45 protein-coding genes and 1 tRNA gene (1 of these 46 cut by a window edge) are annotated in these 46,047 nt (G+C 39.4%); 34 read left to right on the top strand and 12 right to left on the bottom strand.

Annotation, left to right across the window (positions count from 1 at the left end; translation table 11 throughout):
- Positions 1-190: the 5' portion of a peroxiredoxin gene (locus AC07WY_RS19570; protein ID WP_096735106.1), read on the bottom strand. It extends 383 nt beyond the left edge of the window; only the first 190 of its 573 coding nucleotides appear in the window; it begins with the start codon at positions 188-190; its stop codon lies off the left edge, out of view.
- A 134-nt stretch (positions 191-324) separates the two neighbouring features.
- Here AC07WY_RS19570 and AC07WY_RS19575 point away from each other — a divergent pair, with 134 nt between their 5' ends.
- From AC07WY_RS19575 to AC07WY_RS19625, 11 genes are all read left to right on the top strand, one after another.
- The gene (locus AC07WY_RS19575; protein WP_494736965.1) at positions 325-648 is read left to right on the top strand and encodes a DUF6176 family protein; all 324 of its coding nucleotides are present in this window, start codon (positions 325-327) and stop codon (positions 646-648) included.
- Between the two features lie 73 nt (positions 649-721).
- Complete coding sequence (locus AC07WY_RS19580; protein ID WP_262086928.1) at positions 722-1,441, top strand: YqiA/YcfP family alpha/beta fold hydrolase; 720 nt, start codon at positions 722-724, stop codon at positions 1,439-1,441.
- A gap of 104 nt (positions 1,442-1,545) precedes the next feature.
- Positions 1,546-2,880 carry an adenosylmethionine--8-amino-7-oxononanoate transaminase gene (gene bioA / locus AC07WY_RS19585; RefSeq protein WP_494736966.1) on the top strand — a complete coding sequence of 445 codons (1,335 nt, stop codon included), beginning with the start codon at positions 1,546-1,548 and terminating at the stop codon, positions 2,878-2,880.
- The gene (locus tag AC07WY_RS19590) at positions 2,877-4,046 is read left to right on the top strand and encodes an 8-amino-7-oxononanoate synthase (protein WP_494736967.1); all 1,170 of its coding nucleotides are present in this window, start codon (positions 2,877-2,879) and stop codon (positions 4,044-4,046) included. The genes bioA and AC07WY_RS19590 overlap by 4 nt, the downstream gene beginning before the upstream one ends.
- A 7-nt stretch (positions 4,047-4,053) precedes the next feature.
- Positions 4,054-4,830 carry a malonyl-ACP O-methyltransferase BioC gene (gene bioC, locus AC07WY_RS19595; RefSeq protein WP_262086924.1) on the top strand — a complete coding sequence of 259 codons (777 nt, stop codon included), beginning with the start codon at positions 4,054-4,056 and terminating at the stop codon, positions 4,828-4,830.
- Positions 4,827-5,471 (top strand): dethiobiotin synthase, encoded by a 645-nt coding sequence (gene bioD / locus AC07WY_RS19600; protein ID WP_262086923.1) that lies wholly within the window; start codon positions 4,827-4,829, stop codon positions 5,469-5,471. Before bioC ends, bioD begins: the two co-directional genes overlap by 4 nt.
- 121 nt (positions 5,472-5,592) lie before the next feature.
- The gene (locus AC07WY_RS19605; RefSeq protein WP_262086921.1) at positions 5,593-6,051 is read left to right on the top strand and encodes a hypothetical protein; all 459 of its coding nucleotides are present in this window, start codon (positions 5,593-5,595) and stop codon (positions 6,049-6,051) included.
- A 242-nt stretch (positions 6,052-6,293) separates the two neighbouring features.
- On the top strand, positions 6,294-6,635 hold the full coding sequence (locus AC07WY_RS19610; RefSeq protein ID WP_262086919.1) for a YegP family protein: 342 nt from the start codon (positions 6,294-6,296) through the stop codon (positions 6,633-6,635).
- 806 nt (positions 6,636-7,441) lie between these two features.
- Entirely contained in the window at positions 7,442-7,906 is a 465-nt protein-coding gene (locus tag AC07WY_RS19615; protein WP_315972860.1) for a YybH family protein, read from the top strand.
- Positions 7,907-8,083: 177 nt separating this feature from the next.
- Positions 8,084-9,253: a low temperature requirement protein A gene (locus AC07WY_RS19620; protein ID WP_262086915.1), complete on the top strand. Its 1,170-nt coding sequence runs from the start codon at positions 8,084-8,086 to the stop codon at positions 9,251-9,253.
- Positions 9,254-9,275: 22 nt separating this feature from the next.
- Positions 9,276-9,680 (top strand): NUDIX hydrolase, encoded by a 405-nt coding sequence (locus AC07WY_RS19625; RefSeq protein WP_494736968.1) that lies wholly within the window; start codon positions 9,276-9,278, stop codon positions 9,678-9,680.
- Positions 9,681-9,841: 161 nt separating this feature from the next.
- Here AC07WY_RS19625 and AC07WY_RS19630 read toward each other — a convergent pair whose 3' ends face one another.
- From AC07WY_RS19630 to AC07WY_RS19640, 3 genes are all read right to left on the bottom strand, one after another.
- Positions 9,842-12,229 carry a glucose/quinate/shikimate family membrane-bound PQQ-dependent dehydrogenase gene (locus AC07WY_RS19630; RefSeq protein ID WP_004724013.1) on the bottom strand — a complete coding sequence of 796 codons (2,388 nt, stop codon included), beginning with the start codon at positions 12,227-12,229 and terminating at the stop codon, positions 9,842-9,844.
- 153 nt (positions 12,230-12,382) lie between these two features.
- Positions 12,383-13,636 (bottom strand): carbohydrate porin, encoded by a 1,254-nt coding sequence (locus AC07WY_RS19635; protein WP_494736969.1) that lies wholly within the window; start codon positions 13,634-13,636, stop codon positions 12,383-12,385.
- Positions 13,637-14,014: 378 nt separating this feature from the next.
- Positions 14,015-15,133, bottom strand: a complete 1,119-nt coding sequence (locus tag AC07WY_RS19640; RefSeq protein ID WP_419336912.1) for a CaiB/BaiF CoA transferase family protein — start codon at positions 15,131-15,133, stop codon at positions 14,015-14,017.
- Positions 15,134-15,344: 211 nt separating this feature from the next.
- On the opposite strand from AC07WY_RS19640, the gene AC07WY_RS19645 reads away from it, so the two are divergent.
- The 7 genes from AC07WY_RS19645 (at position 15,345) to AC07WY_RS19675 (ending at position 22,916) form a co-directional block, all read left to right on the top strand.
- Positions 15,345-16,355 carry an AraC family transcriptional regulator gene (locus AC07WY_RS19645; RefSeq protein ID WP_004724010.1) on the top strand — a complete coding sequence of 337 codons (1,011 nt, stop codon included), beginning with the start codon at positions 15,345-15,347 and terminating at the stop codon, positions 16,353-16,355.
- A 147-nt stretch (positions 16,356-16,502) separates the two neighbouring features.
- A complete protein-coding gene (locus tag AC07WY_RS19650) occupies positions 16,503-16,964 on the top strand; it encodes a GNAT family N-acetyltransferase (RefSeq protein WP_004817773.1) in 462 nt (153 codons plus the stop codon).
- A gap of 124 nt (positions 16,965-17,088) precedes the next feature.
- Positions 17,089-17,607, top strand: a complete 519-nt coding sequence (locus AC07WY_RS19655; protein ID WP_419336910.1) for a GNAT family N-acetyltransferase — start codon at positions 17,089-17,091, stop codon at positions 17,605-17,607.
- A 153-nt stretch (positions 17,608-17,760) separates the two neighbouring features.
- On the top strand, positions 17,761-18,966 hold the full coding sequence (locus tag AC07WY_RS19660; RefSeq protein WP_494736970.1) for an acetyl-CoA C-acetyltransferase: 1,206 nt from the start codon (positions 17,761-17,763) through the stop codon (positions 18,964-18,966).
- 11 nt (positions 18,967-18,977) lie between these two features.
- A complete protein-coding gene (locus AC07WY_RS19665; protein WP_419336907.1) occupies positions 18,978-21,110 on the top strand; it encodes a 3-hydroxyacyl-CoA dehydrogenase NAD-binding domain-containing protein in 2,133 nt (710 codons plus the stop codon).
- 219 nt (positions 21,111-21,329) lie between these two features.
- Complete coding sequence (locus tag AC07WY_RS19670) at positions 21,330-21,707, top strand: DUF805 domain-containing protein (RefSeq protein WP_004817765.1); 378 nt, start codon at positions 21,330-21,332, stop codon at positions 21,705-21,707.
- Positions 21,708-21,920: 213 nt separating this feature from the next.
- Positions 21,921-22,916, top strand: coding sequence for a DUF2804 domain-containing protein (locus AC07WY_RS19675; protein ID WP_262086904.1), 996 nt, complete (start codon positions 21,921-21,923; stop codon positions 22,914-22,916).
- A 29-nt stretch (positions 22,917-22,945) separates the two neighbouring features.
- On the opposite strand, the gene AC07WY_RS19680 is transcribed toward AC07WY_RS19675, so the two are convergent.
- Positions 22,946-23,821 (bottom strand): metal-dependent hydrolase, encoded by an 876-nt coding sequence (locus AC07WY_RS19680; protein WP_419336905.1) that lies wholly within the window; start codon positions 23,819-23,821, stop codon positions 22,946-22,948.
- 71 nt (positions 23,822-23,892) lie between these two features.
- Complete coding sequence (locus AC07WY_RS19685; protein WP_419336904.1) at positions 23,893-24,768, bottom strand: metal-dependent hydrolase; 876 nt, start codon at positions 24,766-24,768, stop codon at positions 23,893-23,895.
- A gap of 154 nt (positions 24,769-24,922) precedes the next feature.
- Here AC07WY_RS19685 and AC07WY_RS19690 point away from each other — a divergent pair, with 154 nt between their 5' ends.
- Entirely contained in the window at positions 24,923-25,957 is a 1,035-nt protein-coding gene (locus AC07WY_RS19690; protein ID WP_262086898.1) for an AraC family transcriptional regulator, read from the top strand.
- A 159-nt stretch (positions 25,958-26,116) separates the two neighbouring features.
- On the opposite strand, the gene AC07WY_RS19695 is transcribed toward AC07WY_RS19690, so the two are convergent.
- On the bottom strand, positions 26,117-27,448 hold the full coding sequence (locus tag AC07WY_RS19695) for a Na+/H+ antiporter NhaC family protein (RefSeq protein WP_262086895.1): 1,332 nt from the start codon (positions 27,446-27,448) through the stop codon (positions 26,117-26,119).
- 421 nt (positions 27,449-27,869) lie between these two features.
- On the opposite strand from AC07WY_RS19695, the gene trpA reads away from it, so the two are divergent.
- From trpA to AC07WY_RS19715, 4 genes are read left to right on the top strand one after another with little or no spacing between them, the layout of a single operon-like run.
- A complete protein-coding gene (trpA, locus tag AC07WY_RS19700; protein WP_262086894.1) occupies positions 27,870-28,673 on the top strand; it encodes a tryptophan synthase subunit alpha in 804 nt (267 codons plus the stop codon).
- Positions 28,670-29,566 (top strand): acetyl-CoA carboxylase, carboxyltransferase subunit beta, encoded by an 897-nt coding sequence (accD, locus tag AC07WY_RS19705; RefSeq protein WP_004723984.1) that lies wholly within the window; start codon positions 28,670-28,672, stop codon positions 29,564-29,566. The genes trpA and accD overlap by 4 nt, the downstream gene beginning before the upstream one ends.
- Positions 29,563-30,852: a bifunctional tetrahydrofolate synthase/dihydrofolate synthase gene (gene folC / locus AC07WY_RS19710; protein ID WP_262086893.1), complete on the top strand. Its 1,290-nt coding sequence runs from the start codon at positions 29,563-29,565 to the stop codon at positions 30,850-30,852. The genes accD and folC overlap by 4 nt, the downstream gene beginning before the upstream one ends.
- A complete protein-coding gene (locus AC07WY_RS19715) occupies positions 30,843-31,853 on the top strand; it encodes an SPOR domain-containing protein (protein ID WP_096735086.1) in 1,011 nt (336 codons plus the stop codon). Before folC ends, AC07WY_RS19715 begins: the two co-directional genes overlap by 10 nt.
- A 10-nt stretch (positions 31,854-31,863) precedes the next feature.
- Here the strand turns inward: AC07WY_RS19715 and AC07WY_RS19720 are convergent, their stop codons facing one another.
- From AC07WY_RS19720 to AC07WY_RS19735, 4 genes are all read right to left on the bottom strand, one after another.
- Positions 31,864-32,469, bottom strand: coding sequence for a dual specificity protein phosphatase family protein (locus AC07WY_RS19720; RefSeq protein ID WP_494736971.1), 606 nt, complete (start codon positions 32,467-32,469; stop codon positions 31,864-31,866).
- Positions 32,462-33,280 (bottom strand): MBL fold metallo-hydrolase, encoded by an 819-nt coding sequence (locus AC07WY_RS19725; RefSeq protein ID WP_494736972.1) that lies wholly within the window; start codon positions 33,278-33,280, stop codon positions 32,462-32,464. Before AC07WY_RS19725 ends, AC07WY_RS19720 begins: the two co-directional genes overlap by 8 nt.
- Before the next feature lie 243 nt (positions 33,281-33,523).
- Complete coding sequence (locus tag AC07WY_RS19730; protein WP_004817743.1) at positions 33,524-34,141, bottom strand: L-threonylcarbamoyladenylate synthase; 618 nt, start codon at positions 34,139-34,141, stop codon at positions 33,524-33,526.
- Positions 34,142-34,225: 84 nt separating this feature from the next.
- Positions 34,226-34,888 (bottom strand): elongation factor P hydroxylase, encoded by a 663-nt coding sequence (locus AC07WY_RS19735; RefSeq protein ID WP_262086887.1) that lies wholly within the window; start codon positions 34,886-34,888, stop codon positions 34,226-34,228.
- Positions 34,889-34,985: 97 nt separating this feature from the next.
- On the opposite strand from AC07WY_RS19735, the gene AC07WY_RS19740 reads away from it, so the two are divergent.
- The 6 genes from AC07WY_RS19740 (at position 34,986) to lysM (ending at position 38,790) form a co-directional block, all read left to right on the top strand.
- Complete coding sequence (locus AC07WY_RS19740) at positions 34,986-35,549, top strand: YceD family protein (RefSeq protein WP_004723966.1); 564 nt, start codon at positions 34,986-34,988, stop codon at positions 35,547-35,549.
- 74 nt (positions 35,550-35,623) lie between these two features.
- Positions 35,624-35,809, top strand: coding sequence for a 50S ribosomal protein L32 (rpmF, locus tag AC07WY_RS19745; RefSeq protein ID WP_004723964.1), 186 nt, complete (start codon positions 35,624-35,626; stop codon positions 35,807-35,809).
- A gap of 166 nt (positions 35,810-35,975) precedes the next feature.
- A complete protein-coding gene (gene fabD, locus AC07WY_RS19750; RefSeq protein ID WP_004723962.1) occupies positions 35,976-36,962 on the top strand; it encodes an ACP S-malonyltransferase in 987 nt (328 codons plus the stop codon).
- Entirely contained in the window at positions 36,959-37,693 is a 735-nt protein-coding gene (gene fabG, locus AC07WY_RS19755) for a 3-oxoacyl-ACP reductase FabG (protein ID WP_004723960.1), read from the top strand. The genes fabD and fabG overlap by 4 nt, the downstream gene beginning before the upstream one ends.
- 86 nt (positions 37,694-37,779) lie before the next feature.
- Positions 37,780-38,016: an acyl carrier protein gene (gene acpP, locus AC07WY_RS19760; protein WP_004723957.1), complete on the top strand. Its 237-nt coding sequence runs from the start codon at positions 37,780-37,782 to the stop codon at positions 38,014-38,016.
- A 300-nt stretch (positions 38,017-38,316) separates the two neighbouring features.
- Positions 38,317-38,790, top strand: coding sequence for a peptidoglycan-binding protein LysM (gene lysM, locus AC07WY_RS19765; protein ID WP_262086878.1), 474 nt, complete (start codon positions 38,317-38,319; stop codon positions 38,788-38,790).
- 215 nt (positions 38,791-39,005) lie between these two features.
- On the opposite strand, the gene AC07WY_RS19770 is transcribed toward lysM, so the two are convergent.
- On the bottom strand, positions 39,006-39,644 hold the full coding sequence (locus tag AC07WY_RS19770) for a peroxiredoxin (RefSeq protein ID WP_096735080.1): 639 nt from the start codon (positions 39,642-39,644) through the stop codon (positions 39,006-39,008).
- A 336-nt stretch (positions 39,645-39,980) separates the two neighbouring features.
- On the opposite strand from AC07WY_RS19770, the gene secA reads away from it, so the two are divergent.
- From secA to AC07WY_RS19795, 5 genes are all read left to right on the top strand, one after another.
- Positions 39,981-42,698, top strand: coding sequence for a preprotein translocase subunit SecA (secA, locus tag AC07WY_RS19775; protein WP_004817738.1), 2,718 nt, complete (start codon positions 39,981-39,983; stop codon positions 42,696-42,698).
- 149 nt (positions 42,699-42,847) lie between these two features.
- On the top strand, positions 42,848-43,210 hold the full coding sequence (locus tag AC07WY_RS19780; protein ID WP_494736973.1) for a hypothetical protein: 363 nt from the start codon (positions 42,848-42,850) through the stop codon (positions 43,208-43,210).
- A gap of 169 nt (positions 43,211-43,379) precedes the next feature.
- Positions 43,380-44,600, top strand: coding sequence for a bifunctional glutamate N-acetyltransferase/amino-acid acetyltransferase ArgJ (gene argJ / locus AC07WY_RS19785; protein ID WP_494736974.1), 1,221 nt, complete (start codon positions 43,380-43,382; stop codon positions 44,598-44,600).
- Positions 44,601-44,749: 149 nt separating this feature from the next.
- Positions 44,750-45,817 carry a quinolinate synthase NadA gene (gene nadA / locus AC07WY_RS19790; RefSeq protein WP_105714422.1) on the top strand — a complete coding sequence of 356 codons (1,068 nt, stop codon included), beginning with the start codon at positions 44,750-44,752 and terminating at the stop codon, positions 45,815-45,817.
- Between the two features lie 152 nt (positions 45,818-45,969).
- Positions 45,970-46,046: transfer RNA gene (locus AC07WY_RS19795), tRNA-Pro, on the top strand.
- Position 46,047: the final 1 nt, after the last annotated feature.

The raw sequence follows: 46,047 nt of genomic DNA on the forward strand, positions 1-46,047 counted from the left end.
ATTGACTCAGTTCGTGCCATTTTGAGTTTTGATCTTGTAGTTTAAAACTTGGTGCAGGCTTACCTACCCATTGCTTTTGGTTGGAATCCAGTTTGGAAAGAATAGAGCTTTCCGCATGGCTGGCCGTGTTCAATATGCATAAAGCTGAAACGGAAAGTAAGCTAATACTGAACAGTCGTGATAGTTTCATGACAAACACTTTCCTAAATTGATCCTGATTTGATCTTAGCAAATTTTAAGGTTTTGGCGGTATGTAAAATGTTTGCAATTGTTCACATGCCATTTATGATGAAAGACCGTTTAAAATAAATAGAACGTAAAATTATGGACGTTGGTGCAGTATTGATTCAACTAAAAGTAGCCATGATGGACGATGTTGTCGCATGGCAAAATCAATTGAATAGGCGTAAGCATGAGGCAATTGAAACACTTCAGGCTGAAGGTGTGCATGTTGAATCATGGTTCCATGTGGAACTGGATGGACTAGATTATTTGATTGCTTATACACGGGCAGATGATATTGCAAAAGCACATGAAATTTCGAGAAAAAGTCAGTTTGCAATTGATCAATTACATCAGCAATTTAAAAGCACTTGGCAAAAAGTGATTCCAGCCAGCTTATTGGTCGATTTACACCATCAGAAATAGTTAGAAGTCCGATTGTCGTTCAATTTTAAGCATGATCTAATAAAACATCGTTATTGTTTTATAGTGGCTTAAATTGAATCGACGTATTTTGCTGATCACAGGTTGGGGCGGTGGAACCAAACTACTCAAGGATTTACAACAGGCTTTACAACAACAAGGCCATGAAGTTGTATTGATCAATATCTTTAATGCGCTGGACGAAAGTGTTTTACAACATCAGGTGGAGCAAGCCAAAGATTTTGATGTGATTTGTGGTTGGTCTTTAGGGGGGCAATTGGCAAGCTTGCTGGTCGAGCAAATTAAACAGCAATACCAACAACAAAAAGTCTTGATTACACTGGCTTCAAATCCTTGTTTTGTGGCAAATGCTGAGTGGCAAACGGCAATGAGCCAAACAACCTTTCACAACTTTAAACAGTCCTTTGAACATGATGCGATTGCGACATTAAAGAAATTTGGTTTTATGGTTTGTCAGGGCACCGCAACCACGCGAGAAGATTTTGTACATTTGCAAAGTTTGATTCAGCCGCAAAATTTAGAATTATTAAAACAAGGGTTAGCGTGTCTTGAGCAATTAAATAATGTCGCGATCTTAAATAACTATGCCGGCAAACAGTATCATATATTTGCTCAACAGGATTTCTTAGTTAGTCACAAAGTCTATGAGAAATTTAAAAATTTCACTGCAAAGTTTTTAGATGTCGAGCTGGTAAATGGTTCACATGGCGTTCCAGTTTTTGATTTTTTAAGTCTAAGTGACAAAATCTGCCAATATTTACAAAAAATAGAATAAATCTATGGATCAGTGGTGAATCTCGCAATTTATTTTTATTGCGTGCAGGTTTAACATCGCTAAACTGTTTTTTGCTGTAATTGTAATGCACATGGAGTGAACGGATGACCGATTTAAACAATGGGTTTGATGATGTTGATCTTGAACAATCAGAGTTAGATGATCTGGACTTTGATCGGCAACATATTTGGCATCCATATACCTCTATGACCAATCCCTTACCGACTTTTAAGGTTAAAAAAGCCTATGCTGCGACCATCGAACTTGAAGATGGTCGTCAATTGATAGATGGGATGTCTTCGTGGTGGTGTGCCATTCACGGTTATAATCATCCTGAGTTGAATCAGGCGGTGACAGATCAGCTACAGAAGATGTCGCATATCATGTTTGGTGGATTTACCCATGATCCTGCGATCCAGCTTGGAAAATTACTGGTTCAACTGACCCCGCCTAATTTAGATAAAGTGTTCTTTGCCGATTCTGGTTCCGTCGCTGTAGAAGTGGCATTGAAGATGGCAGTACAGTTTTGGTCTTCACAGGGCTATACAGAGAAAACTAATTTTGTTACCCCACGATCTGGCTATCATGGCGATACTTGGAATGCGATGTCTGTTTGTGACCCTGTAACAGGTATGCATCAAATTTTTGGTTCAAGTTTGCCCAATCGCTTATTTGTTCCAGCACCTCAAGTCGGATTTTATGAGCAATGGGATCAAAGTGACATTGCTGAACTTGAGAAAAGCTTGGCTGAACAGCATGCAACGATTGCAGGTTTAATTCTTGAGCCGATTGTACAAGGTGCGGGAGGGATGCGTTTTTACCATTCTGAATATTTGCGTCAAGCCAAACGACTTTGCGAAAAATACAATGTTTTGCTGATTTTTGACGAAATCGCTACGGGTTTTGGGCGTACAGGGAAACTATTTGCATGGGAGCATGCACAAGTTGAACCTGACATTATGTGTATTGGTAAAGGTTTAACGGGTGGCTATATGACGCTTTCTGCGACATTAACCACCAAACATATTGCTGAAACGATAAGTCAGGGTGAAGCGGGTGTGTTTATGCATGGCCCAACCTTTATGGCAAATCCCTTGGCATGCGCCGTTGCTGTCAAAAGTACACAATTATTAATTTCTCAAGATTGGCAGAGCAATATTCAACGAATTGAAGCTCAGCTTAGACATGCTTTACAGCCCTTACAGTCTCTTAATCATGTTCATGATGTGCGAGTTCTTGGTGCGATAGGGGTGGTTGAATTGACTGTGAATGTCGATATGAAAACTTTACAGCAGGAGTTTGTACGTCGTGGTATCTGGATACGACCATTTGGCAAATTGGTCTATGTGATGCCTCCATATATCATCACAGCACAAGAATTAAAAACCTTACTGGAGCAATTGGTTGAGGTGGTCAAGGCTATGGAGCAAAGCACATGAGCTTGATCAATACCCACCTTGAACATTTTTCACGGCAGCTTGATGTGCTTAAACAGCAAGGCAATTTACGCCAATTTCGTTCGAATGTTCAGCAAGGTCGTTATATCTGCCTTGATCAGCATCAAATGCTCAATTTGGCTTCAAATGATTATCTAGGATTGGCATCTGATCTCACATTACGTGAACAGTTTTTTGATGAAACACCCAATGATCAACGACGGATGAGTTCTTCTTCGTCACGTTTGTTGACTGGACATTTTCCAGAATATGAACTGCTTGAAAATAGTTTAACTCAGGCTTTTCATGGTCGGGCGGCATTGTTATTTAACAGCGGCTATCATATGAATATTGGTATTTTACCTGCACTTGCAGACAGTAAAACGCTGATTTTGGCAGATAAATTGATTCATGCCAGTATGATTGATGGGATCCGTTTATCCTCAGCCAAATATGTACGTTATCGTCACAATGATTTAAATCATTTGACTCAGCTTTTACAAAAATATCATGCAGATGAGGCTTTCGAGCGCATTATTGTCGTGACTGAATCGATTTTTAGTATGGATGGTGATGAAACGGACTTGGCTGCATTGGTGAGTATTAAGCAACAGTTTTGTAAAGTCATGCTCTATGTAGATGAAGCACATGCAATTGGAGTACGTGGTCAGCAGGGCTTAGGTTGTGCTGAACAATATGCGGTGATTGATGATATTGATCTACTTGTGGGAACTTTTGGTAAGGCAATCGCTTCAGTTGGTGGTTATTTAATTTGTCATGCGGTGATTCGCGATTATTTGATTAATGCGATGCGCCCTTTGATTTTCAGTACTGCACAACCGCCAATATGTATGGCATGGACAAACTTTATTTTTCAGAAAGTTTTAGGCTTAGATCAGCGCCGCCAATATTTGCAATCTACAAGTCAGTATCTACAACAGGCTGTTCAAAGCAAAGGTTTTGAGTGCCCATCAACATCACATATTGTTCCAGTCATTGTAGGTGACTCGATTAAAACGGTTGAAAAGGCCAAAGCATTACAAGATGCGGGTTTTTATATTATGCCTGTACGTCCCCCGACTGTGCCGCAACACAGCTCACGGTTACGTATCTGTTTAACTGCTCAAATCACCCAAGCTGATCTAGATCAGCTAATTCCGTTGTTGTGAGTTGAATGTGAAACATCCAGAAATTGATAAATCACAGGTTGCCTTGCGTTTTGCTCAGGCAGGGCAGAGTTATACTGAACATGCGGTCGTACAAAAAAATATTGCACAACAACTGTTTAATTTAATAAGCGAATATTGCCCAGCACACTATGAAAATGTGTTTGAAATCGGTTGTGGTTCAGGAAACTTAACTGAGCTTTTACTGCAAAATTTGCAGATTAAACATTTGATTTTAAATGATCTATACCCCGAAGTTCAGCAGCATTTCCCTTCGGATAAACCAATTGAATATCGGATTGGTGATATAGAACAGCTTGAATTTCCAAAACATTTAGACTTAATTAGCTCAAGTTCCGTTTTACAATGGATGAGTGATTTAAATGGTATTTTTCAACAAGCTTTTCATCATTTAAATCCTAAGGCGTATTTTTGTTTTTCAACTTTTGGACAGCATAATTTACAGGAAATTAAAAGCTTAACAGGGCAAGGTCTGAATTACCTATCCCTTGACGATCTGCAACAACAATTAAAGCGAAATGGTTTTGAAATTCTACATATTTCGGAGCAAATTGAGCATCTCAATTTTCCACATCCCAAATATATTTTGCAGCATTTAAAAGCCACAGGAGTGACTGCGACAGCATCTGGCTTTAGATGGACCAAGCAGAGTCTCGCCGATTTTTATCATCACTATCAACAGTTTTCACAGGCTGATCAGTCAGGAAATATACGCTACTCACTGACTTATCATCCTATTTATTGTATTTTGCGGAGAATGTCATGACTGGATCAGTTTACTTTATCAGTGGAATAGATACTGGAATTGGCAAAACCTATACCACTGGGTATTTAGCCAAATTATGGAATGAGCAAGGTCAGAAAACCATTACGCAGAAATTAATCCAAACGGGTAATACCGATATTTCAGAAGATATCGAACAACATCGTGAAATTATGGGAATGGGCTGGTTTCCAGAGGATGAAACCAAGCTCACCATGCCTGAAATCTTTAGCTATCCTGCATCGCCTCATTTAGCCAGCAAAATTGATGGGCGTGAGATTGATTTTGAAAAAATTGCAGATGCCACTCGGCAACTGGCCGAAACGTATGATGTTGTTTTGTTAGAGGGTGCAGGTGGATTGATGGTACCCCTAACCACAAGTTTACTTTCAATTGATTATGTGGCTCAGAAAAAGCTTCCTGTGATTTTAGTCAGCTCAGGGCGTTTGGGCAGTATTAATCATACGATTTTAAGTTTAGAGGCTTTAAAAAGTCGTGGGCTTGAGCTTTATGCACTTGCTTATAATTTAAATGATGAATCTCAGGATGAACTGATTTCAAAAGATACCGCAGAATTTTTAAAGCATTATTTGGTGAAACATTTTCCGAACAGTGCATGGATTGATATTCCAGTAATCTGTTAGTTTGTTCATCGAATTGAGTGCTGAAACAGCAGATTCATAGTGTTCTGAGCCTGCTGTTTTCTTGTCGCTTTTAATAAATCTGAATGCTTTAAATAAGCGACATGTATAAAAGGTAATCCTGATGAGTTTTAAAATTCGAATTGAGTTATTTAAAGAGCTTGAAATAACTTCTCTTGATTTTGAAAGTAATGCAGCAACGCAAATTTTAAGTCGTTTTGATCAGATTGATTGGATGCAACAAGTCGTCTGGGGATACATGGAAGAGCACCATGGTGATTTTCCATTTTTTCAAATTGAGCATATTCAGACTGGACGTAAGTTCGGTGGACTCTTTGTGGTTTATAGCCGTAATGAATATAACTTTAATGCACATGCTGAGCTCTATCAAAAACAACAAAAATCGCATTTTTTTGGTTTGTTTAAATCTGAAGCGATGCCAAGTTTTGATAACGAGGACCTTCCTTTTGCGGTATTTCGAGATTGCTTGGAAAATTTTTTACGTGGCAACGACTCTGAAATAGAGCGTTTAATGAAAACAGTCTATCCTGGGTATACCAGTACTGGTTATTTTGATCGTTAATTGCACAACCCAAATTTAAAGTCATTTTTTAGATGGCTTTAAACTTTTCTTGAGACTTAATCATAAAAAGAAATTTCCTAATTTTAGTTTCGCAACTACGTGGCGTTACATAAACAATAAAGTTATAACAAATTAGTCTTTTTTAAACATGAAAAGTCATTTATATTTCATATCAGTAGCGTAATTTATGTCCAATAAGCGCTGTGAAATAAAATAAACCGAAAATAATGAAGAGGTGAACCATGTCAGGATGGTATGAAATTAGTCAAGCTAAAGATGGTCAATATCGTTTTGTATTAAAAGCAGGAAATGGGGAAATTATTCTCACCAGTGAACTCTATAAAGCAAAAGCTTCTGCCCAAAACGGTATTGCATCTGTACAAAAAAATAGCCCAGATGATGCACGTTATGATCGTTTAGAAGCGAAAAATGGTAAACCTTATTTCAACTTAAAAGCAGCAAATCATCAAATTATCGGAACAAGTCAATTCTATTCGGGTGATGCTGCTCGAGATAATGGGATTGAATCTGTGAAGAAAAATGGCCCTTCAGAGAAAATAAAAGATTTAACAGAACACAGCTAAATCTGGTATAAATCAACTATATATGTTGGAAAAGCATGTCATTACGATGACATGTTTTTTTTGAATCTAAAAAATAATGATAAAAATAAGTGTTTATTTATGAGATTGAATTTTTAGTATTTTCTTACTATGGTCGAAAATTTTGCTAACAACAAGCCAAGACTAAAGCGATCCAAAAGCGTAAGTAAGCATGAATTTTAATACTTAAATAAGGTCTACTTATTTAAAAACATAAGCCTTAAAACATACCAATATATATATTATTAAGTTGTATAGAATAATCATAGAAACCCTAATATATAAACTAAAGTTGCAGGATGGTTAAGTGGGCTTATTTATATGTTTTCCTCTGGGGTTATCGTTATATTCGCTGGTTAGTATGATTTTTTTTCATAATCATTTATGACTTTTTTAAAGATTTTTTAAAGTTTAAATATGTTAGGCTAACTTCAATATTAAATAAAAGGAGAATGATTATTTAATTACAGCTTCAGCATTAATTAAAATATTGTTAAATTTAATTAATAAATTATTTAAGAATTGTTAATTAAATTGAAATATAGACTGTTTCTGTTGAAGTGCAAATTTTTTATATCTATTTGTATTATTGAGTGATTTATTTTTGTGAAAGGTTTTGGTTAATATCTAAACATAATAGTTTTGGTTGTATAAACTGATTCAATCAGATTAATTAACAGTGATTTATTTGATTTAAATTGATTAGATATGAAAAAACAAACAAAACACTTCACATAATACTTATTAAGTGTTAAATTCATCACAAATAAGAATAATGAGGTTTTATGATGAAAATAGCAATCGATGGTAATGTGAAAGTTGCCGACGAGATAATATCTCAAATTGAATTATGGGATGCTGCTGTTCTTGGTAATAAAATTGATCATCTATTAGATCAATGTGCGGATGACGTCAGTATGTTTGATGTGAGTATACAATTAGACGGTATTGATGCGTACAAAAAAGAATGGGAGAAGTTCAGTCCATATTTTAGTGAAAATGTGCAAATTGTACGTCGTAATATGAAAATCTATGCGTCGAATGATTTAGCTGTATTGCATTGCCATTCAAAAGTGGAAAATTCTGTGCTTAAAGAAAAGTTGCAGATGCCATGGTGTCGAACAACATTGTGCCTGAAAAAGAAGGGTGGTCAATGGTTGGTTGTTCATCAGCATATTTCGATGCCGATTGATATGAGCACTGGTAAAGCGATCGTAATCAAGGACATTGCTAAATTGAAATTAGTGGTTTAGTGAGCTAGATTTGTTTGTTATTAAGCCCTTTGATTGGGCTTTTTATTTATGAATTTTTAAATTTTCCAGATAGATGCTAGATCATTAACAAAATTGTCAAAATAACTCAGTTTTTTACTTGAATGAAAGATAGAGTTTTGAAAAAATTATGATAATAATCTCAATAATGTGAAAATAATGCCAAATTCATTATTTGTAAAATATGGGTGGTTAAAGCCACTTGCGCCAAGAAATCCACACGAACCACATCGCGCCGCAACCTCATTAGAATTGTTATTTGATTTAATTTTTGTGGTCGCCATTGCGACTGCAGGACAACAATTACACCATAGTATTATCGAAAATCATTTATCACATGGCTTAACACTTTATTTTATGGTGTTCTTTGCATTGTGGTGGGCATGGATGAACTTTAGCTGGTTTGCATCTGCCTATGACAATGATGATGTATTTTATCGAATCATGACCTTTGTACAAATTATTGGTTCACTTGTGATTGCGGCAGGGATCCCGATAGCGTTTCAACAACAAGATTTTGACGTGATCATTATTGGTTATGTCATCATGCGTTTGGGACTCGTTACACAATGGTTCCGTGTTGCCAAAAATGATCCTGAACGTAAACAAACAGCGTTGAGATATGCGGCTGGTATTATCATCGTACAGATTGGCTGGTTACTTTTTCACTTTACCCCGATAAACTTCACCATTTATTTGTTCCTGCTCTTGGTTATCGCTGAATTGAGTGTGCCCATCTTTGCGGAAGCACATAATATGACGCCATGGCATCCACATCATATCTCTGAGCGTTATGCCTTACTCACCATCATTGTCCTTGGTGAATCAATCATTGGAAGTTTTGCTGCAATTTCTGATGCATTAAACAATCAGTTGTTAAGCCAAGAATTAATCTTTTTGACCATTGGTGGCTTATTGATTATGTTTACCATGTGGTGGGCATATTTCGATCATGATGTTGCTGAACGGCTCAATAGTCGGAAACGTGCATTTTCATGGGGCTATGGCCACTTTTTTATTTTCGTGAGTATTGCAGCTCTTGGTGCGGGTTTAGCTGCTGCTGTGGATGTGGTGACGCATAAAGCTGAGATTTCGGCTGATATCGTCAGCTATTTTGTTGCAATCTCTTTGATTGTCTATACTGCGAGCCTTTGGTTGTTACAGGAAATTCACCATCTTTCAGGGATTAAGAAATGGTTTTATCCAATTACAGCCGCCATCGTACTCTGTATTCCGATGATCTTTACCCAAGTGGGGTATGCTGTTTTTGCTATGGCAATTGTTTATGCGCTACGTTTAATTTTTTCAAAGTGTTATTTGGCAAGGTAATAAATTAAGTGGGTTTTGAGCAATGGGATTTCATGATTTTTATCGTTTGAGTTCGCAAGCTGTGATTTTCAATGAAAATCGACAAGTCTTATTATTGAAAGCGACTTATGCTGATTGTGCATGGGGTTTACCAGGTGGTGGATTGGATCAAGGTGAAACAGTACATGATGCGCTGATTCGTGAGTGCCAAGAAGAATTAGGTTGCGAAGTTTTGATCGAATATTTATCAGGGGTTTATTATCATTCTGCAGTAAATTCCCACGCATTTATGTTTAAGTGTACATTGCTGAACGATCAGATAATCAATTTAAGTGATGAGCATTCTGAGTATCGATGGTTTGACTTTGAGCAACTTTCACCTGTGCAAAAAATTCGTATAGAAGATTGTTTTCATTTTGATGGTCAGGTAAAGAGCAGGGCATTTTAAGGATTGGCTATCGCATGGTGATATGGATATCGCGATCAAACTGGGAAGAGAATATCCACCTCATCCAAAAGCAGATTCACTTTTATACAAGGGTATAGGTTTAGATAAAGCAATAAAAAACAGGTCATTAAGACCTGTTTTTTATTTACCTCAATTTAAGATTATTTATCTGGTAATGCATAAGCAACAATAGAGTCACCCATTTTGGTACCAAATGAACCGTGACCACCCGCCATGATCACAACGTATTGTTTACCATTGCTTTCATAGGTCATTGGTGTTGCTTGCCCACCCGCAGGTAGACGACCTTTCCATAGCTCATCACCATTACTGACATTGATCGCTCGGATGTAATCATCTTGAGTCGCGCCAATGAACATCACATTACCCGCAGTTGAGATCGAACCACCTAACATTGGCACACCCATTTTAAATGGTGGCAATGGAATACCCGGCATACTGTCACGAATTGTACCAATACGACGTTTCCAAGCAACATCATGCGTTTTCAAATCTACACCAGCAACATAACCCCATGCAGGTTGTTTACATGGTAAGCCAAATGGTGAAAGGAATGCACTGATTTCAACACCGTAAGGAACGCCATACATAGGTTGAACACCCGCTTCTGTACCTGCACCTTTGGCTGTTTGTTTACGGTTCGGATCAGCAGGAATCAATCGACTGACAAAAGGTAGGCCAATTGGATTCATAACTGCGATTTGACGATCAGGGTTAAGTGATAAACCACCCCATTCAAATACACCCAAGTTACCAGGGAAAACTAACGTTCCGTTTTCTGAAGGTGGGGTATAAATACCGTCATAATTTAACTTGTGGAATGACACACGACAAATTAACTGGTCAAACATGGTTGCACCCCACATTTGTTTATCCGTTAATTTTTCTTGAGGTGCTAAGTTAAAGTCTGAGAACGGTTGTGTTGGAGAATAGAATTCACCTTTAGTTTGCGGACCACGTTTTACACTTTGTGGTACTGGACGTTCGTTAATCGGTACAATTGCTTTACCGTTACGGCGGTCTAAAACAAAGGCATTACCTGTTTTAGTCAATACATAGATTGCTGGAACAGTTTGCCCAGTTTTATCTTTGATATCTGCTAAGGTTGGTTGTGATGGTACATCCATATCCCATAAATCATGGTGAGTTGTTTGGAAGTTCCAGATCAATTTACCCGTTGTTGCATTGATTGCTAACATTGAGTTTGCATAGCGTTCATGCAGTTTTGTACGGTTACCACCCCAAATATCGGGCGTACCTACACCTGTTGGTACATAAACGATATCGAGTTTTGCATCATATGCAAGCGGAGCCCATGCATTCGGTGAGTTTTGGACATATTTTTGACCAGGACCCGGAATCTGATTTGGATTTTCAGCACCTGTATCAAATACCCAAAGCAATGCTCCAGTATTTACATCATAACCACGGATAACACCAGAAGGCTCTTGAGTAGAATAGTTATCTGTCGTTGAACCACCAATGATAATTGTGGTGCCTGTGACAACAGGTGGTGATGTTGGAATATAACCACCCGGATAAGGGAATGGCATGTCCTTTTGTAAATCAACTTCACCGTTATGCCCGAAGTCAGAACAAGCTTTACCTGTTTCAGCATTTACCGCAACGATACGACCATCATTGACTGGTAAAATAACTTTACGCGGGCATTCGGTAGACGAAGATTTTTTTGCTTGTAAACTTGCTGCGAAACCAACGGTATTATCTGCATCGTAATAAGAAACACCACGGCAAGTTAAATGTTGGAAGGTATTATCAGCTTTGAGTTTTGGATCAAATACCCATTTCTCTTTACCTGTAGAAGGATCAAGAGAAACCAATTTTTGATGGGTGGTACACAGGTACATGTTATTCCCGATTTTAATCGGTGTGACCTGATTGGTTGTTTCGCCTGAATCATTTTCAGTCTTGAATTCACCTGTACGATAGGTCCAAGCAACTTTAAGATCTTTAACGTTCTCTGAGTTGATTTGGTTCAACGGAGAATAACGTAAACCGGATTGAGTCCGACCATAAGCCGGCCAGTCTGCATCCGCAATACCGTCAATCGCTGCTGGCGTTGGCTGTTTACTGGTTAAAGTCCCACGAATTTCTTGTGGATCATTAAAGATAGAATAAGCCATAACCGCAATGGTGATCGCCAATGTACCTGAAAGTGCAATTTTAGCACCTTTGGCATCGAAACCACGTGTCACTGCTGGAATGAGTAGCCATAAGCCAAACACACCTAAAATATCTAAACGTGGTGCAAGCGCGAAGAAGTCTGAACCGACTTCCCATAGTCCCCAGACAACTGTGCCGAGTACTAATGCTGCATAAACGTATAAAGCAGAGCTATTTAATTTGCGTAATAAGATTGCTGTTGCAATGAAAAGTATCCCGGCAATGATGTAGTACCAAGACCCACCCAGTGCTGCCAGCCATACTCCGCCGCCTAATAGAACTACACCGAAAACAATTGCAATCACAACTGTTAGGGTTCTGAGTCCTGAAGATGGAGTTTGCATATTGACCACCTATCTATTTGATTAATTTTTTACGCTTTACCTTTCCATTGAGGATTGATGCAGCACATTGTTTAAATTTTTAGATTTTAAATATTTCGATGCGAGAGGAGAGAAAGGGTTAAAATGGCATCGAAATATTTATGATCTATAACACTAGAATGCAGTTTGGAATTTGATACCGCCAACCCATGCATTTTCACCATCTTTATATGCACCAACATGGCGAATATATTGCACATTTGGACGGATCGTCAGCCAATTTGTTGCATGTACACCGTAGTAAATTTCAGTGTTGTACTCTTCATCTTGTTGACGAATTTGAGTGTTGTTCACATCATTGTTGATGCTGATACGAGAAAAACCAATGGCGACATCATCTTGAGGACGCGCATCGAAAGGACCTTTATAGACCAATCCAATATTTTGCATATTGTCGACAGTATTTGTGTCTGAGTCATGAAGGGTTAAATTAATGAAACCCGTTAAGCCACGACGTGCATCGCCATGATGTGCTGTAAGTTGTTGCTTGGCAACCAGCCATCCACCTTGTTTATGATCTGTTTCATTCGGATTTTTAATGCGTTGTGCATCGACAGTACTGTAGTAATAGCCCAAACGATATTCGCCTGGTAATTTTGCAGCACTGAGTTTTGGTTGCCAAACCACTTCCGCAGGAATAATTGCACCATGTGAACCGTCTGTACTTAAGTTAAACCCCTTGCCACGTTCTAAGTTTTCAGGATTGTATTCATAAGCACCGACTTGAGCATATAAATCAGGTTGGATGTTATATTTAACCCGCGCAGCCCATTGGCTAACAGGCCAGTTATACCATTGGTCGCCTACCCAGTTACCCACTTGAGAGCCACAAAGTGCAAGGTTTTGAAAATCACAGTCAAAGCTGTTAAAATCCTCGCCTTCGCCAAAACGGCCCACTTTAATATCTAGTTTTTGATCAAAGAATTTTTTCTTAATCCAAAAATCAGTTAAGCGCCAAGTTTGACCACGCCCCCAAACTTCTTGGGTTGAACTGAGTTGTCCTGCAAGGGCATCAGAGGTTTGCGACAATGAACGACCATTACGTTCAGTGATGGTGATTTGGGCTTCAGTGTCTTTCCATCCAAGCACTTTTTCCAAGTCTACATGACTACCAATCGCAAACTGATCTGCATACTCAGTACCATGGCTTGAATGGTTTTTTGAATCTAATAAGGTGGCTAATTCGCCGGTATAGCCGAAGCTGAAGTCATAACCTTTTTGTTGGAGCTCGGTTCTTTTTCCGTTCCAATCACCAAACATCCATGGGCTTTCTGCATTAAATGCTTCAGCTGCATGAGCACTTTGAAAAGAACTACATAAAGATAATAAGCTGATAGCCCAATAAAAGTGACCTTTAGATTTATTCATATTTGGTGACCTTGATAACACTTTGTAACTAATTATTTATAATACTCTCATATTTGTATAAAAATCTATTATTTTTGACTTTTAATTGTAATTAATGTGAGTGTTTTATCTCATGGTGATAATTTTTTAATAAATGAATATTTGCTTTATGGCTGTTTTTGGTCAATTTAATCTATTGTTTTTTAACCACTAAATTTTATTTAAAAATTAATTAAAAAACCATGGATTAAAATTGATCTGAAAAGATCAGCTTACCTGTGTAACCTATTTAGAATTAAGATTACACAGGATGCTGAGGTTACAAATTATACAAATTGTAAAGAAGATGACAGAATTGTAATTTTATTTAACTTGAATTGTGTTGTATTAAATGGGCAATTACCATGTCCCTTCACCCAGTTGTTGGCCAATATAGTGATATTGCATTTGTGATCTTGAAAACTTAATTGGACAGGCTAACTGAGGTTCAGTTTGATCAGAATTAGGCTTCAATGGCACATTGACCACCCAATTACGTTGTTGAGAAATTTGGGATTGCAGTGCTTCATCTAAACTCAGTACCGGTTCTACGCAAACGTCCAGTTGTTCAAACAGTTGATTCCATTCAGCCAGATTTTTACTTTTAATTTTATCTCGAATCGCTTGCTTGACCATTTGACGATCTTCAGTATCGAAAGAAGCACCTTTTTGTAGAAGGATTGGCAATTCTAACGCGCTTGCCAGTCCAGTCATAAATTGTGGCTCTAAGCTACCAATAGATAAGTAACGAGCATCGGCCGTTTCATAATAATCATAAAAGGTCCCGCCATTAAGTTGTTCTGATTCACGTTGCTGCTGTTGACCACCAGCCAAACTGGCTGCGGCTGCCATATTATTGAGTCCAACCACACAATCGGTCATGGAAATATCAATATATTGTCCCAGACCACTATTTTGGCGTTCAACTACAGCAGTAAGAATACCGATGACAGCATGTAAGGAACCACCTGCCACATCTGCGATTTGAATCCCCATCGGCGGTGGTCCACTGTCTTGGCGGCCACAGTGTCCCGCGATACCAGACAGGGCAATATAGTTAATATCATGTCCAGCTTTATCTTTATATGAGCCAGTTTGGCCATAACCCGTAATTGAACAGTAAATTAATCGTGGGTTAATTTCAGCCAAAGTTTGATAATCCAAACCCAAACGTTGCATCACCCCCGGACGAAATTGTTCAACGACAATATCAAACTCAGAAATCTTCTGCTTAACTTGCTCAATGCTGGCAGGATCTTTTAAATCTAAAGTGACAGATTGTTTATTTCGGTTGAGATAACTGTGTGAAGTCGCTTGTCCATTGGCATAAGGCGGGAACAAGCGCACCAGATCTGGACGCGTTGGCGATTCAATATGGATCACTTCTGCACCTAGGTCTGCAAGGTATAAAGTTGCAAATGGACCGGGTAATAAAGTGGAAAAATCGAGTACTTTCAATCCCTTTAAAGCTGTTGTCATAATTGTTTTTACCAATACTGTCTTGATTTTACACCCATAATAGAAATATAAAATTAACAAAACAATGTCATGTTCAGCCATTTACCTTGATCATTTCGGCAATTTATGATGTAAAAAGGTGATCTGCACTGTTGTAAATCGCCAATAAAACATTTTTTAGCGTCATTTAGGTCAATTGTTAGTGAACATCAAAGAGAGTGAAGGATTTACCATGAGTCGTGATACGATCAGTATCCATTTTGTGAATGCCGCCTTAACAGGTGTGAAGCGTCTAGGAATGGACGTTGATACCTTACTTTCACATGTTGGCATAGAAGCAGAATTACTTCGCCAACCTAAAGCACGTATTTCACCAGAGCAATATACACGTTTTGTGAAAATGCTGTGGATGGTGACCCAAGATGAACATGTTGGCTTTGATATCCAACCTCGTCGTTTGGGATCTTTTGCCATCATGTGCCAATTGATTATCCACGCTAAAACTTTGGGTGATGCTTTAGAGTTATCATCACAATTTTATAAATTGTTTGGGGATGAATGGTCGGTCGCGGTCGAACGTGACAAACATGAAGCGCGTTTAGTGCCATTGATTCCAAAAACCATGGACCCTGATCATTTTATTACTGAAAGTATGTTGATGATTTGGCATGGTTTAGCTTCATGGTTAATTGAACGTCGTATTCCTTTAGAACGGGTACATTTTGGTTACCCGCGTCCAAATCATGCAGATGAGTATGATGCGCTGTTCTTTGCACCTGTGATGCAATTTGATATGCCACGTACTGAAATTACTTTTGCCGCTGACTATTTGGATTTACCGATTCGTCAGGATGAAGCAAGTTTAGAAGAGTTTTTAAAAGCTGCGCCTGCTCAGCTTTTGGTGAAATTCAAAAATACCAATTCTTTAACTTCGCGTATTCGTGAAGTCTTAAAGAGTCAAATTGGTGAAGAAATGCCAACCTTAAATGATGTGGCTTCAATGTTGTATTTATCACCACAAACCTTGCGCCGCCGCTTAGCTGCAGAAGGTAAGAGTTACCAAGGCGTTAAAGATGCCTTGCGTCGTGATGCAGCGATTCATTTGTTGTTAAATCCGGATTTAACCTTGGAGGATGTAGCACAACAAGTGGGCTTTAGTGAAACCAGTACCTTCCATCGCGCATTTAAAAAATGGACAGGGGTTACCCCAGGGCTTTATCGTCAATTGCATGGTTATCATTAATCAAACATAGATGAATTCAAAAGTATTTTTGCTGATCCTAAGCCCAAGTGATACTTGGGCTTTTTTATGCCTGATCATTCCAGCTAAAATTTCTTGTAAGATATAAGCGATAAAGCGAAAGAATTTTCAAGAATAGGGTATTAAAAAATGATTAGACTTGCTGAGTTTGATGATGTGCAAGTACAAGATTTACTCAGAATTCATTTACATGGTATGCATGAAAACTCACCGATTGAGCATAGTTTTGCATTAGATCTAACTGCGTTACAACAACCCGAAATTAGCTTTTTTACCCTTTGGGAACAAAATGAACTTTTAGCTTGTGGTGCAATTCAAGAGTTGTCATCTACACATGCTGAATTAAAGTCTATGCGAACACATCCCAAACATTTACGTAAAGGTGCTGCAACAGAAATGCTGAAACATCTTTTATTGATTGCACAACAACGTGAATACCAAAAATTGAGTTTGGAAACGGGAACACACTCATCTTTTGAACCTGCAATTTGCTTGTATAAAAAATTTGGCTTTATCAAAGGTGCTTCTTTTTCAGAATATCAAGAGTCTGATTTCAATCAGTTCTATCATTTAGATTTATCCACTCAATAGCGCATTGAATAATCTTCGCTATGATTGTGATGATTGTGAAAAAAAGAGAATATCGGACCTGCTTATTTTAGGTTTGAGCTAAGTCGTTAGATGCTATTTAAAATATTTTTGACTGGATATATAGATGATATGTTTGATTAGAAAAATTGATCCCTCAGATATAGCGCAACTGATCGAAATAGAAAAATCTGCTACACAAGCATTTTCAAGTCTTCCCGAGTTATCTTGGCTTGTCGAAAGCCCCGTATTGTCAGCACAAGATCACTTACAATTGATTTCTTCTGCTTATGCATTTGTCGCGATTAATCAAAAGAATCAAGCTACAGGTTTTTTATATGCAGAAAGACAAGCGCTTGATTTATATATCATTGAACTAGATGTGAGTGGCGCATTTCAAAAACAAGGGATTGGTCGGCAATTGATTGAATATGTGATTGCTACTGCTCAGGGAGAGGGCTGTGATGCTGTGACCTTAACCACCTTTCATGATGTGATTTGGAATCGACCATTTTATGAAAAATTAGGCTTTGAAAAGATCAATGCGCTTGAGATGCCTCTCTATCTTGAGCATAAACTTGAGCATGAAGTTGCATGTGGTTTTTCTCGTAACAGCAGATGTGCAATGAGATTGGCACTTAATTGAAATACGTGATTTGTTTTCGTTTTCCCATTCAGAACGAACCAGCCAATTGACAAAAAATATCAATTGACTATTTCGTTCTCGTCATTGAACTCTCAACTTTATAACGTACACTCAAAGCAGATAACAACCTAGAAGTCATAAGAAGGAACAGCTATGAGCGAGGCTTACATCATTGATGCCATTCGCACACCACGCGGAAAAGGAAAAAAAGATGGTTCACTGTATGAAGTGAAACCAATTACATTATTAACCACATTGCTCAATGAATTGAAAGATCGTCATCAGCTTGATACTTCAAAAGTAGACGATATCGTACTGGGTTGTGTAACACCAATTGCCGATCAAGGCGGTGATATTGCTAAAACTGCTGCAATTGCGGCAGGTTGGGACAATGATGTTGCCGGTGTGCAAATCAACCGTTTCTGTGCTTCAGGTCTTGAAGCTGTCAATATGGCTGCACAAAAAGTACGTTCAGGCTGGGAAGATATTGTTGTTGCTGGCGGCGTGGAGTCTATGTCACGTATTCCAATGGGTTCCGATGGTGGACCTTGGGCGCTGGATCCTGAAACAAATTTAAAATCACATTTTGTTCCTCAAGGGATTGGCGCGGACTTAATTGCTACGCTCGACGGTTATAGCCGTACAGATGTGGATGAGTTTGCTGCCAACTCACAACGTAAAGCTGCTGCTGCACAGGCAGCGGGACGCTTTGATCAGTCCGTGGTTGCAGTGAAAGATAAAGCTGGTGTTACGATTCTTGAAAAAGATGAATTCATTAAACCAAGTACAACTGCTGAAGGCTTGGCAAAACTTAATCCAAGTTTTGAAATGATGGGTGGAATGGGTTTTGATGCGCTTGCATTACAACAATATCCAGAAGCACAAAAAATTAACCATGTACATCATGCTGGAAATTCATCGGGCATCGTAGATGGTGCTGCCGTAGTGCTGATTGCTTCTGAAAAAGCAGTCAAAGAGCAAGGTTTAAAACCACGTGCAAAAGTGTTGGCAACGGCATTGGTTGGAACAGATCCAACCATTATGCTCACAGGCCCTGCACCTGCTGCGCGTAAAGCACTGGCAAAAGCAGGTCTCAGCATAGATGATATTGATCTCTTTGAAGTAAATGAAGCCTTTGCATCTGTGGTGATGCGTTTTATGACTGAACTTAAAGTTCCAGCTGAAAAAGTCAATGTAAATGGGGGCGCGATTGCAATGGGGCATCCATTGGGCGCAACAGGGGCAATGATTCTTGGTACGCTGCTTGATGAATTAGAACGTCAGGGTAAAAAACGTGGTCTAGCAACATTGTGTGTAGGTGGTGGCATGGGTATTGCGACCATTATTGAGTTGGTATAAGGAGAATAATAATGAGTGCAATTCAATATGAAAAAAATGCGGATGGCATTGTTATTTTAACGATGGATTCTCCAAACCAGTCTGCAAATACCATGAACGCTGATTTTCGTGTGGCTTTAGAAAATGTTGTGTCTAAACTTAAATCTGAAACAGATTTAAAAGGTGTGATTTATCGTTCTGCGAAAAAAACTTTTTTTGCCGGCGGTGATTTGGATGAGCTGATTGAGGCAACGCCAGAACATGCCACTGAGTTCTTTAATATGACTGCCAAGCTAAAAGGTGATCTTCGTACGATTGATACCTTAGGTGTTCCTGTGGTTGCGGCGATTAATGGTACAGCGTTAGGTGGTGGTTGGGAAATTGCTTTAAGTTGTCATTATCGTATTGCTTTAAATGATCCTAAAACCAAATTAGGTTTGCCAGAAGTAACACTGGGCTTACTTCCTGGTGGTGGCGGTGTGGTGCGTATGGTGCGTCTGCTAGGTTTGCAAAATGCATTCCCGTTCCTCATGGAAGGTAAGCAATTCGGGGTAGATAAAGCCAAGTCTTTAGGTTTAGTCAATGAGCTTGCGGATAGCGAGCAAGACATGCTGGACAAAGCGATTGCTTGGATCAAAGCCAATCCTAAATCTCAACAGCCTTATGATGTGAAAGGCTATAAAATTCCAGGTGGCGATCCTAAAACGCCTGCGGTTGCTCAGATTCTGGCAATTGCACCTGCAATGCTGCGTGATAAAACCAAGGGCTGTTATCCAGCGCCTGAAGCGATTATGGCCGCTGCGGTTGAAGGTGCCCAAGTTGATGTAGATACCGCTTTCCGTATAGAGGGGCGTTACTTCACTTATCTTGCAACAGGGCAAGTTGCCAAGAATATGATTGGAACGTTCTGGCATGGTTTGAATGCAATTAAAGCAGGTGCAAGTCGTCCTAAAAACATTGCCAAGTGGCAAGCGACCAAAGTGGGTGTACTTGGTGCAGGCATGATGGGCGCGGGTATTGCATATTCGACAGCAATCAAAGGCATTCAAGTTGTGCTAAAAGATGTCTCTGTGGAAAATGCTGAAAAAGGTAAAGCTTATAGCCAAAAACTATTGGATAAACGTGTTTCGCAAGGTCGTATGAGCGCGGAAAAGCGTGATCAAATTTTAAGTTTGATTACCGCAACAGCATCTGCAGAAGACTTAAAAGGCTGTGATTTGATTATCGAAGCTGTATTTGAAAATCAAGAATTAAAAGCCAAAGTGACTCAAGAAGCGGAACAATTTCTTGCCAATAATGGTGTCATGGCCTCAAATACATCAACATTACCGATCACGGGTTTAGCCAAAGCCTCTAAAGATGATACGCACTTTATTGGTCTACATTTCTTTAGTCCTGTCGATAAAATGCAATTGGTTGAAATCATCAAAGGTAAAAATACCTCTGCTGAAACCTTAGCAAAAGCCTATGACTATGTGCAACAAATTGGCAAAACACCAATTGTGGTCAATGATAGCCGTGGTTTCTTCACCAGCCGTGTGTTTGGTACATTTGTGCAAGAAGGTCTACGTTTATTGCACGAGGGTGTACATCCTGCACGTATTGAGATGGCAGCACTGAAAGCAGGTATGCCAGTGGGCCCATTGGCGATTCAAGATGAAGTGGCATTAACGCTTTCTGAGCATGTGGCTAAAGAAACCCGTAAAGCACTTCAGGCTGAAGGTAAAGACTTACCACTTTCAGGTGCTGATGATGTTATTGAAACCATGATTCACACCTTTGAACGTAAAGGCAAGGCTGCGGGTGCTGGTTTCTATGAGTATCCTGAAGGTGGCAAAAAGCATCTTTGGGATGGCTTGAACCACTGGAAGAAAGATGTTGATATTTCTGAACAAGAAATGATTGACCGTTTCCTATTTGTTCAGGCTTTAGATACCTTACGTTGTTATGAAGAACATGTCTTGGAATCTGTGATTGATGCCAATATCGGTTCAATTTTTGGTATTGGCTTTGCACCGTGGACGGGTGGTGCGATTCAATTCTTAAATCAGTATGGTTTAGAAAAAGCTTTGCTTCGAGCGGACTCGCTTGAAGCAAAATATGGTGAACGTTTTAAAGCACCACAAAAGTTAATTGATCAAATTCCACATGGAAAGATTATCTGATTTTTATATATTGCTTTAAAAATTGCAGATGAATGTCTCAAGCATAGATTAGACAATGATTTGCACAGAAAGAGGTCAAGGACCTCTTTCTTTTTTCGAATAGATTTTGCTTTTTATAGAATAAAAGTGTATGAAAAATATGCAAAACCAGTTAATATCTGGCTACAGCTTTAGTACAAAAAATGTCAGTAACACTTATAAAATAAAGAGAGAAAAGCAATGTCACAAAATAAAACCGAAGATCAATATAATGCGATTGATTGGTTTAAAAAATGTTTAAGTAATTATGCCAATTTTTCTGGGCGTGCTCGCCGTAAAGAATATTGGTTCTTTGTATTGGTACAGTTTGCTGTGCTGATCATTGCAGCAATTATTGACTCAATCATTTTTAAGAAACCATCTGTATTGTATTTTATTAGTGCATTAGCGCTGATCGTGCCTTCAATTTCAGCTGCTGCTCGACGTTTACATGATACGGGAAGAACAGGCTGGTGGTACTTGATTGCTTTTGTTCCTTTTGGCGCTTTTGTTTTAATTTACTGGTTAGCTTCAGATACCAAACCTGAAACAAATCAGTGGGGTGGTCCTGCAAAGTGATTTTTGCAGATTAAAAAATAGGGCATTCGCCCTATTTTTTATGAATTAAATCAAAGTTATATTTTATCTGTCGAACGAATGCGCTAAAGGTTAGATCGTGATAAAAGTGGATTGATTTGGTGTGTGATGGTGTTGCTAAATTTGAAAAAATAGCAATAATCGAAGGACCGACTAAAGTCTAATACTTCCCTTATAAAAGGATTGGGAATTCACATGGATTTAATACAAAGCAATGGTCAACCCCGTTATGGGCGTTTTAAAGATGTGCCGAGTAAGATTAATGTTAATCAATATATCTACAAAACCCCGTATGGCAAAGTATTAACAGGTTGGCGTAAACATTTAAAATATAAAAAGTTTAAATTTTGTGGTATCCAGCATGAACACTATTCTATCGGTATCGCAATTGCCGATATTGGTTGGGCAGGACATGGCTTTATTTATGTCTATGACCATTCAACGAATGAAGTTTTAGAATGGAATGCCAATACGATCTTAGGGCGAGGGACAAGCTTAGATGAGCAGCCTTTGTATAGCCAAAGTCACTTTAGTAAATCGCCTTTTGAATTTGAAATGCAACATGCCAATGGTGTGCGTTATATACGGGCAACTCGAAATGGTGAAGAGCAGTTAAAAGCCCGCATTTTTTGTGCAGGGACAGAGCCTTTAAGCTTGTGTAGTCCCAATGGTATTAATGGTTGGACCTATACGCAAAAGAAAACCACCTTGGCTGTAGAAGGCTTCTTTATCAATAAAGATAAAGCGTGTATAGATTTTAATGAAAAAACATTGGCATCTCTCGATGACACCTGTGGATTTCTAAGACCAGAAACAGCATGGTTTTGGTTATCATGTAACTTTTGGGATACGCAAGGAAACCGTATAGGCTTAAACCTCGCTTCGGGTGTAAATGAGAGTTTTGGCAATGAAAATTGTCTTTGGGTCAATGGTGTTCTATATGCAGTTGCCGATGTACTATTTGAAAAGTTAGATGCAAACGTGTGGTCAATTCGTTCTTTAGACCAGAAATTAAATCTGACGGTAGAAACCGGCTGGCGGAGATTTGAAAACTTAAATTTACGTTTGGTGGGGAGTCAGTTTAGCCAATGGCAATCACGCATTAGTGGTACGGTCGAATCTGAAGTGGGTGAGTGTATTCAGTTAGATCAAGCCTATGGCTTGTTGGAACAGCACTACGCGAAATGGTAAGGCTGTTCTTATTTAAAGCTTTTTTAGTCTTATAACGCGGCCTTCCAAAATGCTTCACCTGCTTGAATCGGATCATTGGTTTCGGCCAACACATCGACCCAAACCTGATATTGTCGAATCACAGGGTGTTGGCTCGGATGAAAATCAGGCTTAAACCAATCTAAGTATTGTTCGCGCATTGCTGATAATTTACCGTGTTTGCCAAAAAACCATGGAATACCTTTGAGTGCAAATTGAGCACGTTGCATACGACTGAATCCATCGTATTTAAGCATGACATTGGCACGGTAAAAGGTAAATCCAAACATTTGTAAAGTGACAAAGGCAAGCGCAAATTTACGTAAGTTTTCAGGAACTTCTCCCACCTCTTTCATGACATCAAAAGCGACATCTCGATGTTCCATTTCTTCGATTGAATGCCAAGCAAATAGAGCACGAACAAAAGGGTGAACCTCTGCTAAAGTCTCTTGTTTACTATAAAAAGTTTCAGCCATTAATGCAGTAAGATGTTCTGCTGCGGCAGTCATGGCAATGTTGTACTGTTTGGAACGATGTTTCAGTATATGCTCGAAATGCGCACCCATAAATTTTACGAACTGATCAACAGGCATGCCTTGGTGCAGCATTTCTTCATTCATTTTGTCATGTGCAATACCGTGCTGTGCTTCCTGTCGAATAAAATCCGTGACACGTTGCTGTAAATCTGGATCGGTGATTTTGTCACGCAGTGCCCGAACACTTTGAATGAAATATCTTTCCCCTACAGGAAAGGTCAAACTCAGCGCATCAAACATACGGGTACGAAAAGGGTCATTATCAAACCAAAAGCGTGGAACTTCATTCAATCTAAAATCTAAATTGCTACGAACCACAGGGTCAACTTGGTGTTTTACATATGCATTCATTGTTTTATTTCTCGCATTATTTAGTTCAAATCCCTCTTCAGGATAGAACTGATCGGTTTATATCAAGACAGCTATAGTCCAGCCTGCCAGAATGCTTCACCTGCTTGAATAGGATCATTGGTTTCAGCCATCGTATCGACCCAAACTTGATATTGTCGGATTACAGGGTGTTGGCTCGGATGAAAATCTTTTTTAAACCAGTCTAAATATTCATTTTTCATTGCAGATAAAATCCCTTTTTTACCGAAGAACCAAGGCAATCCTTGCGCTGCCATTTTTAAACGTTCTATACGGCTGAATCCATCATGTTTAAGCATGATATTGGCACGGTAGAGGGTGAAGTTGAACATCATTATGGTGGTAAAGGCTAAAGCAAATCGACGTAAGTTGTCGGGGACCTCACCGACTTGTTGCATCACATCAAAGGCCACATCTCGATGTTCCATTTCTTCAATAGAATGCCATGCCAGTAATGCACGTACATAAGGATGTGCTTCTGATAAGGTTGCTTTATGGCGGTAAAATGTTTCTGCCATCAAAGCGGTGAGATGTTCAGCAGCAGCTGTCATCGCAATATTGTATTGAGGCGAGCGTTGGCTCAATTCAAATTTAAAAATCTTACTTAAAAGTTGGATAAATTGATCGACAGGCATGCCTTGATCTTTCATAACCTGATTCATTTTGTCATGCGCAATACCATGTTGGGCTTCTTGACGAATAAAATCAGCGACGCGTTGTTGTAAATCTGGATCGGTGATTTTGTCACGGAAGAGCCGAACACTTTCTATGAAATAGCGTTCACCATCTGGGAAGGTCAGACTGAGTGCGTCAAATAGTCGTGTGCGGAATGGATCTCCACCAAACCAGAAGCGCGGTACTTCCTCAAGTTTAAAGTTGAGCTTGGTTCGAACCACTGGGTTGACCTGATATGTAACTAATGCATTCATTTTATTTTACTTGCATCACTGTTGATGATTTCAGTATGTCGGGATTTTGCAAGTTTGTTTTGACAGATATTGCCATTTTTTATACATTTTACGACAAAATGAAAATTTGCAATGTCAATTTTCTAAGTTAAAGGATTAAAAAGAGTGCAAGACGATGCAGGAATTACAGATCCCAAATGGTTATTTTCATCTCTGGCAGATGTATCTGTCTGAACGAGGGATTGATCTTGCGACGCTTGATTTCTTACAAGCGGATGAAAAAAAACATTTAATTGGAATTTTGTCACAGCCGATTGATACACAATCTTCCTATTTCTTCTTTCATCAACTGATTGAAAAAACCAAACAAGCGCTAGATTGCCCTCAGATCGTTTTTGAAATGGCAGAATATGTGCGACCTGAGCATTTTGGGGTTTTGGGCTATATGGCATCACGAAGTACAACCGTGGCAGAAGCTTTACAAAATATTATGCGCTTTAGTCGTTTGGTGATTGATGGTGACGAAGTTATTCCAATGCAAATGCAGCTCAAGGGAGAATATGTACATTTAATTTGGCCCTTTCATCATGAAAAATATATCCTTATTAATGAATTTACCAATGCGTTAATGATGCATCTCGCGCGTAAAATTGTACCGCCAAATCAATTTCCATTGCATGCGGTGCATTTTGCCCATGCACCACAGATGGCAATCTATCATTATCAAAAGTTCTACGGCTGTGAAGTCTCTTTCCATCAACCGCAATATAGTTTTGTCTTAGCCTCAGCAGGTTTAAATTTAAAAATCCAACAGGCAGATCCATCCTTAATGCAGCTTTTGGTCAAACAAGCAGAGGAGGCTATTGCGTCTAAACCTCGCTATGAAACCATTGCTCAACGTTTACATTTGATTGTGGCAGAATATTTAAAGTTAAAACAACACGCCCCAAAAATCGAAGAACTTACTCAAGAACTTCATATATCCACACGGACTTTACAACGACAGTTAAGTGACTTACAGACATCGTTTAAGAAAATTGTAGAGATTGAACGGATGAAGCGTTGTGAGTTTTTATTGGAAAGCCAAATGCCGTTCAGTGAAATTGCGATGCAGTTAGGTTATTCAGATCAGTCAGCTTTAACCAGAGCATATAAGGCCTTTAGTGGGCAGACTCTGCTCGAGAAAAAACAACAATTGAAGTCATTGTGAAAAAACAGTGCAAACAAAGTATACTTTAAAAACCAAGCACTTAGATAACATTGCTGCTATCTAAGTGCTTGGTATGATTGTGATTTTTTAATTTATGCACAAAACACAGGTTGATCTGATTGTTGAATTGGTTTTTTAAAACCATGATTCAGCATGATTTCAAGTTATCTTTAATTTAGGAAATCTAAATACGATTGCCAAGATTGCAAATATCGCCAATACCCAACAATAGTAAATCGAACCAATCAGCTCAACAGGGGACAGTTTGGCAATTGAGCATGCAAGTAATAGTTGTGCACCGTATGGAATCAAGCCCTGAACCACACAAGAGAAAATATCCATAAATGCGGCTGCACGTTTGGGATCAACAGCATATTCTTTGGCAACTTCTCGTGCCATGTCTCCAGATAAGATGATGGCAACCGTATTATTTGCGACAAACACATTTGAGAAAACCACAAGGAAGCTAATTCCAATTTCTCCCGCACGTTGTTGACCGATTTTAAATCGACGGGTTAAGGCGTAAATACGTTGAATTAACCATTCTAAACCGCCTTCTTTTTGCATAATGGCAGATAAACCACCTAAGAACATAGAAAGTAAGGCAACCTCAAACATACCCACAAAGCCATCATAAATAGCGGCATTGTATTTAAGTAGGGTAAATTCAGGATTTTCAATGATGCCAAGACAACCTGAAAGTACTATTCCGATGGTCAGTACTGCAAGTACATGTAAACGTGTAAATGCTAAAAAGAACACGATTACATAAGGCAAAATAAGCCATAAGTTATAACTTTTATATTCAATAGTTTGCGCATGATGACTGGTCAAAATGTAAATCAATATGGTGATAATCGCAGCAGGCAGTGCAATCCAGATATTCACTCGAAATTTGTCACGCAGTTCTACATTTAGACTTCGAGTTGCTGCAATGGTGGTGTCTGAAATCATGGATAAGTTATCACCAAACATTGCCCCACTGACCACAGCACCAATTGCATAAATGGGCTGAATATCCGTTGCTTGAGAAAAACCAAAAGCAATCGGCGCACATGCAGCAATGGTTCCCATCGATGTTCCCATTGCTGTGGCAATAAAGGCGGAAATGATGAAAAGCATCGGTAGGACAAATTCAGATGGAATAATCGATAAACCAAATTGAACAGTGGAGTCCACACTACCGATTGCACTGGTTACGCTGGCAAAGGCACCTGCAAGCATAAAGACCATAAACATCAAAATTAAATTGGGATGGCTTGCACCATGCAAAAATGTTTCGATAGCGGCATTGATTTTCCCTCTATACAGCAGGATGGCTAAAATAATTGCAGGAAGAGCAGCAATAGGGGCTTTCACTTGATAAAAAGCAAACTCAGTACCAATGATCGTGTGATAAATACCACTGCCTAAAAAAATGGCTAAAAAAACAATAAGCGGCAAGAGCGCAAGCACGCTGGCTTGCACTTTAGCCTGAGAATGTGTGGTCATAAGAGGAGATAAAAAATCAGAATCCTGACTAGTATAAACAGCTTTTGCAATTTCTGAAAAATAATTAAGTGATGTAGGTAATAGGGTGTTTGGCTGTAGGGTGATGATTTAACTTTATTTTTTACTCATAATGATATTTTTTTACAAGCTTGAAAATAGGTAGCTTTGATCATTGTCCTCAACTTGAAAATAGCGCTAAATGTATCCATGGGTTGTTTTATTATTTGTGATATAAAACAAGATACGCGAGAGCGACTATGTGACTCTATCCTTTGAGTAAAAAATAGCGTTACAATGCAGTGTCTTGTATTTATACATTTGGATGATTAAACCGTAAATAAATCCATTTTGAATTTATTTACTGGTGTTTAATGATCTAAAAACTCCTCAAGTTTGAACAATTCAAGGAATGTACAATCCTATGTCACGTTTAGCCACTCGTTTTGCACAGCTTAAATCTCAACAGCGTAAGGCTTTGGTTTCTTATGTTATGGCGGGTGATCCTCAACCACATGTAACCGTACCATTGTTACATCAAATGGTTGCAGCAGGCGTAGACATAGTTGAACTTGGATTGCCATTTTCCGATCCTATGGCAGATGGTCCAGTGATTGCACTTGCAGCAGAGCGCGCTTTAGCTGCGGGTACCAATACCTTTGATGCCTTGAATATGGTTAAAGAATTTCGCCAAAAAGACACAACAACGCCAGTTGTTTTAATGGGGTATTTAAACCCTGTTGAAGTGATTGGTTATGAAAAGTTTGTGGCTTATGCGAATGACTGTGGTGTTGATGGTGTACTTCTTGTGGATTTACCGCCTGAAGAAGCACAAGATTTAGATGAAGTATTGCAAAAGTACAATATGGATCAAATCTTCTTGCTTGCACCAACCTCTACCGATGAACGTATTCAGCATGTAGTAAAACAAGCAAGTGGCTTTATTTACTATGTGTCTCTAAAAGGCGTAACGGGTGCAGCAACATTGGATACAACGGAAGTTGCAGCACGTATTGAAAAAATCAAAACCTTTACCGATATTCCAGTTGGGGTAGGTTTTGGTATTAGTGATGCCGCTTCTGCAAAAGCCGTAGGTCAAGTTGCTGATGCAGTGATTGTCGGAAGTGCTTTTGTCAAACCATTTGCAAATCTTGCACCAGAACAAGCTGTTGAAGCAGCAGTGAATAAAGTCAAGGAGCTTCGAGCCGCGCTCGATGAGTTAGTATGAATCAAGAAGTGAAATCAGGGAAAATCCTCAGCGCAACAACGCCGTGGACAGATCGTACAGTTCCAGGCATCCATATGCCTGACCAACAACAAACACTCAAAGCGACGTTTACAGAACCAACCATTGAGTGCCCTGAATGTCATGCACTCGTGACTCGTACTGCAATGTCTTTCAATGCCTATGTTTGTCCATCATGCGATGAACATTTGAAAATGAAAGCACGTGATCGTTTAAATTGGTTTTTTGATAATGTGACCACTGAACTTGGTCAAGAATTTGCAGCAAAAGATCCTTTACATTTTGTAGACAGCAAGCCTTATCCAGAGCGTATTAAAGAAGCGCAGGAAAAAACAGGTGAAACTGAAGCCCTTGTGGTGATGCAAGGTCAAGTTAAAAATATTGCAATGGTTGCATGCGCATTTGAATTCGACTTTATGGCTGGATCAATGGGTACTGTGGTCGGTGACCGTTTTGTACAAGCTGCTGAAAAAGCGATTAAAGATAAGCAACCACTGATTTGTTTTGCTGCTTCAGGCGGTGCTCGTATGCAGGAAGGCATGTTGTCTTTGATGCAAATGGCGCGTACCTCTGCGGCGATTCAAAAAATCAAAGATGCGCATCTTCCGTATATCGTGGTATTAACCCATCCAGTGTATGGTGGTGTAACAGCATCATTGGCAATGTTAGGTGATGTACATATTGCTGAACCTAAAGCGATGATCGGTTTCGCGGGTAAACGTGTGATTGAACAAACAGTACGTGAGAAGCTGGAAGAACCGTTCCAACGTGCGGAATTTTTGCTTGATCATGGCGTAATCGATCAAATTGTTCATCGTCACGCATTACGTGATACTGTATATCGTATTGTAGCGAAACTGATGAATTTGCCTTGAACAACCAAACAGCACCTTTAAATACTGATGATTTACAAACATGGCTCGATTATTGGAGCCATGTTCACGTTACAGGGATTGATTTAGGCTTAGAGCGCGTGATTCCTGTGGCAGAACAACTCGGGGTGATTAACCCTAAAGCCAAAGTGATTACCGTTGCTGGAACAAATGGCAAAGGTTCAACCACAACAACTCTCGCTGCGATTTTGAATGCGCAAGGGTTGAATGTTGGTTTATACCAGTCTCCACATATTTATCGTTTTAATGAACGGGTTAAACTGGCTGGACAAGAAGTTGATGATCAAACTTTGATTGATGCTTTTGTTGCGGTTGATCAAGCCCGCCGTATTTGTGATTTATCTTTATCTTTTTTTGAAGCCACGACTTTGGCTGCATTTGTTATTTTTAAACAAAAACAATGTGATGTTTGGGTACTTGAAGTCGGTCTTGGTGGTCGTTTGGATGTGGTCAATGTGATTGATCCAGATGTGGCTGTGATTACCAATATTGGTTTAGATCATACCGATTGGCTGGGCGATACGATTGAAAAAATTGCTTATGAAAAAGCCGGTATTATCCGAGCAAATATTCCTGTTATTTTTGCCGGCGCACAAGATATACCACAAGCGATACAACATAAAGTACAAGAAACCAATGCTACGCTATATGCGTTAAATCATGATTATTTTTATGATAACTCAGAAGATGGCCAATCTTGGAATTTTGCAAGCTCAGGAACGACTTTAAAACTTCCTTTGGGACACTTGGCACTGGAAAATATTTCTACGGCTGTCGCTGCAATTTTGGTAAGCGGTTTAACGGTTTCACAACAGGCGATTTCGCAAGGTATTCAGAACGCACAATTGTCAGGGCGCTTTGAAATTAGAAAAATACACGATAAAACAGTAATTTTTGATGCGGGACACAATCCGCATGGTGTAGAATTTTTGTTAAAGCAATTGCGAAAATTCCTAGAATACAATAAACAGTACACAGAAGTTGTCTCTGTTTTTTCAATGTTGTCCGACAAAGATGTAGATTCTGTGGTCAAGTTGTTGAAAAATACTGTATTAAAGTGGAAAATTGCACCATTAACTGTGCCTCGTGCGGCATCATTGGAACAATTACAAACTGCTTTACAGCATGAGACAGTTGAACAGTTTGATTGTGTACAAGCAGCATTTCAATCAGCGCTTGCAGAAACCAATAATAATCAGCTGATTTTGGTGTGTGGTTCATTCCATACCTTAGAAGCGGTCTGGGAGTATTTAGACGAATGTCAATGAATAACAAACAACGCTGGATGGGTGGTGTTGTTTTATTAAGTGGTGGTGTTCTATTGGCGGCATTGCTTCTAAAAGGTAAAGAAGAAATCCACCAAAGCCAAGTAGAGACACAGCCGACAAGCCAAGCTCAGCAGAATAAAGCGACACCTGCAGGTGAGCCTGTACAATTGCAGCCATTGACTGTCGATGTTGCGACTGAAAAACGTCTGTTAGAAGAGCAGAAGCGTGCCCGTGAAAAAGCGGTTGCTGAACAAGAAGCAAAAGCAGCAGATTTTTTACGGACGCAACAACAGGCTGAAGCAGATGCTGCACGTAAAGCAGCTGAAGAGTATGCTGCTGCAAATGCAAGACGTGGTGCAGCTGCTGCGGCAGCACAGGAAGGGGCTGATATTCCTCCTGAGCTGGTACAGGATGAAAAAGCCAAAGCACAACAGAAAGCAGCAGAGCAGAAAAAACTTGAACAGCAAAATGCTCAATTAAAGCAAAAAGCCGATGCTGAAAAAAAGTTAGCTGAGCAGAAGCGTCAAGCTACCGCAGAAGCAGATAAAAAAGCCGCTGAAGAAAAGAAACGCAAATTAGAAGAACAACAAAAAGCAGATGAAAAACGTAAGCTAGATGCTGAAAAGAAAGCCGCTGCTGAGAAAAAGCAAGCGGAAGACAAGAAAGCAGAAGCGGATAAAAAGCACAAAGCACAAGAAGAAGCAAAGAAAAAAGCGGAAGCTGAAAAAGCACGTGATTTGCTTGAAAATGGTGATAAGCAATGGATGGTACAAGTTGCGCTTGCCGCCAATGAAGCCAATGCAGATGCTGTCGCTGCTAAACTTCGTGCCAAGGGCTACAAAGTGACTAAGAGTCCAACCTCAAAAGGTATTCGTATTATGGTTGGACCATCGAAAGATCGAGAGACTGCGGATTCAGCACGTAAGAAGATCAATTCTGATGCGAGTCTAGGCATGAAGTCGGCTTGGGTAATCGAGTGGGTACCTCTAGACCGACGTTAAACGCTATGAGTTAGGTATTTGTAGTTAAAGATGGATTCGCGAGCTGCTCACGGATCCATTTTATATTTTCAGGGGTAAAAAGTTTTTCAATATTGCCCCAGATTGGATGAAAGCCATAACCGCCATGCTTCATTTCATTTAAAGCATCATTCACAGACCAGTTCTCAAAAATAATTCGGTACATTGCAACACTTGCCCCAGTACGATCAGAACCATGATAGCAATGGATTAAAACCTTATGGTTGTGGGCTTTTGCGATTTGAATTGTTTTCATAACATTGAGTAGATCATGACGATCAATTGCCCAAGTATTGATTGGGATATGAACCAATTGAAAGTTCTGTTTTGAAAAGACGGTTTTATCTTTATTGCGACTTCTTAAATTAATTACCATATCAATATGATTGGTTTTTAACTCAGGAATAAGTTCAGCACTGGGTTGTTCACTACGAAAAACGGTGTCACTAATCCGATAAAAATTATACTGTGGAGCAACGATAGTTCCCCATTGTTTTGGGCGCTCATGATCTGGAAGTGCAGCAGTTGTCATACAGGCTGAAAGCTGTAGGCTGAGTGCGAAGATAGTGGTATAACGTAATAATTGAGATTTAAGCATGTTTTAAATATCGGTCTAGTTCAACAGGATCGTGGGCACAGATAATTTCAATTTTTGCTTCATTCTGTGCAAGCTGTTGCAGTTGTGATAATGTTTTTAGGCGCAATGTATTATCTTCCGCTAGGAGATATTCAATTTTGTCGAGCGCGCGTAATTTATTCTTAGGGTTGAGTTCTAGATGATTAAAATAAGCATCGCCACAGAACAATAACCATCTATCTTGTTGTTTGATCGCTATACCGCAATGTCCTACAGTATGACCGACTAAAGGAATCAATAGAATTTCATCATTGAAAATATTAAAACCTTGAACTTTTTGGAAGTTAAACCATGCTTCGCCGTTTTTAGGTTCAAGAAAATTCCAGTAACGATGATTTTTAAATTGTTGTGGTCGATAACGCAATTTATTCATGACTGAAAGTTTTTGTGCTGCATTAAACTCACTGGATAAGATGTGAACTGTGGCATTGGGAAAGTCTGAAATACCACCTGCATGATCTAAGTCTAAATGACTGACCAAAATATGTTGAACTTCGGATGGTTTAAAACCCAATTGTTGAATTTGAGAAATGGCTGTGAGATTGAAATCAGCTTGTATGCCACTGATTTTTGTAAAAGCTTTACCTAAACGTGTTTGCGGATGTAGGTAGTCTTGCATCCCAAAACCGGTATCGACCAATACAAGACCTTTGTCTGTTTCAATCAATAAGCAATGACACACCATTTTGCCATACAAACCTTTTTGTCCGTATAGTGGTGCACACATCGGACATATGGTTCCACAATGTAAATGATGTATCTTATAAATCATAATTAAGCATTTGTTTTTAGGATTGTACTTTGTTTATAAACTGAATTGAGAAAAATACCAATCTAAAAATGATAGAGTTATGGTAATTCAATTATTCTTGTTGAAATTAGGGGGAGCAGTCAAAGTTTTAAAATAGAATATTTAGAAACTTTAACTTTATCACGTTAAAACAAAGTATTGATTAACTCGGTGTAATTTGAGCTGATACTTTTGGATCTAATCTAAGGAAAAGTGGATAAGCGCTTATTCAAAAGCGCTTACATCGCCTACACCACGACGGATAATTTCAGGGTTTGCTCCTGATAAATCAACGATACTGGTGGTGGTTAAGGTACCTAAACCACTGTCAATAAAGACATCAATACGTTTTTCCAATAATTGTTCAATATCGTAGGGATCATCCATTGGCGCATCTTGACCAGGTAAAATCAAAGTACTGGTCAGTAAGGGTTCTCCCAACTCTTTTAATAGCATCTGACAGACGGGATTACTTGGAACACGTAAGCCGATGGTTTTTTTCTTGGGATGCATCAAGCGTCGTGGAACTTCACTGGTTGCGGGTAAAATATATGTGGTTACGGCCGGGGTATTGGCTTTAAGTAGACGATACATTGCATTGTCTACTTTGGCATAGGTTGCAATATCAGATAAATCTGCACAGATAATCGCGTATTGATGCTTTGCCCCTAGACCGCGGATCTGAGCAATACGCTCCATTGCACTTTTATTTCCAATCTGACAGCCGATTGCATAAGCCGCATCAGTTGGGTAAACCACAACATCACCTGCTCGAATTCTTTCGACTGCTTGGCTGATTAAACGTGGTTGAGGATTGTCAGGATGTACTCTTAAATGCAGCATATTTATTCTCCTGATTTATTGTTAATTCAATTATTACTTGGGAAAGTAAATCGTTGCAATCAATGTTTTAAAAAAATTACGGGTTTAATCAAGATCGTTACGATTAAATTCAGTGCTTTGTAATGTTTTGCCACCTCGAGTACATAGACAAATACACTGAATGAAGTGTTTTGCATCGCGTGGAAGTTTGGCTTTACCTGAAAAAAAATCCTGAACTTGTGCATAAACACTGTCTTTAAATGTCGAGCCGTCACCACCTTCACCAGTCAGATTATCCAGCGAAACTCGAAATTTTCGTCCAAATGCTTTGGAAAATAACCATTCAATGGCTTGGGGCTTGATTTCAACCTGCTCAAATAAGGCTTGTTGTTCAGCTGTACGACCGTCGGGTGCATACCAATAACCGAGATCAGGCAATAAACGGCGTTGTTCTCCGGCAATGCTCCAATGACTGATTTCATGAAGAGCGCTGTTGAAAAAACCATGTGCAAACTGAATACGGGCAGGGCTGTGTTCGCTAGCAGGGAAATACTCTGGTTCAAAATCACCACGAACAAGCGTCACATTTAGGTGGGAAAACCAGTGATTAAAGTGTAAGATAAGCCAATCAACGTGTTGCACTTCTGTTTGTAAGTTAGCCCATGATAAGCGTTGCACATCGGCGGCTTGCAATGTGTTTTCAGAAGTTGAATGCGTATTGAATTGTAATGAAGTAGTGACTTCAGGTTGCGGCTGCAACTGATGCATGGCTTGTATTACTCAAGAGATCTGTCTAAATAAGTACAAAATTGTATCTTAATCTTTGACAGAGTACCTATGAATTTGTAGAATTGCCGCCTTAATTATGTCAGCAAATACCTTTCCGGCACAGATAGAGCCGTTTAAATGGGCTGAACAAGGCTTTACATGGTCAGGTACCCTGCCATTGTCTCGCTTTGTTCGTATTTCCCGTGAAGCTGTTGGATCAATTGATGATCAATTGATCAATATAGACTGTAAGCTATCAATGGATGCGTATCATCGTATTGTTTGGCTAGATGGTCATGTAGATACTAAAGTTCCAATGGAGTGTCAGCGTTGTCTGGATTCTGTTGAAATTACGCTAGTTTCTGACTTCCATTTGGCTTTAATAGATGATGAGTCACTGATAGAGCGCTTGGATGAGGATGCTGATTTCATCGTGCTAGGTGAAAGTGAAGCAACAATTAAAGGGGATTATTTAACCAATACTCCTTCGACTGTTGATTTACTTGCACTTTTAGAAGATGAATTGTTATTGTTGATGCCTCTGTCTCCTAAGCATGACGCTTGTGAACATAAGCATCAACCAGCCGTTCAGGACACTGTTGAAGAAAAACGGGATAATCCGTTTGAAGTTTTGGCAGGTTTGAAGGGTAAACTTAACTAAATTTTGTGTTATACTGTTAAGTTAAGACAACCGAATTTGTTCTGATCCATTTTTTCGATTTGTAAGGAGCCATCATGGCCGTTCAGCAAAACCGTAAAAGTCGCTCTCGCCGTGACATGCGCCGTTCACATGACGCTTTAACCGAGAATGCATTAACTGTAGACCAAACTACTGGTGAAACTCACCGTCGTCACCACGTGACTAAAGATGGTTTCTACCGTGGTCGTCAATTATTCGCTAAAGCAGCTGATGCTGAATAATTGGTGAACTATTAAGCGCAAGCTTAGTAAAAAAATGGGAGCGAAAGCTCCCTTTTTTTGTTTTCAATGACTGGGTTTTTTGTTGTATTTCGCAATTAAATAAATTTTTTTTTAATGTAAAATTGCGCCATCGGAAACGATCAAGATTAAATAAGGGACTTTTTATATGTCTGCCAAACGACTCGAACAAGCAGCTCAAGCAACAAAAACTGCATTTTTGTTTCCAGGTCAAGGTTCACAAAAAGTGGGTATGCTTGCTGAACTTGCAGAACAGTTTAGTGGTGTACAAGAAACCTTTACTGAAGCATCAGATGCCATCGGTTTTGATTTATGGCACATTGCACAAAGCGGTGAAGGTTTAGATCAAACTGAAAATACTCAACCTGTTTTATTGACAGCAAGTATTGCTTTATGGCGTGTATGGTTAGATCTTGGTGGTGTTGTGCCAAAATACCTTGCAGGTCATTCCTTAGGCGAATACAGTGCTTTAGTTGCTGCAGAGTCGATGACTTTGGCAGATGCAGTCAAGTTGGTAAATTTACGCGGCAAATTGATGCAAAGTGCTGTGCCTCAGGGGCAAGGCGCGATGGCGGCTATTCTCGGTCTAGATGACGCGAAAGTACTTGAACTGTGCGAGCAAGCCAATGTGCAAGGCCGTGGTTCTGTTGAAGCTGCAAACTATAATGCACAAGGCCAAGTTGTTATCGCAGGAGACAAAACTCTAGTCGAAGCTGTCATGACCGTTGCCAAAGAAAACGGCGGTAAAGCGATTGCATTACCTGTATCTGTACCATCACATTGTTCTCTAATGAAACCTGCTGCCGAACAGTTTGCAGAAGCTTTGGAACAAACTGCCATTGAGCTACCAAGTATTCCTGTAATACAAAATGTCAATGCTGGAATCGCGACAGATACAAGCCAATTACGCTTAGCATTAACGGCGCAACTGTATCAGTCAGTACAGTGGACTAAAACCATGCAATTCATCCAAGACCAAGGTATTCAGTATGTTGCTGAATGTGGTCCAGGTAATGTATTGGCGAATTTAGCAAAACGTTTACCAAATATCGAAAAAGCATTTCCACTCGATACACAAAGTCGTATGGAAGATGCACTGAATGCTATCTTAGTGGCTGAAGGGAAAATTGCATGACACAAGAACGCAAAGTCGCATTAGTGACAGGCGCGAGCCGAGGGATTGGTGCTGCCATCGCTCAGCAATTGATTCAAGACGGTTATTTTGTTGTAGGTACGGCAACATCAGCAGCAGGCGCAGAAAAACTTTCAACAGTTTTTGCTGAAAATGGTGCAGGTGCATTACTTGATGTACGTGATGGTGCTGCAATTGATGCATTGGTATCTGACATTGAACAAAAATATGGTTCAGTGATGATACTTGTGAACAATGCAGGGATTACCAAAGACAATTTACTGTTACGTATGTCTGAAGATGATTGGGACGATATTCTCAATATTCATCTTAAAGCTGTATTCCGCTTATCTAAACGTGTATTGAAAGGCATGACCAAAGCCCGCTTTGGACGCATTATCAATATCAGTTCTGTTGTTGCGCATTTTGCTAACCCAGGACAAGCCAACTATTCTGCTGCAAAAGCAGGGATTGAAGCTTTCAGTCGCAGTCTTGCAAAAGAAATGGGAAGCCGTCAGATTACAGTCAACTGTATTGCGCCTGGTTTTATCGCAACAGAAATGACTGAGCAGTTAAGTGAAGATATTCGCAAAAAAATGAGTGATCAAGTTGCGTTAAACCGATTTGGTCAACCAGAAGATATTGCAAATGCAGTAAGTTTTTTAGCTTCTGACAAAGCCAGTTACATTACAGGCACAGTATTACACGTAAATGGTGGTTTATACATGGCGTAATGCGATGTATAAACTTTGAAAAAAGTAAATATTCAATTAAACTATCAGGCAATTAAAAGCCGCCACAAGCAATGAGGAGAATTCCTGTGAGCGATATCGAACAACGCATTAAACAAGCTGTTGCAGAACAATTAGGTATCAAAGCTGAAGAAATCAAAAACGAAGCATCTTTCATGGATGATTTGGGTGCTGATTCTCTAGACCTAGTAGAACTTGTTATGTCTTTCGAAAATGACTTCGACATCACTATTCCAGATGAAGATTCTAACGAAATCACAACTGTTCAATCAGCTATCGACTATGTAACTAAAAAACTTGGTTAATGTGTTGATTGTATAGCACGTTGTTGTTATACGTAAAAAGACCACCTTTAGGTGGTTTTTTTATGCCTGAATTTAGCTGTGTTGAGTGCATGCATGCTTGGCGATCTTTAACCTAAAAAAGCAATTAAATAAGTTTAAAATCAAAAGCATTGGTTACATACCGTTACCTTTTTATCACCAATGACAACGCACATCCTGACGCTTTTTCGCTATAAAAATAGAGTTCTTAAATTTGTATATCAGTTCACAGTAATACATTCTCAGTAAAACAATTTTCAATAATGATATGGAGTACGACATATGGGTCTTTTTGATTTTATTAAAGGAATTGGCAAGAAAAATACTGCACCAGCTGAGCCACAAGCGGCACCAGCAACGCCAGCAGAACCGTCTGCACAAGAAATTGCCAATAAGTTGTTGGGGCACATTAAAGCGTTAGGCTTGCCAGTAACAGGGCTTTCGGTAAGCTATAATGGTACTTCTGATTTGGCCACGATTCACGGTCAGGTACAAACTCAGGCAGATAAAGAGAAAATCATTCTTGCTGTGGGGAATATTGACCATGTGGCGCAAGTTGATGATCAAATGACAGTGGCAGCACCTGAGCCTGAAAGTAAGTTCTATACAGTTAAATCAGGCGATAATTTGTCTAAAATTTCAAAAGAATTTTATGGTGATGCCAACCAATATAATAAAATTTTTGAAGCGAACCGCCCATTGTTAAAAAATGCGGATGATATTTTCCCAGGACAAGTTTTACGTATTCCTGCATAACATTTGTTCGCTGATCTTTGATCATAAAAGGCACTTCGGTGCCTTTTCTATTTTTAAAATGATTTTGTTTTTATTTTAGTATTTGTTGTTTGGTGTATTTTGAAGGGTAAAAGAATTTCGTTGCAATCAGTGGATATTAAAAAAAGACCACATCAAGCTTGGATGTGATCTTTTGGAGTTAGTTAGCTCTAATCTAAAAAATTCAATATTGCATATTATTTATTAGGTTGTGGGGTAAGACGAAGATAAGGCTTAACCGCCGTATAACCTTTTGGGAAGCGTTCTTTAAGCTCCGCTTCATCTTTGATCGACGGGACGATAACAACATCTTCACCATCTTGCCAGTTTGCAGGTGTGGCAACTTTATAATTGTCAGTCAGTTGTAATGAATCAATCACACGGAGAATTTCTTTAAAATTACGTCCAGTTGATGCAGGGTAGGTAATGATTAAGCGAACTTTCTTATTGGGATCAATAATAACTAAAGAACGCACGGTGAGCGTTTCACTGGCATTTGGATGAATGAAATCATACAGCGTCGATACCTTACGATCTTTGTCTGCAATGATTGGAAAGTTTACAGTGGTATTTTGTGTTTCATTGATGTCGTTGATCCAACCTTTATGTGATTCAACATCATCGACTGAAAGGGCAATGGCTTTTACCCCACGCTGTTCAAACTCATCTTTTAATTTTGCGGTATAGCCTAACTCAGTGGTACATACTGGCGTATAGTCGGCAGGGTGTGAGAATAAAACACCCCAACTGTCGCCCAAGTAATCATAAAACTTAATTGGACCTTCACTAGATTCCTGAGTGAAATCTGGCGCAATGTCACCTAATCGTAAAGTCATTTTGAAACCTCAATATTTAAAAATGTTGTTTGTTATTTGGCTCGTCCAAACTACTATTACCCAGTTTTTTTATAATTAAAAATAGTGTTTTTGTATTTCTTTATGAAGAAAATAGATATTAATAAAAGAAGCATATGAAAAAAAACATAGAATTGATCTCTACCTCACTGCAAATATCGGTTAAATTTGCTACATTAATGCGCCTTAGCTGATACGTGCTAGAACTAATCGTCAGATTTTTTTGATTGGATTTGTGCAAAACCCTTGTACTTCAAATTTCTACCACCATAATATCGTCTGAGAAAAATTTATTTCACAAAGATTTAGAGAGTTTATATGTTGGCAAGTCTGATCGGAGGAATCTTCGGTACTAAAAACGAGCGCGAACTAAAACGTATGCGTAAAATTGTCGATAAGATCAATGCGCTCGAGCCGACGACATCTGCACTCAGCGATGCAGACTTATCTGCAAAAACTGAAGAATTCAAACAAAGATATAAGAAAGGTGAAAGCCTAGATAAATTAATGCCAGAAGCGTTTGCGGTGTGTCGTGAAGCAGCAAAACGTGTCATGGGTATGCGTCATTATGATGTGCAGCTCATTGGTGGTATTACTTTGCATGAAGGAAAAATTGCAGAAATGCGTACAGGTGAAGGTAAAACCCTGATGGGTACTTTGGCTGTGTATTTAAATGCAATTAGTGAACAAGGTGTTCATGTCATCACGGTCAATGATTACTTGGCACAACGTGATGCTGAATTAAACCGTCCGCTTTATGAGTTCTTGGGTTTAAGTGTTGGTGTAATCTATTCGATGCAATCACCGATAGAGAAAGCTGAGGCATATCGTTCAGATATTACTTACGGTACCAATAATGAATTTGGTTTCGATTATCTGCGCGATAACATGGTTTTCTCTATGGCAGAGAAAAAGCAACGTGGTTTGATTTATGCGATTATCGATGAGGTCGATTCGATCTTGATCGATGAAGCACGTACACCGTTGATTATTTCGGGTCAAAGTGATGATTCATCACAGCTTTATGTTGCAATCAATAGTATTCCACCGAAGTTGCATGCTCAAAAAGAAGAAAAAGTCGCAGATGGCGGTCATTTCTGGATTGATGAAAAGCAACGCCAAGTTGAAATGACTGAAGTCGGTTATGAAACTGTTGAAGATGAACTGATTAAAATGGGCTTGTTGGCTGAAGGCGAAAGCTTATATTCACCATCAAATCTAAACTTGGTTCATCACGTGTCTGCTGCAATTCGTGCACATTTCCTTTATCAACGTAATGTTCACTACATCGTACATGATGGTGAAGTAATCATTGTCGATGAAAATACTGGTCGTACCATGCCAGGTCGTCGTTGGTCTGAAGGTTTACACCAAGCTGTTGAAGCCAAAGAAGCGCTAGACGTTCAACCTGAAAACCAAACTTTAGCAACAACAACATTCCAGAACTATTTCCGTTTATACAAAAAGCTTTCAGGTATGACAGGTACTGCTGATACTGAAGCTGCGGAAATGAAAGAAATTTATGGTTTGGATGTGGTGCTTATTCCAACCCATCGTCCGATGATTCGTAATGACCAAAACGATTTAATTTATTTAAACCGTAATGGTAAATACAACGCAATTATTGAAGAAATTCAGAAAATTCATGAAGCAGGTGTTGCACCTATCTTGATTGGTACTGCAACCATTGAGGCTTCAGAAATTTTATCTGATAAGTTACGAGATGCGGGTATTACCCATGAAGTCTTGAACGCTAAACAACATGAGCGTGAAGCAGACATTATTGCCCAAGCGGGTTCACCGCGTGCAGTGACCATTGCAACCAATATGGCAGGTCGTGGTACCGATATTTTGCTTGGTGGTAACTGGAAAGCAAAACTTGCCAAAATTGAAAACCATACTGCGGAAGATGAAGCTCGTCTTAAAGCGGAATGGGAACAAAACAATGAAATGGTGTTAAGTTCAGGTGGTTTACACATCATCGGTTCTGAACGTCATGAATCACGTCGTATTGATAACCAGTTGCGTGGTCGTTCTGGTCGTCAAGGTGACCCAGGTGTTTCACGTTTCTTCTTGTCATTAGAAGATGATTTGATGCGTATATTCGCGGGTGATCGCGTTGTTGCAATGATGCGTGCGATGGGACTACAAGAGAATGAAGCCATTGAACATAAAATGGTGTCGCGTTCTATTGAAAATGCACAGCGTAAAGTTGAAGCACGTAACTTCGATATTCGTAAAAACTTATTGAAATACGATGATGTAAATAACGAACAACGTAAAATTATTTACTCTCAACGTGATGAAATTTTAGAAGAAAGCTCACTTCAAGATTATATTGAAGAAATGCATCGTGAAGTCGTAAAAGGCTTAATCGAAACTTATATTCCACCTGAATCAATCCATGACCAATGGGATATTCAAGGGCTTGAAAATGCATTGAATGAAGATTTAGGTATTAATCTTCCTGTAAATCAATGGTTGGAAGAAGATCGTCGTCTAGATGAAGAAGCCTTGGTTGAGCGTATTTCTGATGAGATCGTTACACGTTACCGTAATCGTCGTGAACAGATGGGTGATGATACTGCTGCGACACTTGAACGTCACTTCATGCTGGGTTCTTTAGACCGTCATTGGAAAGACCATTTGGCTGCGATGGACTATTTGCGTCAAGGGATTCACTTACGTGGTTATGCACAAAAGAACCCTGAACAAGAATATAAGAAGGAAGCCTTCAATTTATTCGTCAATATGTTGGGTGTGATTAAGTCTGACGTGGTTACTGATATTTCCCGTGTGCATATTCCAACACCTGAAGAGCTTGCTGAAATGGAAGCTCAACAACAGGCTCAAGCTGAATCTATGCGTCTTAACTTCGCACATGATGAAGTGGATGGTTTAAGTGGTACGGTAAGTAATGAGATTGTTGATGCACAATTCACGGATAGTGATGAGATTGCAGCACCAGAAAGCCGTAATGCACCTTGTCCTTGTGGTTCAGGTTTGAAATACAAGCAATGTCACGGCAAAATCTAATTGAGTGAATAGACCCTGAAAGTGTTACAAAAAAGCAGAACAATTGTTCTGCTTTTTTTACAAGTTATTACCATGCGTTAATTTTTATTGCAGGAAATGTGATTAAGTGGTATTAAGTTGCTCAATTGGAAAAGATCTTTGGGAAGATAATGAAAAAATTATTAAAACCTTTATTTGTTGCAACTTTAGCAGTTCCAGCATTGGCATTTGCAGATACGGCACCACAAACGACGACAGTGGAAAAAGTACAAGCTGCTACAGGCGCAGTGACAGCCCAAGCAGAAGTAAAAAATGAAACCACGACTGTAATCAGTCCACGTACCGGTATTCGTTATACTTTAGGTAATACAGGTGGACGCCCAATTATTTTAAAAACTGCGGCGATTGCAGCGGTAACACCTGCTACGATTAATCGCGTTGTTGCTTCAAATCCAGCGTTGTCAGTATCTAGTCAAGAAAAAGTAAAGCAAGCATTATTGGCTGCGGATACTACGACTGCTGTTCAACAGTAATACGTTGCTGATGTAATGAAAGCCAGTATATTTACTGGCTTTTTTATTTTATATTCAAATGAATAAGCTTTTCTTATAGTAAAAATAAATAAGCATTTTAATAAGCTCGATTTTTATAGAGAATTCTAATAAGCTGTATTTTCATTTTAATTCATGTGGACATTTGAAAATGGCTGTTGGTGACGTGTCTATGCCGCATATGCATGTGGTACAAGGTGTAAAAATTGGCTCTGCTGAGGCGTATGTCCGTTATCCAAATCGACGAGATTTAGTTATTTTTGAATTTGCACAAGGTACCAATGTTGCGGGTGTATTTACCCAAAATGCATTTTGCGCAGCGCCAGTTCATGTGTCGAAAGCACATTTAGCACAAGCCAATCCACGCTATTTGGTCATCAATACCGGGAATGCTAATGCGGGTACAGGCAAATTGGGCATGCAAAATGCACAATTGACCTGTTTAAAGCTTGCTGAGTTAGCGCAGGTGGAAGAATTTGAGGTATTGCCATTCTCTACAGGGGTCATTGGCGAACAACTGCCCATCGAGCGTTTAACGCAAGGTTTACAGCCTGCACTAAATAGTTTGAATGACGCTTCATGGACGGACGCTGCGACTGGGATCATGACCACGGATACCACACCAAAAGGCGCCTCAGAACAGTTCGAGCTTGATGGTATAACGTATACAATGACTGGGATTTCTAAAGGTGCAGGTATGATTCGCCCAAATATGGCGACCATGCTGAGTTTTGTTGCAACCGATGCGCCAATTGCACGAAATCTTGTGCAAAAAATGTTAAAAATTAGCGCAGACCAATCATTTAACCGGATTACTGTGGATGGTGATACTTCTACCAATGATTCATGCATTTTTGCTGCAACCGGAATGGCTGGTGGTGTAGAAATTAGCAGTGAAGATGATGTACGTTATACTGTGGTCTTGGATGTTTTATCGCGTGTGATGAAGCGTTTGGCGCAACTGATTATTCGTGATGGGGAAGGGGCGACCAAATTCATTACTATCACGGTTGACGGTGGAAACGACACACAAGAATGCTGCGATATTGCTTATAGCATTGCCCATTCACCATTGGTTAAAACGGCAATTTTTGCGTCTGATCCAAACTGGGGGCGTATCCTTGCTGCGATTGGTTATGCTGGCGTGAAAGATTTGGATGTTGAAAAAATTCAAGTCTGGTTAGACGACGTGCAAATTTGTAAAGATGGTGGTGCTGCTGAAGACTATACCGAAGAAGCTGGTGCACGGGTAATGTCACAGACAGAAATGACCATTCATGTAAATCTTGGTCGAGGGCAGGCCAAAGATACGGTCTATACCTGTGACCTATCCTATGATTATGTGAAAATTAATGCGGACTATCGTTCTTAACTACTGATTTTTTAAGGAGCCTCATTCGTGAGGCTTTTTTATAACAAAACATTTTTCGTGGTGAATTTATGTGCGCTAAACCGTACAATCAATTCACAAGTGTATAAACGCTAGCATGATGCCAGCGACAAGGAAAGAGAAGACCTCTTATGAATGATGCGAATAATTTAATTGCCAACGAAGCAAAATCGGTTGTGCAAGCGCATTTAGATCGTTTAGGTGAACCTAAGGACAATAGTCTGAGTCCAGCGGTAAAACAGCAGAAGTTTGCGCAAATTAAAGCTGAATTGCAAAAGAACAATGCTGTTTTGGTGGCACATTATTATTGTGATCCAGATGTGCAAGAACTTGCGGAAGCGACAGGTGGTTGTGTTTCTGATTCTTTAGAAATGGCACGTTTTGGACGTGATCATGAGGCATCTACTCTGGTGGTCGCTGGGGTTAAATTTATGGGAGAAACCTCGAAAATTCTTTCTCCTGAAAAAACAGTCCTTATGCCAACTTTGGAAGCAACCTGTTCGCTTGATCTCGGTTGTCCTGTAGATGAATTTACCGCATTTTGTGATGCACATCCTGAGCATACTGTTGTGGTCTATGCCAATACCTCAGCAGCAGTTAAAGCACGTGCAGATTGGGTAGTGACTTCAAGTTGTGCAGTAGAGATCATTGAACACTTAGACAGCTTGGGCGAGAAAATTATTTGGGCGCCAGATCAACATTTAGGCCGTTATATTCAAAAGAAAACCGGTGCTGATATGTTGCTTTGGGATGGTGCTTGTATCGTGCATGAAGAGTTTCGTGCCCGTGGTATCGAAAAGATGAAAGCGCTGTATCCGAATGCAGCTGTATTGGTGCATCCTGAGTCACCAGAATCCGTGATTGATATTGCGGATGCGGTGGGAAGTACCTCACAACTGATCAAAGCAGCTCAAACATTGCCACAAGACACTTTAATTGTGGCTACAGATCGTGGCATTTTCTATAAAATGCAACAAGCTGTACCACATAAGACCTTGATTGAAGCACCTACAGCAGGCGAAGGTGCAACTTGTCGTTCTTGTGCGCATTGCCCGTGGATGGCAATGAATGAATTAGATGGTATTTTGTCAGTTTTGCAAAAGGCCGATCAAGAAATATTCGTAGATGCTGCTTTGGCTGAACGTGCTAAATTACCTTTAGATCGTATGTTGAACTTTAGTGCTCAATTAAAACGATAGAAATTGTATAAAAAACATCTGAAATGTTTGATTAATATACATTTGACGTGTTTTTTTAACTTTTTTTCAAGATAGGTGTTGACGTCTTGTGGCGTCACGCCTAGAATGCACACCGTACCGCACGATGTGCGATACACAAAAGCTGAGATGAACGGAGCATAGCACAGCCTGGTAGTGCACCTGGTTTGGGACCAGGGGGTCGTAGGTTCGAATCCTACTGCTCCGACCAC

The organism is Acinetobacter sp. GW821-FHT01C12 (genome assembly GCF_059422625.1).

Coding starts and splice junctions, on each gene's coding strand:
- AC07WY_RS19620 (WP_262086915.1), top strand. CDS start 8,084: ATGCCAAATTCATTATTTGTAAAATATGGGTGGTTAAAGCCACTTGCG.
- AC07WY_RS19645 (WP_004724010.1), top strand. CDS start 15,345: ATGAGTCGTGATACGATCAGTATCCATTTTGTGAATGCCGCCTTAACA.
- AC07WY_RS19695 (WP_262086895.1), bottom strand. CDS start 27,448: ATGACCACACATTCTCAGGCTAAAGTGCAAGCCAGCGTGCTTGCGCTC.
- AC07WY_RS19670 (WP_004817765.1), top strand. CDS start 21,330: ATGTCACAAAATAAAACCGAAGATCAATATAATGCGATTGATTGGTTT.
- AC07WY_RS19610 (WP_262086919.1), top strand. CDS start 6,294: ATGTCAGGATGGTATGAAATTAGTCAAGCTAAAGATGGTCAATATCGT.
- AC07WY_RS19725 (WP_494736972.1), bottom strand. CDS start 33,280: ATGATTTATAAGATACATCATTTACATTGTGGAACCATATGTCCGATG.
- AC07WY_RS19770 (WP_096735080.1), bottom strand. CDS start 39,644: ATGACTTTACGATTAGGTGACATTGCGCCAGATTTCACTCAGGAATCT.
- AC07WY_RS19715 (WP_096735086.1), top strand. CDS start 30,843: ATGTCAATGAATAACAAACAACGCTGGATGGGTGGTGTTGTTTTATTA.
- trpA (WP_262086894.1), top strand. CDS start 27,870: ATGTCACGTTTAGCCACTCGTTTTGCACAGCTTAAATCTCAACAGCGT.
- nadA (WP_105714422.1), top strand. CDS start 44,750: ATGAATGATGCGAATAATTTAATTGCCAACGAAGCAAAATCGGTTGTG.
- secA (WP_004817738.1), top strand. CDS start 39,981: ATGTTGGCAAGTCTGATCGGAGGAATCTTCGGTACTAAAAACGAGCGC.
- AC07WY_RS19640 (WP_419336912.1), bottom strand. CDS start 15,133: ATGACAACAGCTTTAAAGGGATTGAAAGTACTCGATTTTTCCACTTTA.
- AC07WY_RS19635 (WP_494736969.1), bottom strand. CDS start 13,636: ATGAATAAATCTAAAGGTCACTTTTATTGGGCTATCAGCTTATTATCT.
- bioD (WP_262086923.1), top strand. CDS start 4,827: ATGACTGGATCAGTTTACTTTATCAGTGGAATAGATACTGGAATTGGC.
- AC07WY_RS19685 (WP_419336904.1), bottom strand. CDS start 24,768: ATGAATGCATTAGTTACATATCAGGTCAACCCAGTGGTTCGAACCAAG.
- AC07WY_RS19590 (WP_494736967.1), top strand. CDS start 2,877: ATGAGCTTGATCAATACCCACCTTGAACATTTTTCACGGCAGCTTGAT.
- AC07WY_RS19690 (WP_262086898.1), top strand. CDS start 24,923: ATGCAGGAATTACAGATCCCAAATGGTTATTTTCATCTCTGGCAGATG.
- AC07WY_RS19740 (WP_004723966.1), top strand. CDS start 34,986: ATGTCAGCAAATACCTTTCCGGCACAGATAGAGCCGTTTAAATGGGCT.
- accD (WP_004723984.1), top strand. CDS start 28,670: ATGAATCAAGAAGTGAAATCAGGGAAAATCCTCAGCGCAACAACGCCG.
- AC07WY_RS19660 (WP_494736970.1), top strand. CDS start 17,761: ATGAGCGAGGCTTACATCATTGATGCCATTCGCACACCACGCGGAAAA.
- AC07WY_RS19615 (WP_315972860.1), top strand. CDS start 7,442: ATGAAAATAGCAATCGATGGTAATGTGAAAGTTGCCGACGAGATAATA.
- AC07WY_RS19735 (WP_262086887.1), bottom strand. CDS start 34,888: ATGCATCAGTTGCAGCCGCAACCTGAAGTCACTACTTCATTACAATTC.
- bioA (WP_494736966.1), top strand. CDS start 1,546: ATGACCGATTTAAACAATGGGTTTGATGATGTTGATCTTGAACAATCA.
- AC07WY_RS19780 (WP_494736973.1), top strand. CDS start 42,848: ATGAAAAAATTATTAAAACCTTTATTTGTTGCAACTTTAGCAGTTCCA.
- AC07WY_RS19625 (WP_494736968.1), top strand. CDS start 9,276: ATGGGATTTCATGATTTTTATCGTTTGAGTTCGCAAGCTGTGATTTTC.
- AC07WY_RS19575 (WP_494736965.1), top strand. CDS start 325: ATGGACGTTGGTGCAGTATTGATTCAACTAAAAGTAGCCATGATGGAC.
- AC07WY_RS19680 (WP_419336905.1), bottom strand. CDS start 23,821: ATGAATGCATATGTAAAACACCAAGTTGACCCTGTGGTTCGTAGCAAT.
- AC07WY_RS19730 (WP_004817743.1), bottom strand. CDS start 34,141: ATGCTGCATTTAAGAGTACATCCTGACAATCCTCAACCACGTTTAATC.
- AC07WY_RS19650 (WP_004817773.1), top strand. CDS start 16,503: ATGATTAGACTTGCTGAGTTTGATGATGTGCAAGTACAAGATTTACTC.
- lysM (WP_262086878.1), top strand. CDS start 38,317: ATGGGTCTTTTTGATTTTATTAAAGGAATTGGCAAGAAAAATACTGCA.
- AC07WY_RS19720 (WP_494736971.1), bottom strand. CDS start 32,469: ATGCTTAAATCTCAATTATTACGTTATACCACTATCTTCGCACTCAGC.
- AC07WY_RS19655 (WP_419336910.1), top strand. CDS start 17,089: ATGATATGTTTGATTAGAAAAATTGATCCCTCAGATATAGCGCAACTG.
- rpmF (WP_004723964.1), top strand. CDS start 35,624: ATGGCCGTTCAGCAAAACCGTAAAAGTCGCTCTCGCCGTGACATGCGC.
- AC07WY_RS19630 (WP_004724013.1), bottom strand. CDS start 12,229: ATGCAAACTCCATCTTCAGGACTCAGAACCCTAACAGTTGTGATTGCA.
- AC07WY_RS19675 (WP_262086904.1), top strand. CDS start 21,921: ATGGATTTAATACAAAGCAATGGTCAACCCCGTTATGGGCGTTTTAAA.
- AC07WY_RS19605 (WP_262086921.1), top strand. CDS start 5,593: ATGAGTTTTAAAATTCGAATTGAGTTATTTAAAGAGCTTGAAATAACT.
- argJ (WP_494736974.1), top strand. CDS start 43,380: ATGGCTGTTGGTGACGTGTCTATGCCGCATATGCATGTGGTACAAGGT.
- AC07WY_RS19665 (WP_419336907.1), top strand. CDS start 18,978: ATGAGTGCAATTCAATATGAAAAAAATGCGGATGGCATTGTTATTTTA.
- fabG (WP_004723960.1), top strand. CDS start 36,959: ATGACACAAGAACGCAAAGTCGCATTAGTGACAGGCGCGAGCCGAGGG.
- fabD (WP_004723962.1), top strand. CDS start 35,976: ATGTCTGCCAAACGACTCGAACAAGCAGCTCAAGCAACAAAAACTGCA.